General features: G+C 70.1%; 55 protein-coding genes and 1 tRNA gene (2 of these 56 running past the window's edge). 20 read left to right on the top strand and 36 right to left on the bottom strand.

Features of this window, described 5'->3' with window-relative positions; translation table 11 throughout:
* A protein-coding gene (gene pheT / locus KBY90_RS03675; protein ID WP_254967107.1) for a phenylalanine--tRNA ligase subunit beta crosses the window boundary here: on the bottom strand, positions 1-1,495 show its 5' portion. 974 nt of this gene lie to the left of the window's left edge; the window shows 1,495 of its 2,469 coding nt (coding positions 1-1,495); its start codon is at positions 1,493-1,495; its stop codon lies beyond the left edge, outside the window.
* Positions 1,496-1,623: 128 nt separating this feature from the next.
* Here pheT and rpmG point away from each other — a divergent pair, with 128 nt between their 5' ends.
* From rpmG to KBY90_RS03660, 3 genes are all read left to right on the top strand, one after another.
* Entirely contained in the window at positions 1,624-1,818 is a 195-nt protein-coding gene (gene rpmG, locus KBY90_RS03670) for a 50S ribosomal protein L33 (protein ID WP_006910077.1), read from the top strand.
* Positions 1,819-1,908: 90 nt separating this feature from the next.
* Entirely contained in the window at positions 1,909-2,130 is a 222-nt protein-coding gene (gene rpsR / locus KBY90_RS03665) for a 30S ribosomal protein S18 (protein WP_254967106.1), read from the top strand.
* Positions 2,131-2,218: 88 nt separating this feature from the next.
* Positions 2,219-4,186, top strand: coding sequence for a ribonuclease catalytic domain-containing protein (locus KBY90_RS03660; RefSeq protein WP_254967105.1), 1,968 nt, complete (start codon positions 2,219-2,221; stop codon positions 4,184-4,186).
* Positions 4,187-4,227: 41 nt separating this feature from the next.
* Here KBY90_RS03660 and KBY90_RS03655 read toward each other — a convergent pair whose 3' ends face one another.
* The gene (locus KBY90_RS03655; protein WP_254967104.1) at positions 4,228-6,111 is read right to left on the bottom strand and encodes an FAD-dependent oxidoreductase; all 1,884 of its coding nucleotides are present in this window, start codon (positions 6,109-6,111) and stop codon (positions 4,228-4,230) included.
* A gap of 179 nt (positions 6,112-6,290) precedes the next feature.
* Between KBY90_RS03655 and KBY90_RS03650 the strand changes: the two genes are divergently transcribed.
* Positions 6,291-7,862, top strand: a complete 1,572-nt coding sequence (locus KBY90_RS03650) for a methionine--tRNA ligase (protein WP_254967103.1) — start codon at positions 6,291-6,293, stop codon at positions 7,860-7,862.
* Positions 7,859-9,049, top strand: a complete 1,191-nt coding sequence (gene lptC, locus KBY90_RS03645; protein WP_254967102.1) for an LPS export ABC transporter periplasmic protein LptC — start codon at positions 7,859-7,861, stop codon at positions 9,047-9,049. The genes KBY90_RS03650 and lptC overlap by 4 nt, the downstream gene beginning before the upstream one ends.
* On the opposite strand, the gene KBY90_RS03640 is transcribed toward lptC, so the two are convergent.
* The gene (locus KBY90_RS03640) at positions 8,997-9,650 is read right to left on the bottom strand and encodes a cofactor assembly of complex C subunit B (protein ID WP_254967101.1); all 654 of its coding nucleotides are present in this window, start codon (positions 9,648-9,650) and stop codon (positions 8,997-8,999) included. The genes lptC and KBY90_RS03640 overlap by 53 nt on opposite strands.
* A gap of 60 nt (positions 9,651-9,710) precedes the next feature.
* On the opposite strand from KBY90_RS03640, the gene psb32 reads away from it, so the two are divergent.
* From psb32 to KBY90_RS03610, 6 genes are all read left to right on the top strand, one after another.
* Entirely contained in the window at positions 9,711-10,373 is a 663-nt protein-coding gene (psb32, locus tag KBY90_RS03635; RefSeq protein ID WP_254967100.1) for a photosystem II repair protein Psb32, read from the top strand.
* A 58-nt stretch (positions 10,374-10,431) separates the two neighbouring features.
* On the top strand, positions 10,432-11,580 hold the full coding sequence (locus KBY90_RS03630) for a proton extrusion protein PcxA (RefSeq protein ID WP_254967099.1): 1,149 nt from the start codon (positions 10,432-10,434) through the stop codon (positions 11,578-11,580).
* Positions 11,573-12,136, top strand: a complete 564-nt coding sequence (gene cobU, locus KBY90_RS03625) for a bifunctional adenosylcobinamide kinase/adenosylcobinamide-phosphate guanylyltransferase (RefSeq protein WP_254967098.1) — start codon at positions 11,573-11,575, stop codon at positions 12,134-12,136. Before KBY90_RS03630 ends, cobU begins: the two co-directional genes overlap by 8 nt.
* A gap of 52 nt (positions 12,137-12,188) precedes the next feature.
* Positions 12,189-12,674 (top strand): tRNA (cytidine(34)-2'-O)-methyltransferase, encoded by a 486-nt coding sequence (locus KBY90_RS03620; protein ID WP_254967097.1) that lies wholly within the window; start codon positions 12,189-12,191, stop codon positions 12,672-12,674.
* A gap of 172 nt (positions 12,675-12,846) precedes the next feature.
* A complete protein-coding gene (locus KBY90_RS03615; protein WP_254967096.1) occupies positions 12,847-13,998 on the top strand; it encodes a peptidoglycan DD-metalloendopeptidase family protein in 1,152 nt (383 codons plus the stop codon).
* 17 nt (positions 13,999-14,015) lie between these two features.
* Positions 14,016-14,089: transfer RNA gene (locus KBY90_RS03610), tRNA-Met, on the top strand.
* A 220-nt stretch (positions 14,090-14,309) separates the two neighbouring features.
* Here the strand turns inward: KBY90_RS03610 and KBY90_RS03605 are convergent.
* The 6 genes from KBY90_RS03605 to KBY90_RS03580 all read right to left on the bottom strand — a co-directional run bounded on the left by KBY90_RS03605 (position 14,310) and on the right by KBY90_RS03580 (position 23,426).
* Positions 14,310-14,816, bottom strand: coding sequence for a hypothetical protein (locus KBY90_RS03605; protein ID WP_254967095.1), 507 nt, complete (start codon positions 14,814-14,816; stop codon positions 14,310-14,312).
* A complete protein-coding gene (locus KBY90_RS03600; RefSeq protein ID WP_254967094.1) occupies positions 14,813-15,646 on the bottom strand; it encodes a sulfite exporter TauE/SafE family protein in 834 nt (277 codons plus the stop codon). Before KBY90_RS03600 ends, KBY90_RS03605 begins: the two co-directional genes overlap by 4 nt.
* Positions 15,643-16,182: a rhodanese-like domain-containing protein gene (locus tag KBY90_RS03595; protein WP_254967093.1), complete on the bottom strand. Its 540-nt coding sequence runs from the start codon at positions 16,180-16,182 to the stop codon at positions 15,643-15,645. The genes KBY90_RS03600 and KBY90_RS03595 overlap by 4 nt, the downstream gene beginning before the upstream one ends.
* Before the next feature lie 84 nt (positions 16,183-16,266).
* Positions 16,267-17,424 (bottom strand): rhodanese-like domain-containing protein, encoded by a 1,158-nt coding sequence (locus KBY90_RS03590; RefSeq protein WP_254967092.1) that lies wholly within the window; start codon positions 17,422-17,424, stop codon positions 16,267-16,269.
* 84 nt (positions 17,425-17,508) lie between these two features.
* Complete coding sequence (gene bchD, locus KBY90_RS03585) at positions 17,509-19,569, bottom strand: magnesium chelatase ATPase subunit D (RefSeq protein ID WP_254967091.1); 2,061 nt, start codon at positions 19,567-19,569, stop codon at positions 17,509-17,511.
* A complete protein-coding gene (locus KBY90_RS03580) occupies positions 19,566-23,426 on the bottom strand; it encodes a cobaltochelatase subunit CobN (RefSeq protein WP_254967090.1) in 3,861 nt (1,286 codons plus the stop codon). Before KBY90_RS03580 ends, bchD begins: the two co-directional genes overlap by 4 nt.
* 148 nt (positions 23,427-23,574) lie before the next feature.
* Between KBY90_RS03580 and KBY90_RS03575 the strand changes: the two genes are divergently transcribed.
* A complete protein-coding gene (locus tag KBY90_RS03575) occupies positions 23,575-24,297 on the top strand; it encodes a superoxide dismutase (RefSeq protein ID WP_254967176.1) in 723 nt (240 codons plus the stop codon).
* On the opposite strand, the gene KBY90_RS03570 is transcribed toward KBY90_RS03575, so the two are convergent.
* From KBY90_RS03570 to KBY90_RS03545, 6 genes are all read right to left on the bottom strand, one after another.
* On the bottom strand, positions 24,266-24,838 hold the full coding sequence (locus tag KBY90_RS03570; protein ID WP_254967089.1) for a peroxiredoxin: 573 nt from the start codon (positions 24,836-24,838) through the stop codon (positions 24,266-24,268). The genes KBY90_RS03575 and KBY90_RS03570 overlap by 32 nt on opposite strands.
* A 73-nt stretch (positions 24,839-24,911) precedes the next feature.
* Positions 24,912-25,259, bottom strand: coding sequence for a cell division protein SepF (locus KBY90_RS03565; protein ID WP_254967088.1), 348 nt, complete (start codon positions 25,257-25,259; stop codon positions 24,912-24,914).
* 75 nt (positions 25,260-25,334) lie between these two features.
* Positions 25,335-25,619: a hypothetical protein gene (locus KBY90_RS03560; RefSeq protein ID WP_254967087.1), complete on the bottom strand. Its 285-nt coding sequence runs from the start codon at positions 25,617-25,619 to the stop codon at positions 25,335-25,337.
* Entirely contained in the window at positions 25,616-26,209 is a 594-nt protein-coding gene (locus KBY90_RS03555) for a Crp/Fnr family transcriptional regulator (protein WP_254967175.1), read from the bottom strand. Before KBY90_RS03555 ends, KBY90_RS03560 begins: the two co-directional genes overlap by 4 nt.
* Positions 26,210-26,314: 105 nt before the next feature.
* A complete protein-coding gene (locus KBY90_RS03550; protein ID WP_254967086.1) occupies positions 26,315-27,166 on the bottom strand; it encodes a galactose mutarotase in 852 nt (283 codons plus the stop codon).
* 88 nt (positions 27,167-27,254) lie between these two features.
* Positions 27,255-27,455: a hypothetical protein gene (locus KBY90_RS03545; RefSeq protein ID WP_254967085.1), complete on the bottom strand. Its 201-nt coding sequence runs from the start codon at positions 27,453-27,455 to the stop codon at positions 27,255-27,257.
* A 168-nt stretch (positions 27,456-27,623) separates the two neighbouring features.
* Here KBY90_RS03545 and KBY90_RS03540 point away from each other — a divergent pair, with 168 nt between their 5' ends.
* Entirely contained in the window at positions 27,624-28,214 is a 591-nt protein-coding gene (locus KBY90_RS03540; protein WP_254967084.1) for a peroxiredoxin, read from the top strand.
* An 84-nt stretch (positions 28,215-28,298) separates the two neighbouring features.
* On the opposite strand, the gene purQ is transcribed toward KBY90_RS03540, so the two are convergent.
* Entirely contained in the window at positions 28,299-28,952 is a 654-nt protein-coding gene (purQ, locus tag KBY90_RS03535; RefSeq protein WP_254967083.1) for a phosphoribosylformylglycinamidine synthase subunit PurQ, read from the bottom strand.
* Positions 28,949-29,221: a phosphoribosylformylglycinamidine synthase subunit PurS gene (purS, locus tag KBY90_RS03530; protein ID WP_254967082.1), complete on the bottom strand. Its 273-nt coding sequence runs from the start codon at positions 29,219-29,221 to the stop codon at positions 28,949-28,951. The genes purQ and purS overlap by 4 nt, the downstream gene beginning before the upstream one ends.
* Positions 29,222-29,310: 89 nt before the next feature.
* Between purS and KBY90_RS03525 the strand changes: the two genes are divergently transcribed.
* Complete coding sequence (locus KBY90_RS03525; RefSeq protein WP_254967081.1) at positions 29,311-29,688, top strand: hypothetical protein; 378 nt, start codon at positions 29,311-29,313, stop codon at positions 29,686-29,688.
* 24 nt (positions 29,689-29,712) lie between these two features.
* Here KBY90_RS03525 and cobW read toward each other — a convergent pair whose 3' ends face one another.
* On the bottom strand, positions 29,713-30,813 hold the full coding sequence (gene cobW / locus KBY90_RS03520) for a cobalamin biosynthesis protein CobW (RefSeq protein WP_254967080.1): 1,101 nt from the start codon (positions 30,811-30,813) through the stop codon (positions 29,713-29,715).
* The gene (locus tag KBY90_RS03515) at positions 30,810-31,301 is read right to left on the bottom strand and encodes a pentapeptide repeat-containing protein (RefSeq protein WP_254967174.1); all 492 of its coding nucleotides are present in this window, start codon (positions 31,299-31,301) and stop codon (positions 30,810-30,812) included. Before KBY90_RS03515 ends, cobW begins: the two co-directional genes overlap by 4 nt.
* 114 nt (positions 31,302-31,415) lie before the next feature.
* On the opposite strand from KBY90_RS03515, the gene KBY90_RS03510 reads away from it, so the two are divergent.
* The 3 genes from KBY90_RS03510 to ilvD are packed head-to-tail and all read left to right on the top strand — an operon-like array spanning position 31,416 to position 34,198.
* Positions 31,416-32,063, top strand: a complete 648-nt coding sequence (locus KBY90_RS03510) for a uracil phosphoribosyltransferase (RefSeq protein WP_254967079.1) — start codon at positions 31,416-31,418, stop codon at positions 32,061-32,063.
* 28 nt (positions 32,064-32,091) lie between these two features.
* Positions 32,092-32,475 carry a hypothetical protein gene (locus KBY90_RS03505; protein WP_254967078.1) on the top strand — a complete coding sequence of 128 codons (384 nt, stop codon included), beginning with the start codon at positions 32,092-32,094 and terminating at the stop codon, positions 32,473-32,475.
* Between the two features lie 46 nt (positions 32,476-32,521).
* The gene (ilvD, locus tag KBY90_RS03500; RefSeq protein ID WP_254967077.1) at positions 32,522-34,198 is read left to right on the top strand and encodes a dihydroxy-acid dehydratase; all 1,677 of its coding nucleotides are present in this window, start codon (positions 32,522-32,524) and stop codon (positions 34,196-34,198) included.
* A 278-nt stretch (positions 34,199-34,476) separates the two neighbouring features.
* On the opposite strand, the gene KBY90_RS03495 is transcribed toward ilvD, so the two are convergent.
* From KBY90_RS03495 to glpX, 7 genes are all read right to left on the bottom strand, one after another.
* Entirely contained in the window at positions 34,477-34,884 is a 408-nt protein-coding gene (locus KBY90_RS03495; RefSeq protein WP_254967076.1) for a hypothetical protein, read from the bottom strand.
* A 7-nt stretch (positions 34,885-34,891) separates the two neighbouring features.
* The gene (locus tag KBY90_RS03490) at positions 34,892-35,473 is read right to left on the bottom strand and encodes a CIA30 family protein (RefSeq protein WP_254967075.1); all 582 of its coding nucleotides are present in this window, start codon (positions 35,471-35,473) and stop codon (positions 34,892-34,894) included.
* Between the two features lie 5 nt (positions 35,474-35,478).
* A complete protein-coding gene (pgl, locus tag KBY90_RS03485) occupies positions 35,479-36,225 on the bottom strand; it encodes a 6-phosphogluconolactonase (protein ID WP_254967074.1) in 747 nt (248 codons plus the stop codon).
* An 8-nt stretch (positions 36,226-36,233) separates the two neighbouring features.
* A complete protein-coding gene (gene gndA / locus KBY90_RS03480; protein WP_254967073.1) occupies positions 36,234-37,652 on the bottom strand; it encodes an NADP-dependent phosphogluconate dehydrogenase in 1,419 nt (472 codons plus the stop codon).
* Between the two features lie 214 nt (positions 37,653-37,866).
* Positions 37,867-39,162: a glucose-1-phosphate adenylyltransferase gene (locus KBY90_RS03475; protein ID WP_254967072.1), complete on the bottom strand. Its 1,296-nt coding sequence runs from the start codon at positions 39,160-39,162 to the stop codon at positions 37,867-37,869.
* 125 nt (positions 39,163-39,287) lie between these two features.
* Complete coding sequence (locus tag KBY90_RS03470) at positions 39,288-40,598, bottom strand: glutamyl-tRNA reductase (protein WP_254967071.1); 1,311 nt, start codon at positions 40,596-40,598, stop codon at positions 39,288-39,290.
* Positions 40,599-40,642: 44 nt separating this feature from the next.
* On the bottom strand, positions 40,643-41,647 hold the full coding sequence (gene glpX, locus KBY90_RS03465) for a class II fructose-bisphosphatase (protein ID WP_254967070.1): 1,005 nt from the start codon (positions 41,645-41,647) through the stop codon (positions 40,643-40,645).
* A 226-nt stretch (positions 41,648-41,873) separates the two neighbouring features.
* On the opposite strand from glpX, the gene rpe reads away from it, so the two are divergent.
* The gene (gene rpe, locus KBY90_RS03460; protein ID WP_254967069.1) at positions 41,874-42,557 is read left to right on the top strand and encodes a ribulose-phosphate 3-epimerase; all 684 of its coding nucleotides are present in this window, start codon (positions 41,874-41,876) and stop codon (positions 42,555-42,557) included.
* Between the two features lie 8 nt (positions 42,558-42,565).
* On the opposite strand, the gene ccsB is transcribed toward rpe, so the two are convergent.
* The 7 genes from ccsB to KBY90_RS03425 all read right to left on the bottom strand — a co-directional run bounded on the left by ccsB (position 42,566) and on the right by KBY90_RS03425 (position 49,065).
* Positions 42,566-43,501 (bottom strand): c-type cytochrome biogenesis protein CcsB, encoded by a 936-nt coding sequence (gene ccsB, locus KBY90_RS03455; RefSeq protein ID WP_254967068.1) that lies wholly within the window; start codon positions 43,499-43,501, stop codon positions 42,566-42,568.
* A 32-nt stretch (positions 43,502-43,533) separates the two neighbouring features.
* Positions 43,534-44,679, bottom strand: coding sequence for an LptF/LptG family permease (locus tag KBY90_RS03450; RefSeq protein ID WP_254967067.1), 1,146 nt, complete (start codon positions 44,677-44,679; stop codon positions 43,534-43,536).
* 29 nt (positions 44,680-44,708) lie between these two features.
* A complete protein-coding gene (gene lptB, locus KBY90_RS03445; protein WP_254967066.1) occupies positions 44,709-45,437 on the bottom strand; it encodes an LPS export ABC transporter ATP-binding protein in 729 nt (242 codons plus the stop codon).
* Complete coding sequence (locus tag KBY90_RS03440; protein WP_254967065.1) at positions 45,434-45,907, bottom strand: hypothetical protein; 474 nt, start codon at positions 45,905-45,907, stop codon at positions 45,434-45,436. Before KBY90_RS03440 ends, lptB begins: the two co-directional genes overlap by 4 nt.
* 47 nt (positions 45,908-45,954) lie before the next feature.
* Entirely contained in the window at positions 45,955-46,347 is a 393-nt protein-coding gene (locus KBY90_RS03435; RefSeq protein WP_254967173.1) for a DUF309 domain-containing protein, read from the bottom strand.
* Between the two features lie 54 nt (positions 46,348-46,401).
* Positions 46,402-48,210 (bottom strand): translational GTPase TypA, encoded by a 1,809-nt coding sequence (gene typA, locus KBY90_RS03430; RefSeq protein WP_254967064.1) that lies wholly within the window; start codon positions 48,208-48,210, stop codon positions 46,402-46,404.
* Positions 48,211-48,372: 162 nt separating this feature from the next.
* A complete protein-coding gene (locus KBY90_RS03425; RefSeq protein ID WP_254967063.1) occupies positions 48,373-49,065 on the bottom strand; it encodes a D-alanyl-D-alanine carboxypeptidase family protein in 693 nt (230 codons plus the stop codon).
* Between the two features lie 259 nt (positions 49,066-49,324).
* On the opposite strand from KBY90_RS03425, the gene chlP reads away from it, so the two are divergent.
* Positions 49,325-50,749: a geranylgeranyl reductase gene (chlP, locus tag KBY90_RS03420; RefSeq protein WP_254967062.1), complete on the top strand. Its 1,425-nt coding sequence runs from the start codon at positions 49,325-49,327 to the stop codon at positions 50,747-50,749.
* 71 nt (positions 50,750-50,820) lie between these two features.
* Here chlP and glyS read toward each other — a convergent pair whose 3' ends face one another.
* Positions 50,821-52,992 carry a glycine--tRNA ligase subunit beta gene (glyS, locus tag KBY90_RS03415; protein ID WP_254967061.1) on the bottom strand — a complete coding sequence of 724 codons (2,172 nt, stop codon included), beginning with the start codon at positions 52,990-52,992 and terminating at the stop codon, positions 50,821-50,823.
* Positions 52,993-53,108: 116 nt separating this feature from the next.
* Here glyS and KBY90_RS03410 point away from each other — a divergent pair, with 116 nt between their 5' ends.
* Positions 53,109-54,899, top strand: coding sequence for an NADPH-dependent assimilatory sulfite reductase hemoprotein subunit (locus tag KBY90_RS03410; RefSeq protein ID WP_254967172.1), 1,791 nt, complete (start codon positions 53,109-53,111; stop codon positions 54,897-54,899).
* Here KBY90_RS03410 and KBY90_RS03405 read toward each other — a convergent pair.
* Both KBY90_RS03405 and recG read right to left on the bottom strand, forming a co-directional pair.
* Entirely contained in the window at positions 54,881-55,597 is a 717-nt protein-coding gene (locus KBY90_RS03405) for a M15 family metallopeptidase (protein ID WP_254967060.1), read from the bottom strand. The two genes, KBY90_RS03410 and KBY90_RS03405, sit on opposite strands and share 19 nt — an antisense overlap.
* A 4-nt stretch (positions 55,598-55,601) precedes the next feature.
* On the bottom strand, positions 55,602-55,740 hold the 3' portion of the coding sequence (gene recG, locus KBY90_RS03400) for an ATP-dependent DNA helicase RecG (protein ID WP_254967059.1). 2,378 nt of this gene lie beyond the right edge of the window; 139 of the gene's 2,517 nt are visible here — the last part of the coding sequence; the start codon falls outside the window, past its right edge; the stop codon is at positions 55,602-55,604.

Below are 55,740 nucleotides of genomic sequence, written 5' to 3'. Positions count from 1 at the left end.
CGAGGCGGGCCACCTCTTCGATCAGGTCCACTTCCCTGCGCAGATCCGTGGCCCGGGAGGGCGGCACCTGCACCTGCCAGCCGTCCTCCATGGCCTCCAGCTGGCAGCCGATGGCCTCCAGGGTGCCGGTGATGCGCCCATCCTCCAGGTCGCAGGGCTCGCCGTCCACCAGCACCGGGCCCAGCAGGTTGTGCAGGGCATCGCGCCGCAGCGTCACCGGCTGGCCTGGGCCGGGCGCCCGGCGGTGCAGCCAGCGGCCCTGCACCGTGGCGCCGGCCAGGTGCCGCAGGAGCGCGCAGGCCCGGTCGGCGGCGGCCAGGGTGGCCTCCAGGGGCAGGCCCTTCTCGAAGCGGATGCTGGCCTCGGTGCGCAGCCCCACGCTGCGGGCCGACTGGCGCACCCTCTGGGCCGGGAACACCGCCGCCTCCAGCCAGATCGCGCTGGTGCCCTCGTGTACGGCCTCCTCGCTGCCGCCCATCACTCCGGCCAGGGCGATGGGACGGTCGGTGTAGGTGACCACGAGAGCGGCCGCGTCCAGCTGGCGCTCCTCGCCGTCGAGGGTGGTGAGCCGCTCGCCGGTGCGCCCCTGCCGCAGACCCACGGCAGCCGGATCGGCAGTGCGCCCGCCGGCACCGGCCAGCCGCTCGCTGTCGAAGGCATGCAGGGGCTGCCCGGTTTCGAGCATCACCAGGTTGGTGATGTCCACCACGTTGTTGATGGGCCGGATGCCGGCCTTCTCCAGGCGCCGCTGCAGCCACAGCGGCGACGGCTCCACCCTGAGACCGGTGAGAACGGTGAGGCTGAACAGCCCCCCCTCCTCCATCGCCGCCAGGGCATCGGCATCGGCATTGGAGTCCAGGAGCTCCGGGCTGCAGGCAGGCTCGACGGGCTGGAAGCGGGTGCAGCCGCCGCTCAGCGCCGCCACCTCCCGGGCGATGCCCTGCATCGACAGCCCGTCGGGGCGGTTGGCGGTGATCGCCAGCTCCAGCACCTGGTCGTCGAGCCCCAGGCTGGGCCCCACCGGTGTACCCGGGGCTGGAACATCCTCCAGCAGCTCCTCGAGAACGGCGATGCCACCGGAGCCGTCGCTGAACCCCAGCTCCGCCAGGGAGCAGATCATGCCGCTGCTGGCCACACCCCGCAGCACCGCCGGCTTGATGGTGAGGTTCACCGCCGGCAGGGTGGTGCCCACGAGGGCCACCGGCACGTGAATGCCGGCGCGCACGTTGGCGGCACCGCAGACGATCTGCAGGGGGTCGTCCGCCCCCACGTCCACCACGCAGACGCTGAGCTTGGCGGCATCGGGATGGGGGTCGCGGCTGAGCACCCGGCCCACCACCACCCCGGCCGCGCGGGCGGCCAGATCCTCGATCGCCTCCACCTCGAAGCCGGCGATCGAGAGCCGCTCCGCCAGGGTGGCGATGTCCAGATCGAGCGCGCTCCGGCCGTCTGCAGCGCACACCAGTTCCCGCAGCCACTGGTGGGAGACCCGCATGACCCGCTTCCTGAACAGCCCAGCCGCGGATCCTAGGCAGCGGCGCAGGGGCCAGCCATCACCGGTCAGGTGGACAGGTACTGTGGATCCTTGTCCATTCGCTTCGCTGACGCGGCGCAACGTCCTTCATGGCTAAGAACAAGGGCGTCCGGATCGTGATCACTCTCGAGTGCACGGAATGCCGGTCCAACCCCGCCAAGCGGTCTCCGGGGGTGTCCCGCTACACCACCGAGAAGAACCGCCGCAACACCACCGAACGGCTCGAGCTGAAGAAGTTCTGCCCGCACTGCAACAAGTCCACCGTTCACAAGGAAATCAAGTGACGGGCGGCCAGTGATCGGCAGCTCGCCGGATCGATCCGGCGAACGCTGGTCCACGCAGCGGCTTCTGTTCTCCTCTTCTTCTTCACTCCCATGGCCGGCACCTTTTTCAAGAAGCGTCTTTCGCCCATCAAGCCGGGCGACCCGATCGACTACAAGGATGTCGATCTGCTCAAGAAGTTCATCACCGAGCGCGGCAAGATCCTGCCCCGGCGTCTCACCGGGCTCACCGCCAAACAGCAGCGCGATCTCACCAATGCGGTGAAGCGCGCCCGCATCGTGGCCCTGCTTCCCTTCGTCAACCCGGAAGGCTGAGCGGCGTCTGGCCCAGGAGCCCCTCCATCCCGGTGACCTGACCGGACTGCTGCTCGAGCGGGCAGGCGAACGCCATCCCGCTCTGGGGGTGGTTCAGGCCATCCACGGCTCCAAGGTGCAGGTGGTGGTGGGCTGGGCCGCCAGGCCGCTCAGCCTGCCCCGCCGTGACGTGCAGCGCATCTGCGGCCTGCCTCCGGCGGAAGCGGCTCCTCCGCGGCTGGGTGTGAGCCCCTGGAGCTTCAGCGAGGCCGGTCTGTCCGCGGCCCAGCCGCGCCAGCGCGACATCGGCGCCGCCTGGTGGCTGATGGTCGAGCAGGGCGAAGGCGACATCAGCCTGGCCGAATGGTGCGACCTGGTGCTGGGTGGCCGGCAACCGCTGCAGCTGGCGGCCGGCTGGCTCTGGCTGCAGGGCCCGCAACTGTGGTTCCGCATGCGGCAGCAGGGCATCAGCGCCCGCCCGGGAGATGACCTCAGGCCCCTGCGGCAGCAGCGGCGCCAGGCCTGGCTGCAGCAGCGGCAGCAGCAGCACTGGCATGGCCTGCTGCGGCAGCGTCAGCCGATCGACGCCGGGGCCCTCGGCCCCAGGCAGCGCGAGGAACTGGAGCTGCTGCGGCGCTGGGCGGGGGAAGACACGGACACCGCCCTGCCCACCGAGCTCCACCGGGCCCTGCAGGCCGCGCACTGCACGGCCGACAGCGGCGGCATCCGGCACCTGCTGGTGGATCTGGGCCAGTGGTCCCGCCATCACTTGCCTTCGCTGAGCCGCAGCTGCTGGGAGCTGGGGTTCTCCGCCGACCTGGAGGCCGAGGCGGAGCGCCTGGCTTCTCTGGCCGACGGGGAGCTGCCCGGCGATGCGCTGCGGGTCGATCTCTGCAGCCAGCAGGGCGTGACCATCGATGACGACGACACCCTCGACGTCGATGACGGCCTGGCCCTGGAACACCGCGCCGACGGCCGAACCAGGATCTGGGTCCATGTGGCCGATCCGGGCCGTCTGGTGCCGCCCGGCTCGCCCCTCGATCTCGAGGCCCGGCGCCGGGGCACGAGCCTGTATCTGGCCCGGGGCACGCTGCCCATGTTCCCCCCCCTGCTCAGCCACGGGCCCTTCAGCCTGCGGGCCGGCCGTCGCTGCCCCGCCTGGAGCCTGTGGGTGGAGCTCGACGAGGAAGGCGCCGTGGCCGCCAGCGGCATCTGCCGCAGCTGGATCAAGCCCCGCTACCGGCTCTCCTATGCCGATGCCGACGAGCTGATCGAGCTGGCGCCGCCCCAGGAACGTCAGCTGGCCGAGCTCCATGCCCTGCTCGCCCGGCGCCGCCGCTGGCGGGTGGCCCGGGGGGCGCTGCTGCTCGATCAGCCGGAGGGCCGCATCCGCGACCAGGACGGCGCCCCTGCGCTGGAGATCAGCGAACCGGGCCCGTCGCGGCAGATGGTCGCGGAGGCGATGATCCTGGCCGGAGCGGTCGTGGCCGAGCACGGCCGGGACCACGACCTGGCCCTGCCCTACCGCAGTCAGCCGCCGGCGGAGCTGCCGCCGGCCCATGAGCTGGAGGCGTTGCCGCCGGGCCCGGTGCGCCATGCCGCCATCAAGCGCTGCCTCAGCCGCGGGCACACCGGCAGCCGCCCGGCAGCCCATTTTAGCCTGGGTCTGGCGGCCTACGTGCAGGCCACCTCACCGATCCGCCGCTACGGCGACCTGGTCGTGCAGCGCCAGCTGGAGGCCCAGCTGCAGGGAGGGGTGCCCCTGGATGCCGATGCCGTGCTGGGTCTGATCGAAGAGCTGGAGAGTCCCACCCGCCAGGCCATGCAGATCAGCCGCGAGGACCAGCGTCACTGGCAGCAGGTGTGGTTCGAAGCCCATCCCGGGGAGCAGTGGCGCTGCTGCTTCCTGCGCTGGCTGCGGGAGCAGGACCGGCTGGGCCTGGTGCATGTGGAGGACCTGGCCATGGATCTGCCGGCGCTCTGTCCCGAAGGCTGCGAACCGGCCACCGGCCTGCTGCTGCGGGTGCAGCAGGTGGACCCCCTGCGGGATCAGCTCAGGCTGGTGGCCGGCCGCTGAGGCGAGCCTGCCGGCCTGAGCTCAACGACAGCCTGGGCTGATCAGCCGGCCAGCCGCGACACCCGCAGCCACGGCCCCCAGGGGTTGGCCACGCCCATCAGCCGCATTGGCCCGCCGGCGGCCTGGCCCAGCCAGTGGTGCAGGGCAGGCTCTAGGGTGATCAGGGGCCAGCTGCAGGGAGCCTGGGCGTCTGCGTCGCCGTCGGTCTCGAGGCGGTAGCCGCCCGTGCCGTCCACCACCAGAGTCCCGACCCAGAGGCGCTCATGCGCTTCGGAGGGGGCGTGGCGCGGGTCCAGATCCGCCTCCAGCGCACCGGCACGCTTCGCCGCTGCGGGCAGCAGGCCGCCGGCATCCAGAAGAGCGGGATCGGCCAGCGCCGCCCGCTGCCGCTGCCGCCAGGCGGGGTGATGCCAGGGGGTGTCCCAGAGCGGCAACGGCCCCGCCGGCGCCAGGGGATCGGCGATCAGGGCTTCCTGCAGCCGTCGCCGGGGCAGATCCGCGGGCAGGCAGGGGCTCTCCAGGCAGAGGGCGGCCGCCAGCCCCGCCGCCTGGCCGATGTTGAGGATCAGCGGCTGCAGGCGGGTGGCGCCGTTGGCCATGTGGCTGACGCTGAAGCACTTGTCGGCCGCCAGCAGGTTCACCGTGTCGCGGCTCACCAGGGCGCCGTAGGGCACCGCGAACGGGGTGCCGCTCCAGCGCCCGCCCCAGCGGCAGCTCTTGGGGGCCAGGGGCCAGTCCGGACCGGGATAGTGGTGGTCGTTGGCGTAGTTGCCCACGGCGATGGCCGTGATGCCTTCGGCATCGACCGGCAGCGGGGCGATCGAGGCACCGGCGCCGCCGGGCAGCAGCTGCTGCTCGATCACGGTCTCGAGTCCCTCCAGCCGCCGCCCCTCGCGCCAGTAGGGCATCAGCGCCAGCGGTGAGGGCCCGTCCAGGTCCGGGCTGCCGGGCAGCTGTGGGAACACCGGCGCGGGCTCCAGCCAGTCACCGCTCGCCTCCCCGAGGGCGGCAGCGAAGGCCAGGCTGTGCTGCTGCATGGCGGCGAAGAGCTGCGTTTCGGCCTCGCCCGCGCCCGCGCCCCCGGCATCGGCATCGGCATCGGCAGCGGCAGCGGCAGCGGCAGCGGCAGCGAAGGCCCGCTCCAGGCCCTGGTGCCAGTCGTTGCCGTGCAGCGGCCAGTTGAGCATCACCAGATCGCCAGGCAGCCGGCCGTAGGTGATCGTGCGCTCCAGGCCGAAGGCCTCGGCGGCCGCCTGGAACGGCTGCGCCGGAGCGGAGGCCGGATCAGCGCAGCGCCGGTCCGCCCGCAGTCGCCCCATGGCTACCCAGGTGGGCGACTGCACCGGGTGCTGCCGGAAGAAGGGCTCGGCCGCCAACCGTTCGGCGCTGGGGGCGCTGGGCTCCTGCCACGTCTCCCGGCTCTCCCAGCCGAAACGATGGGCGCTGCCGGCCAGGGCGATCAGCTCGCCGCGGTCGCTGCCATCGATCACCAGCTGCGGCGCCACCAGCAGCCGTTCCCCCCGGCGCTCCAGTTCCAGCAGCGTGATGCGGTCGCCGCGGCGCCGCACCGCCCGCAGCCGGCACTGGGGCCACCACTGCAGGCCCGGCGCCGACGCCACCCAGCGGCGCAGGATGCGCTCGGCCGTGGCCGGGCGGTAACCGAAGCAGCTCACCCAGTTGTGGTCGAGGCCCTCGGGCTCCTCCCGGGCCAGCTGCCGCAGCAGGGCACCCCACAGCCCCGTCTGCCAGGGGCTGAGTTCGTTGCCGTCCGGGCAGCACACCCCCGCCGCGCTCACCATCCCCCCCAGCCAGGGCCCTGGGGTGAGCAGCAGGGTGCGGGCACCGCTGCGGGCCGCCTGGATGGCCGCCGCGGCGCCGCCGGTTCCCCCTCCCCACACCACCACGGGGATTTCTTGATCGGGCATGGAGGTGGAGGGGGTGGAGAAGGGGTGGGCTGACGGCGATGGGTAGGATCCGGGCCAGGCGCAGGGTTCCCCGGATCGGTTCCTGATCGGCCGGGTCGGACAGGCCTGACGGCTGATCGTCAGGGCGCCGAGATGGCGGCCGAGCGCGCCTGGAGGCCCCGAAGGCCATCGACCGCCGCATGTCCTACACCCTCACCACCCCCCTCTACTACGTCAACGACCGGGCGCACCTGGGCAGCACGTACACGACGCTGGCCTGTGACGCGATCGCCCGCCACCGGCGCCTGCGGGGTGAGCGGGTGACCTTCATCACCGGCTGCGACGAGCACGGCCAGAAGATCCAGCGCACGGCCGAGGCCGCCGGCCTCTCGCCCCAGGCCCACTGCGATGCCGTGAGCGAGGGCTACCGGGAACTCTGGAAGCGCTGGCAGATCAGCTTCGACCGTTTCATCCGCACCACCGATCCGCGCCACCGGCAGCTGGTGGAGCAGTTCTTCGCGCGGGTGGAGGCCGCCGGCGACGTGGTGGAGGGCCGCCAGCAGGGCTGGTACTGCGTGGCCTGCGAGGAGTTCAAGGACGACCCCCACGAAGCCCAGGATCCGGAATGCCCGATCCACCGCCGGCCGCTGGAATGGCGCGACGAGGTCAACCTGTTCTTCCGCCTGTCGCGCTATCAGGGGCAGATCGAGGCGCTGATCCGGCGCCCCGGCTTCATCGCCCCGGCCAGCCGGCAGAAGGAGGTGGAGAACTTCGTGGCCCAGGGGTTGCGTGACTTCTCGATCTCCCGGGTCGACCTCCCCTGGGGCATCCCCGTGCCGGGCCACAGCGGCCACACCTTCTACGTGTGGTTCGACGCCCTGCTGGGCTATCTCACCGCCCTGCTGGAGCCTCAGGAGCCGGTGCAGCTGGAGCGGCTGCCGGAGCGGGGCTGGCCGGCCCAGCTGCACGTGATCGGCAAGGACATCCTGCGCTTCCACGCCGTCTACTGGCCGGCGATGCTGCTCTCGGCCGGCCTGCCGCTGCCCGTGCGGGTGTTCGGGCACGGCTTCCTCACCCGCGAGGGCCAGAAGATGGGCAAATCCCTCGGCAATGTGCTCGATCCGGAGGTGCTGCTGGAGCGCTGCGGCCGTGACGCCGTGCGCTGGTACCTGCTGCGCGACATCGCCTTCGGCGACGACGGCGACTTCCAGCAGCAGCGCTTCAGCGACCTGGTGAACAGTGATCTGGCCAACACCATCGGCAACCTGCTCAACCGCACCAGCTCCATGGCCCGCAAGTGGTTCGCGGCGGCCGTGCCGCCCGCCGGCGCGGCGGAGCTGGCGGATCACCCCCTGGCCGCGGCGTCACAGGAGGCGGCCGCAGCGGTGAACCGCTCCCTTGAGAACCTGGATTTCCGCGCGGCCGCCGAGGCGATCCTGGAGCTCGCCGGCGTCGCCAACGGCTACCTCAACGACAGGGCGCCCTGGAAGGCGATGAAACAGCCGGGCCAGGAGGAGGCCGTGGCGGCCGATCTCTATGCCGTGCTGGAGGCCAGCCGCTGGGTGGCCGTGCTGCTGGCGCCGCTGCTGCCGGAGCTCTCCGGTCGCATGCTGCAGCAGCTCGGCCTGCCGCCCTTCCTGTCCGACGCCCAGGCCTGCGCGGCTGGGAGCGGCTGGCTGGAGGCCCAGCACTGGGGCCTGCTGGCCAGCGGTTCACCCCTCCCCGAGCCCGAGCCGGTGATGCAGCGGCTCGAACTCGACGCCCCGCTGTGACCCGCCGCCGCGGTGCCGGCACCAGCGCCGCCGGGGTGCTCAGCCTCAGCCTGCTGGGCTGCGCCCCCACGCCACAGGCCCCACCGCCTGTCCAGCCCTTCGTGTTCAGGGCGCTGAACCTTCGCCAGCAGGATCCCCAGGGCAGGCCCCTGTGGCGGCTCAGCAGTCCGGAAACCCGCTACGACCTGAGCCGCAAGCTGGCTCAGTCGCGCGATCTCACGGGCGTGCTCTACGAGCAGGGCCAACCGCTGTACCGCTTCTCGGCCGCCAACGGCGTGGTGCTCAACGACGGCGAGCTGGTGCAGCTGGAGGGGCCGATCCGACTGGAGCGGCTGGACAAGGAGCGCCCCCTGGTGGTCACCGGCCTGCGGCTGCGCTGGTACCCACGCCAGGAACGCATGGAGATCGACCGGGATCCCCGGGCCACCAGCGGCGATCTGCAACTCACCGCCGGCACCGCCCGCTTCCTGATCGATCAGGACCGGCTGGAGCTGCGTCGCAGCCCCCGGTTGAGCCGGGGAGGAGAGGAGCCCCTCCAGCTGGACATGCGTGAGCTGGACTGGCTGGCGGAAGGCGCCCGACTGCTGGGGAGGGGGCCGGTTCTGGGCCGGCGGACCCTCGCCGGTGGAGCGGTGCAGACCCTCACCGCCCCAGGCTTCACGGGCAGCACCAGTGAGCAGACCGTCGATCTGCAGGCACCGGTGCGGCTGGAGGATCCCAGCCGGGAGGCCGTGATGGAAGCCCGCGCCACCAGGCTCGACATCCCCCGCCGGCAGGTGTCGAGCAGTGAACCGTTCCAGGGCCGTTATGGGACGGTGCAGTTCAGCGGATCCGCATTTCGCCTCGATCTCGGCGCCGAAACCGTGCAGGTGCAGGGCGCCTGCCGCCTGCAGCAGCCGGGCGACCAGCTGCAGGCGCAGACCTGCCTCTGGAACTGGGGCAGCGGCCAGGTGTCCGCCAGCGGCGGGGTGGTGCTGCGCCGCCAGGCCAACGGCCTGGAAACCAGGGCCGAGCGCCTCCAGGGGCGCATCGCCTCCGATGGGTTCGCCCAGTTCACCAGCCCGGGCGGACGGGTGCGCACCGAACTGCAGCTGCCCGGTACCGCCGCCGGTGCCGCCGACGAACCCCTGCGGATCAGACCGGATCGGGATCGCTCGCGGCCGCGTCCGCCAGCATTTCAGCTCTGAGCCGGCGGGCCCAGCCCTCCACCCAGGTGAGATCACTGCGGCTGAAGCAGCGGGCCGACCACCCCCCCAGCAGCACCAGCCCCTGATCCTCAAGGGGCTGCACGAGCACGGCGGGCAGCCCAGGCAGCAGGCTCTCGAACTCATCCCGCCCTGGATAGAGCGCCAGGTTCACCAGCGAGATCACCTGCCGCTGCTGCAGCGCACGGGTGCAGATGGGGCCGGGGACGAACGGCGTGTCCACCAGCAGGCCGCGGCGCAGCAGCACCGTTCCCTGCCACCACACCAGCACCACGGCCGCCGGGCTGGCGGTGAGCAGCATCTGGCTGCCCCAGCCCAGTTCCTGCCGCACCCGCTCCGGCAGGTCCGGCGCCAGCACCAGACCTTCCTGCCCCTGCAGCGGCGCCCGCAGCGCCGCCTCCGGCACGGCCCGCGTCCAGAGCGCCGCCACCAGCATCAGCCCCACCGCCAGCAGTGCCGCCAGCACTCCGGCGCGGGTGAGAGGGGGCTCCGGCAGGGGTGCACTGAGCTGATTCACCACCACCAGCAGCAGGCCCGCCAATCCCGCACCGAGGGTCACCCTGGCTGGCATGGGAAGGGCCATGACGGCGGCGGCACAGGATCGACGACAGGCGGCAAACTAGGGCCAGCCGCCCTCCGGCCCTTGATCCGCTCCCTGCTGCTGGCCCCACTGGCAGTCCTGCTGCTGCTCTGGCCCTTCGCCCCGGCGCTGGCCGTCTCTGCCGCCGATTTCCCCGAGCCCGCCCCGCAGGAGCGGGTGATCGATACCGCCGCGGTGCTCAGCCGCGCGGCCAGCGCCGAGGTGAGTCGGCAGCTGGAGAGCTTTCAGGGGGAGCGCGTCGATGCCCGGCTGGTCACCGTCAGCCAGCTCGACTACGGCCTGACCCTGCCTGAGCTTGGCCGCGAGCTGGTGGAACGCTGGAGCGATCCGGCCCAGGGCCGCGCCCAGCTCCTCTTCCTGATCGACAGCCAGACCAACTCAGCCGCCGTGGTCGGCTCGGCGGACCTCAACGGCAGGCTGGCTCCGTCCCTGCTGCGCAGCACCGGCCGCACCACCATGGTTCAGCCGATCCGCGATGGCGGCAGATACCGCCAGGCCAGTCTCGACGGCATTCAGCGGCTGCTGACGGTCATCCAGGGTGGGGAGGATCCCGGGGAGCCTCAGGTCGCCGCCGTCGTGACGGCCCCCAGCAACGTGCCCAGCCGGGAGGAGACCGCCTCCAGCAACGCGCTCACCTGGGTGCTGGTGCTGCTGGTGGTCGGCGCCATCGTGCCGATGGCCACCTGGTGGGTGTTCTCGCGCTGAGTGTTCTGACGCTGACCTTCAGCAGCCGAGCCTGCTCCTGGCCCCCGGGGCGCTTCACATGGGTCTGACCGATTGGATGGGCACCTTCAGCAGGGCCAGGGACCGCCAGATCGGCAGGGATCTCCAGCGTGCGGTGGAGGCGGCCCGCACGATCGAGGCGATCGAACGGGAGCACTTCAGCAGCCGTCCCGTGCGGTTCGATCAGGACCTGCCCCTCCCCCGCGCCACCCAGGCCCAGCTGCGCCGTCGCTTCCAGGCGGCCCTGCTCGTGTGCCGGTCGGCCCTGGGCGATCTGGAGGAGCAGCGCTCAGCGCTCGGCAGCGAGGCCGAGCGGCAGCTGCGCGGGGTGGAGGAGGTGCTGGAGCGCTACGACCCCTCCCGGGCCCAGCCTGCGCCAAGGCTCAGCCGGGCGCCGGACGTGCTGCCCCGCAGCCTGCTGGGAATGCTCGACAACCTGCGCCGTCAGCTGGATCCGCAAGCCGAAGCCAACCTGCTGGAAGGGTTTCGCCGCCGCCGCGACGCCACCCTGGTTTCCCTGCGCATCCTGCTGCTGCTGGTGCTCGTGCCGCTGTTGATGCAGCAGCTCAGCCGCTCCCTGGTGGTGTCGCCGCTGGTGGACCGGCTGGCGCCCGATACCCCGTTTCTCACCTATCCCAGACCGGCGCTGGAGGAAGCGGCCGTCGAGCAGCTGCGGGTGTACAAGGAGGAGGTGGAATTCGATGCCCTGCTGCGCGGCAGGCCGGTGCCGCAGCCTGAGGAGATGCACAGCCTGCTGGCGGAACGGGCCCGGTTGCTGAAGGAAGAGGCAGACCAGAGCAGCTCCGAGGCGGTGAAGAATGTGCTCTCCGACCTGGTAGGCCTGCTGGGTTTCGTGCTGATGTGCCTGCTGGGCCGCCGGGAGATTCAGGTTCTGAAGGCCTTCCTCGATGAGCTCATCTATGGCCTCAGTGACAGCGCCAAGGCCTTCGCGATCATCCTGTTCACAGACATCTTTGTGGGTTTCCACAGCCCTGAAGGCTGGACTGTTCTGCTGAACGGACTGGCCCATCATCTGGGCCTGCCAGCACAGGAGAATTTCATCATGTTGTTCATTGCCACCTTCCCGGTGGTGCTGGCCACCGTCTTCAAGTACTGGATCTTCCGCTACCTCAACCGCGTGTCGCCTTCTTCGGTGGCCACCCTGCGCAACATGAACGGCGGTGGCTGAGATCGCGTCGCTGGAGCTGATCACCGGGCCCGCCCGCAGTGGCAAGAGCCGCTGGGCTGAGCACCGCGCAGGGGGCACCGGCCTGCCGGTGCACTATCTGGCCACCGGCCCGCTGCTGCCGGAGGACCCCGACTGGCAGGAGCGGCTGGCCCGCCATCGCCGCCGCCGGCCGGCCGGCTGGCGCTGCCTGGAGGTGGGTGCCGACCTGGCGCCTGCGCTCTCCGCCGTGCCGGCCGGCGAGGTCGCACTCGTGGACTCGCTGGGCACCTGGGTGAGCTGGGGCCTGGATGAGGATGACCGGAGCTGGGAGGAGCGCGTCAACAGCCTGGTGACCAGCCTGGCGGCCTGCCGCGCCCGTGTGCTTCTGGTGAGCGAGCAGACGGGATGGGGGGTGGTTCCGGCCACGGCGATCGGCGGGTGCTTCCGGGATCGCCTCGGTGCCCTGGAGCAACGGCTCAGCGGCCAGTGCCGCCATCTCTGGCTGGTGGTGGCCGGCCGGGCCCTGGATCTGCTGCCCAACAGTGCGCCGGTTCCCCCTGATCCGCGGATGTCCTGATCCCCGGATGCCGAGATCCCCGATGCCGAGATCCCCGATGCCCTGACCGCCGATGCCCCGCGTGGTGCTGTTTCAGCCCCAGATCCCACCCAACACCGGCAATGTGGCCCGCACCTGCGCCGCCACCGCTCAGGAGCTGCATCTGGTGGAACCGCTGGGCTTCGAGATCAGCGATCGCCGTCTGCGCCGGGCCGGGCTCGACTACTGGCCCTGGGTGCCTCTTCACCGCCATGCCGACTGGGAGCACTGCTGCCGCGAACGGCAGCGCCGGGGCGGACGCCTGGTGGCCCTGACGGCCCATGCCCAGCACAGCTACGCCGCCTACCGTTTCGCTGCCGACGACTGGCTGCTGTTCGGCCGCGAGAGCGATGGCCTGCCGCCGCAGCTGCTGCAGACGGCCGACGTCTGCCTGACGATCCCGATGGCCCGCTCCAGGCACCATCCCGGCGGCGGCGTGCGCAGCTTGAACCTGGCCTCGGCGGTGGCGGTGGTGCTGTTCGAAGCCCTGCGCCAGCTCGGCGAACTGGAGATTCCCTGATCCCGCTCCCCATCGGCCCGGCGCCACCGGTGGCAGCCCGGGTGCCTGGTGAACTTGCTGCTCCCTTGCCCGTCCGCTACTGTCTGCGCGGTCCAGGGATGCAGGCTTCTCCACTGGGCTTTGTCGTTTGGGGACAGATCGAATGAAGCCGAATCACACACTTCACAAGGGTTTGTTGCTTCTCCTGCCGGGAGTTGTCGCCTTACCTGCCATCAGTTTCGCCGTATCTCAGCGCAGCTCCACAGAGCTGCCGCTGGAACAGCAGCTGCTCTCCTTCTCCGCCGTCCAGCCAGGAGAGCCTGGTGACGCTGCAGCCGCCGTCAAGTCTTCCGACACCCTCACGGCCTCTCTCCTCCCCCCCCCGCCACCGCCGGCCAGCGAGCCGCCGGCCTGGCGCAGCGACTCGGCCTCTCCTGAGCTGCTGGCGGCGCTTCCCGCCTCCGACCGGGTGTGGATGCGCGTGCGGCGTCCGGTGAGCGTCAGCGAACTCTCCAGCCAGATCGGCGTTCGCAGCCAGGTTCTGGCCAACCTCAACGACGTGGGCACCAGCCACCGCTTCCAGAGCGATGAGTGGGTGGTGCTGCCCAGCCAGCAGAGCCGCTTCGCCCAGCAGGTGGCGGCACTGGACAGCTCCAACCAGCGGCGCACGCCGCCGCCGCCCACCGCTCCGCCGCCGGTGCAGACCAAGGGCGTGGTGAGGCTGGGCGACACCCTGCTGCAGATCGCCCAGCGCTACGGCCTCACCATGCAGGAGCTGCTGCGCTTCAACCCGGGTCTGGACACCGCCCGCCTGGTGGCCGGCACCGAGATCCAGCTCGTGCAGGCGGCTCCGGTGCGCCAGCGTGCCGTTCTCGGTCTGCGTCCCAGCACCAGCGGTGGTCTGAGCTGGCCCGACCAGCCCGACTTCGGTGAACCGCAGCAGCCCTTCGACAACCGCGGCGCCAACACCTGGATCTGGCCCACCACCGGAGTGTTCACCTCCGGTTACGGCTGGCGCTGGGGGCGCATGCACCGGGGCATCGACCTGGCCAACAACGTCGGCACGCCGATCAAGGCCGCACGCAACGGCCGTGTGGTGTTCTCGGGCTGGCATGACGGCGGCTACGGCTACCTGGTGACCCTCCAGCACCCCGACGGCAGCCGCTCGCTCTACGCCCACAACAGCCGGCTGATGGTGAGCAGCGGCCAGGAGGTCGCCCAGGGCACCGTGATCGCGCTGATGGGCAGCACGGGCCGCAGCACCGGACCGCACCTGCACTTCGAGATCCATCCTCCCGGCTCCTCGGCGGTCAATCCGCTCAACTTCCTGCCACCCCGCGCCTGATACACTCCTGTCACCGCGGCTCGGTAGCTCAGCTGGTTAGAGCGTGGGATTCATAACCCCAAGGTCGGGAGTTCAAGTCTCCCCCGAGCCATTTCGGTGTCTTCTTCAGCACGGATCCAGCCGATCTGATGCCTGTCCGCTGTGACTATCGGCTTCAAACCCGAAGATGCCATGGAGCCACCGGTCTGAACCTTCGATCTCCATCGCCGCACGCGACGCACCAGTGATCCCGCGACGACAGCTGTCCCGTTCCTACAGCTCCTGATTTGCACAGCTTGGCTATGAGAGGCGTACGCGAACGATCTCCTCTCTCACCCTTCACTCTGCGGATCACCCTCAGAACCATTCAGCACCCTCAGGGTGGTGCGTTTCTCCACCGCTGAAGGAAGATTCCTGGACACCGGGCAGGCTTGCATCCGCTCCGCGATCGCGGCGAGACCGTCCTCGGAGCAGGCCCCAGGGGTCGCCGTCCCAGTTTCCTCCTGCTCACCGGTGTACGGCTGTCCGGCCTCCAGCTGAATGGCGAAGTCGCCGCTGACGCTGCGCAGCCGCCAGTCCTCGGAGGCGACAACCGTGAACCGCGCCGTCACCCGTTCCAGGTGAAGGTCCCGTTCCCGGGCATTGGCCACGAGATAGAAGTGCTGACAGAGCAGCAGTGAGATCAGGTAGATCCGGAACCCCGGCATGGTGAGTCCGAGCTCCTGGGGTTCCCAGTGGCCCTCCGGGTTGAGCCACTGCACCGCCAGGTCGGTGCAGGTGCTTCCCGGAGCGGCATGGCGGCTCTGCAGACGGAATCGGAAGGTGCGCTCGGCGCTCATGGCTGGCGCGATGACGGGGACGGGGACGGGGCCATCGAGGCGGCAGTGGGGGGAGCGTGGCGACGCCAGGCCTCCACGCCCGTGAGCAGGGCCGAGGCCACCAGCAGGGCCGCGAAGCCCTGACGCAGCCGCAGTTCAGGCAGGTGGGGCGCCAGCAACTGACCGGCCAGGCCGCCGGCCATCCCTCCCAGGAGCAGGGGGATCAGCAGCGATGCCACCGCTCCCGGCCAGTGCCCCAGGGCCAGCAGGGCCACGAGGGCATTGGTGGCGATCAGCAGCAGACTGGTGCCGCTGGCCAGTGCCATCGGCAGGCCCCCCAGCAGCACCAGGGCCGGCACGATGGCGAAGCCACCCCCCACCCCGGCGATGCCGGTGAGCAGGCCCACCAGCACGCCCTGCACCGCCAGCATGCCGCCGCCCGCCAGGCTGACCCGGGGGACGACGGCACCCGCCGGCAGCGTGGAGCGCCGGGTGAGCAGCCACGAAGCCAGCAGGGCGGCCGCGGCGAACAGGGCCAGCTGCAGCGCTTCGGGCACCAGGCCAGCTTTCACGAGGCTGCCGCCGATCCAGCTTCCCGCCAGCGCCGGGACGCCCAGCACCAGGGCGGGGCGCGGGGCGATCCAGCCCCGTCTCAGGTATGGGGGCACATTCGCCAGGGCCAGCAGCCCCACCGCGATCAGGGAGAGGGGCACGGCCTCGCGGGTGGGCAGTCCCACCCCGCTCGCCAGCAGGGGCAGCAGCAGGATCGAGCCACCGGCACCCAGCACCGCCAGCAGGAATCCGATCACGGCCCCGCCGGCGAGCAGCAGGAGCGATGGCGCGTCGATCACGGGGAGACCTGGTTCCAGGGCATCGCCGCCAGCAGCCGCGCCATGCCGCAGTAGCCGCTGATGCCCGCGAACACCAGGCCGGCCGCCACGAACCAGCAGAGGAGAATCCAGGCCGGCGAAACCGCCTGGCTGAGGATCAGACCCAGCAGCACCAGGGAGCCGGCGGCGATCTGCACCTGCCGGATCAGCGGCAGCGGTGCGCTGCGGAGGCGGCGCAGGGGCAGGCCGGCCTCCTCCCACGCCACCACCCCGCCCTCCAGGTCGGCGACGGCGTGGGGGTGGCCCTGGTCCTGCAGGATCGCCAGGCCCTGGGCGCTGCGGTTGCCGCTGTGGCACACCAGCACCAGCGCTCCAGCCGGGAGTTCGGCCTCCGCCAGCCGGCCGAGCGGGATGTTGAGGCTGCCTTCGATGTGGCCGGCGGCGAACTCCACCGGCTCGCGCACGTCCACCACCGTCACGCTTCGGCTGGCGAGCTGGCGGGCGAGCTCAGGCGCCGAGACACGGCTGACGGGCGTGATCGGCTGGGGCGTGGTCATCAGGTCTGCAGGCATCGTCTGGCGTGGGGAGCAGTGGGGGACCGGCGGAAACGGGCGGCAGCGAGGGCTGGCGCCGGGCCTGCTTCAGCGGCGCTGGGGAACCTCCAGCGGATAGCCCTCGTCGGCCCAGCGGCGCAGGCCGCCGCGCAGGTTGGCCACTTCGGACCGGCCCGCTCTGAGCAGCTGCTGGGTGGCCAGGGCCGAGCGGCTGCCGGAATGGCACACCACCACCACCGGACGATCCGCCGGAATCTCGCCGCTGCGCCGCTCCAGCTCGGGCAGCGGGATCGCCAGACTTCCGGCCACACGGCCGTCGGGCCCCTCGATCTCCGCGCTGGAGCGCACGTCCAGGATGGTCACGTCCTGGCGGTGGGCCGCCACCCAGGACGGCATGAGTTCCGGCAGACCGGCATAGCTGCGCGCCAGCGGCGCCCAGGCCGGCGTCGCCTGCGGCTCCTGGGGTCTGCCGGAGCGCAGGTTGCCCGGCAGCGCCTCGGCGATGCGATGGGGGTGGGGGAGTTTCATGTTCTCCATGTGGCCCACGAAATCGCGTTCCGTGGCGCCGGCGCCGAGGCGGGCGTTGTAGGCCTTCTCCTCCGCCACCGAGGTGACGCTGCGGCCGGTGTAGTCGTGCCCCGGGTAGAGCAGGCAGGACTCAGGCAGGGTGAAGATCTGGCCGGTGATCGAGGCCCACAGGGCGCGGGCATTGCCCTGCTGGAAATCACAGCGACCACAGCCCCGCACCAGCAGGGCGTCGCCGGTGAACGCCATCGAGCGGTCATCAAGCACATAGGTGAGGCAGCCGTCGGTGTGTCCCGGCGTGCTGCGCACCTCCAGGTGGCGGCTGCCGAAGGTCACCCGATCGCCGTGGGCCAGGGGCAGGGTGACGTTCTCGGCGCCGCCGGCGGCCGCCAGCCCGATCGCGCAGGCGGTGGCGGCGTGCATCAGCCAGCTGCCGGTCACATGGTCGGCATGGACATGGGTGTCGAGCGAGGCCACCAGCGCGATCCCCAGCTCGCGGATCAGGGAGAGGTCGCGCTGGTGCTGCTCGAACACCGGGTCGATGATCACCCCCTCCCGACTGGCGGCATCGGCCAGCAGGTAGGTGAAGGTGCCGGTTTCGGCATCGAACAGCTGGCGGAACAGCAGGGCACCACCGCCGGCGGCGGCCACCAGGTCGATGGCGCGCTCGCCAGCCGGGTGGGGGGAGACGTGGGGGACAGGGTCCAGACCGGGTTCCATGGCGTCGTCACCGAACTGACTATGACTATACCCGCATAGAAGGATTGTTTCTGGCGTTGCCGCTGCTGCTCGCCTGATCCGTCCTCAGTCACGGGGGGTTCGCCCCTGGTCCAGCCAGCGCCGTGACGTGGCGCTGATCTGGCTCGCCGATGCCCGCGGCAGGGGCAGCACCGTGGCGCCGGCCCTGCTGCCCAGTTCCGCCAGCAGCGCTGAGGGCGGATGGCGGGTGCCGGTGTCGATCACGAGCAGGGGCATCTCCAGGCTGGCCAGGGCACCGGCGATCGTCAGCACCTCCGCGTGGATGGCCGCCAGGGGCAGCACCTCGCCGCCAGGACTGCCACCGCCGGCCGTGACCGCCAACGAGCGGCTCAGGTCAACATTCGCCCTGCCGTCGCTGACCAGCACCACGATCACCTCGGCGATGTCCTTGGAGAGCAGGGCATTGCCTCCCACCCGCACGGCCAGGGCCAGGCCATGGGCCATTGGCGAGCCGCCGCCGCAGGGCAGACGCTCCAGCCGCCGGGAGGCCGCCGTGATCGAGCGGGTGGGCGGCAGCTGAACCCGCGCCCGCTGGCCTGCGAAGGTGATCATGGCGATCTGGTCGCGGTGGCGGTAGGCCTCGCTGAGCAGCTGCAGCACCGCTCCCTTGGCCGCCTGCATGCGATTGAGGGCCATCGAGCCGGAGGCGTCCACCACGAAGATCACCAGGGCGCCGGCCTTGCGCGCCAGGAGCTTGACGCGCAGATCCTGATCGCGGATCAGTACCTGCCGTCCCCGGGTGCGGGCCTCCCGCCGCTGCAGGAGCCGGCGGCGGATCAGCTGATGCGGCGCTGCCGCCCGCAGCGTGGCGTCGACGGCCACCCGCACGACCGGCCCATGGGGCAGCACCGCCTTGACGTACCGGCCCCGCTCCCGGGAATGCACCAGCCCGCCCCCGCCGCCGCGCCCCTGGCGACGGCCGCGGTGCGCCGCGATCGCCAGCAGATCGGGGTCGAGAGCCACCCCCTCCGGCGAGAACAGGAAGGTCTCCGGCACCCCGTCGGGGTCCTGGGGCGGTGCGGTCGTCTCGCCACCTTCCGGCGGCGGCGGGGCCGTATCGGCGGGCGGCTGGTCTGCGGGGGACGGCGGCGGCGGTGACGTCGGTGGCGGCGGGGGCGCTGCGAGCACAAGGGCCGAGCGGGGCAGAACCGCCAGCCGCACCGCTTCGCGCAGGTCGGCCGCCTTCACCCGCTCCCGCCCCTGCAGCGCGGCGTGGGCCCGGGCCACCCGCACGGCAAACAGATCGGCCCGGTGCCCCTGGGTGCCGGCCCGGATCGACTCCTCCACCAGGTAGCGGATCTGGGCCCGCTGAATGCGCATCCGCCGCAGGCGCCGGCGGCTCGCGAGCACCTGCCGCCGCAGCGTCTCCAGCCCGGCGCCGTAGAGGCCCCAGAACTGCGCAGGCTGCTCAGCGAACCAGAGCACCCGGCGCACCGCCTCCACCCGTTCGTCGGGCGTCAGGGGCGGGTCGGCGCTGAGCACCATGGCGAAGCGGTCCAGCAGGTGGGGTCGCAGCTCCCCCTCGGCCGGGTTGGCGGTGGCGATCAGCAACGGCCGGCAGGGGTGCCGGAAGCTGATGCCCTCGCGCTCCACCTGGTTGAAGCCCGCCGCCACGGCGGAGAGCAGCAGATCGGCCAGGGCGGGCTCCAGCAGGTTGAGGTCGTCCACGCACAGCACGCCGCGGTGGGCCTCGGCCAGCAATCCCGGCTGGAACACCGGCCGGCCCCTGCGCATTGAGGCCTCCACATCCACCGAGCCGAGCAGCCGGTCTTCGCTCACCCCCAGCGGCACCTGCACGAACGGCGGCGGCACCAGGGTGCTCACCGGCGTGCGGCTGATCCGGGCCCGGCGGGCGACGGTGGCGTCGTCCCAGTCCCAGGGCGCGGCGGGATCGGCCTGGGCGCAGGAGTGGCGGATCACCCGGATGGGGGGCAGCAAGGCGTGCAGGGCCCGGGCCATCACGGTCTTGGCCGTGCCCCGCCGCCCGGCGATCACCACACCGCCGAGTCCGGGGTCCACGGCCAGCAACAGCAGGGCGGTGCGGATGCGCTCCTGAGCCACCACGGCATGCAGCGGATACGGCTGTACCGCTGGGGAAACGCTCACCCGGCCCCGGCGGCCACGGCCACGCCCTCGAGTTCTGCGTCGGTGAGGTCGTGGAGCTGGCGCAGGGCCGCCAGCCTTTCGGGGGAGGCCTCCCAGATGCCGCGGCTGCTGGCCTCCAGCATGCGGCCCACCACGTTGCGGAAGGCTTCGGGGTTGGCCTGGCGCAGGCGCGCGGCCATGGCCGGATCGAGGGCATAGGTGTCGGCCGCCTGGTCGTACACCCACGGGTCGCGGAAGTCGCTGGTGCCCGCCCAGCCGATCAGCGCCGTCATGCGCTGGGAGATCTCGTAGGCGCCGCCGGAGCCCATCGCGGCCATCGCCTCTGCCCAGCGGGGGTTGAGCAGCTTGCTGCGGTACTCCAGCCGCAGCAGCTCATCCAGCTCCCGGGGGGTGGTGTCGCGCGAGAACGACTCGACGAAGCTGGCCGGCACGCGGCGGCCGGGCCGTTCGGCGGCCTGGGCCACCTCCGCGGCCCGCTTCAGCCCGCCGGTATTGGCGTAGTACTCCTGGATGTCGGTGAGGCCGTATTCCACCGAATCGATCTGCTGCACCACCCGGTCGGTGCTGCGCAGCAGCGAGGCCAGCACCTCCGGCCGCGCCTGGCCGTGGTCGCTGCGCCCGTAGCTGTAGGCGTTGCGGTCGCGCCAGGTGGCGGCGAGCTCATCGCCCTGCTCCCAGCTGGCGTCGGTGATCCGGTCGTTCACCAGCGAGCCGAAATCGCCGGCGGGATTGGAGAACAGGCGGGCGCTGGGGTTCTCCACCCCCTCTGCCCGGAGGGCCTCGCAGTGGCGGCGGATGGCGTTGCGCTCCTCGGGCTCGTCAGCCTCGGCGGCGCGGCGGAAGAGATCGTCGAGCAGCTCGAGGATGTTGCCGAAGCTGTCACGGAAGATCCCCGACAGGTTGGCGAGCACGTCGACGCGGGGATGGTCGAGCTCCGCCAGGGGGATCAGGTCGTAGCGCACGATCCGGCCCGTGCCTTCCTGCACCGGCCGGGCCCCCACCAGCTCCAGCAGGATCGCCAGCGATTCCCCCCGGGTCTTGATGGCATCGAGGCCCCAGAGCATCACCGCCACGGTCTCCGGCCAGGCACCGTCGTGCTCGGCCCGGTGGCGCTCGAGGATGCGGCGGGCGATCGTGCGGCCGCGGGCCATCGCCCCGGCCGAGGGCATGCGGTAGGGGTCGAGGGCATGGATGTTGCGGCCGGTGGGCAGCACGCCCGGCCCGTCGCGCAGCAGGTCCCCGCCGGGGGCGGGGGGGATGTACTCGCCGTTGAGGCCCCGCAGCAGGTTGGTGAGTTCCTCGCGGTTGCGCTGCAGCAGCCCCGCCACCTGCAGGGCCTTCGCCAGCGCCTCCTCGCCGGCAGGGTCCAGCTCGGGGTGCTCCAGCAGCAGGGCGTGCCCCCGGGCCTGCAGGGCGTCGTCGCCGGCTGCCGGATCCAGGCTGGCCGGATCCGGCGCCGCGATCGCCTCCAGCAGCGGGTCGCTCAGCTCCTCGCCGAAACAGGCCCGGAGGTAGCTGAGCAGCTCGGCGCGGTCCGGCGGCTCACCGAGGCTGTGCAGGCCACTGGAGAACAGGCGCTGTTCCAGGAGCTGCAGGTAGCCGCTGAGCTTCCCCAGATAGGCATCGAAGAGCTCCGGCCGGCTTCCCTGCCGGTCCAGCCCCTGGGGCAGGGGGCAGTCGCGATCCAGGCCGGCATCGAACACGGCCTTGAGGATCGGCTCGCGCAGGGCGGCGTTGCGCTCGGGTTCGTCGCGGTATTCACCGATCAGATCCCGCAGCGCCACCAGCTCCCGGTACAGCCCGGCCCGGCCGTAGGGGGGCACGTTGTGGGAGATCAGCACCCCGTAGCCGCGCCGTTTTGCCAGCATCGACTCGGACGGGTTGTTCGCCGCATACACATAGAGATGCGGCAGATCGCCCAGCAGCAGGTCGGGCCAGGAGTAGCCGGTGTTGCCCAGGGGCGAGCCCGGCAGCCACTCCACCGTGCCGTGCATGCCGAAGTGCAGCACCGCGTGGGTCTTCAGCTGGCGCTGCAGCCACAGGTAGAAGGCTGCGTACTGGGGATGGGGCGTGAGGTCGCGCTCGTACATCAGCCGCATCGGATCGCCCGCCACCCCCAGGGGCGGCTGCACGCCGATCCAGACGTTGCCCAGCCGCACTCCGCCGAGCAGGAAGCGATCGCCCAGGGTGCGGATGCCGGTGCCGCTGAGCGGCCCCCACTGGCGCTCGATGCGACGGCTGTGCAGGGGCCCCAGCCATTGCCGCAGCTCGTCGGCGCTGACGCTGGCCAAAGGCGACTCCTCGAACCGCTCCCCCGGCGGGATCCGGCTCAGCCAGGCCTCATCGGCCTCCTTCACACGCCCCACCAGCTCCTCGCCGTCGGCGGGCCAGTCGGCGGGATCGCCCAGGTCGTAGCCCTGGCGGCGCAGGGCCTCCAGCAGGCTCATCAGCGAGTCCGGCACGTTCAGCAGCGCCGCCGTGCCGGTGGCCCCGTAGCCCGGCGGGAAGCCGTAGAGCACGATCGCCAGCCGCCGCGCGGCCGGAGGCGTTCGGCGCAGCCGGATCCAGGCGTTGAGACGGCCGGTGAGTCGCCGCAACCGCTCGGGCACGAGCAGGATGCGGTCACCCACCAGGCCGCCCAGGGGCACCGGGTCGATGGCCCCGTCCAGCTCCGGCAGGGCGAACAGCACCACGCTCTGCAGACCGCCGATGCCCTGGCGGCTCCAGGAATGGATGTCCTGGATCAGCAGCGGCGCCGCCACCACGTAGGGCACGTTCTTGGCCCGCAGGATGCGCTGCGCCACCTCCTCGCGCCGGCCGGCCTCCATCGAGCCGGCCGGTCCGCCCACCAGCGGGAAGCCGATCGTCGAGACGATCGCCTCCACCGCCACGGCCTGCCGCCGCTGGGGAGAGGGCGGCTCGCTGGCGCTGGTCATCCAGTCGCGCACGGCCATGTGGCCCTCCACGCCGTTGATGAACACCGGCAGCGGCATCAGCCGGGCCGCCTCGAAGGCGCGGATCAGCTGGCCGATGTAGGGCTGGGCCGTGATCACGTGCTTGCGGTAGAGCAACAGGCCCACCACCGGCCAGTTCTCACGCCCGGGGCGGCTCTCCGGCCGGGTGCGGTGGAACCAGGCCAGGTAGTCGCCGGGCCGGCGGAACACCTCCGGGTGGTCGGGATGGACCAGCCCCATGGCGGGCGTGTCCTGGGGCGGCGGCACCGGACCGCAGTCCAGGCCGAGGCCGTGCCGGGCCAGATAGAGGAACAGGGCTGTGACGTTCTCTTCTCCCCCCGCGTTCCAGTAGCCGTAGAGCACCAGCCAGTGGCGCAGATCCTGGGCCCGGCGTGAGGGCAGGAAGCGCAGCAGTTTCGGGCCCACCTTGAGGACGCCCACGTAGGCCGCCAGGCGGTCCTCCTCACGGCCGCTGCCGAACTTGTCCAGTAACGCCCGCACGGGCCGGGGCATCCCACGGGAGTCGGCGCCGATGGTGAAGCGGCCGAGCCGCGTCAGCGCCATCAGCTCCAGGGCCGACTCGAACACCAGCCGCACGGGAATCTCCGCGGCCTGCCGGATCAGCCATTCGACGTCGTCGAAATCGAAGATCAGGCTGGCGAAGAGGGCATCGGCGCCGCTCAGGGCAGCCACGAGTTGGGGATCGCGTCGGCGCAGGTCGTGGTCGCTGAAGACGCGGATCTGCAGCCCGGTGCACCGCGCCATGGCCCGCTCGGCCGCCTGGCGGTAGAGGGCGGCGTTGAACACCTCGAAGCCGGCGATCAGCACCACCCGGCGGAGCCTGGACCCGCTCGCGCCGCTGGATCCGGCGCCGGCGGCTGGGTTCGCGCTGCCGATCGTCATGGCCGGCTGCCCTCCTTGCCCCCATTCTGGTCCGCCCGCTCTGTCCCGGCGCCGGCGGCCCTGAAGGCTGGCCGGGGCTGCGTTAGAACCCCGTCAACGGCCCCGCCAGACGATGTCCTTCCTGATCCCCGCGCTGCGCCGCCTGCTGATGCTGGGCTGGCTGGTGCTGCTGCTGGTGGCAGCCGCACCGGCCCAGGCGGCCTTCGAGCTGCCACCGCTGCCCTACCCCTTCGATGCCCTGGAGCCGGTGATCGACGCGCGCACCATGGAGATCCACCACGACCGCCACCACGCCGGTTACGTGGCCCAGCTCAACGCGGCCCTCAGCGAGCGGGACGATCTGGCCGGACTCTCGCTGGAGCAGTTGCTGGCCCGGGCACGGCGGCTGCCCGACGCCATGCGCAACAACGCCGGCGGCTACTGGAACCACAGCCAGTTCTGGAGCGCCATGGCGCCTGCCGGCGACGGTGGTGCCCCCTCCGAGGAGCTGGAGGCGGCCATCGATGCGGCGTTCGGCTCAGCGCAGGGGCTCCAGGAGCGCTTCAGCCAGGCGGCGGCCGCCCGATTCGGCTCCGGCTGGGCCTGGCTGATCCTGCGCCCCGACGGAACACTGGCGGTCACCAGCACCGCCAACCAGGACAATCCGCTGATGAACCTGCCCGGGATCGAGCGCGGCACGCCCCTGCTGGGGCTGGACGTGTGGGAGCACGCCTACTACCTGAGCTATCAGAACCGCCGGGCCGACTACATCACGGCCTGGTGGTCGCTGGTGAACTGGGATCAGGTGAATCAGCGCTATGCCGAAGCCCTGAGCCCAGCCAGTGCCGGCCAACCAACTCTCAGCCCTCGAACTCCCGGCGCGGAGCCGTGACCCCGGCGGGTTCGGTACCCTTGATGTAGGCCAGCATCGTGTCGGCGTCGGAGACCTCGAAGGGATCGACGGGGCAGTTGTCGCCGAACTCCGGCTCCAGGAAGATCTTCTCGATCTGGCCATCGTTCACCAGCATCGAGTAGCGCCATGAGCGCAGTCCGAATCCCAGATTCGACTTGTCCACCAGCATGCCCATTTTGCGGGTGAATTCGCCGTTGCCATCGGGCAGCAGAAACACGTTCCTGGCGCCGACCTGCTTGCCCCACTGGAACATCACGAAGGCGTCGTTCACCGACAGGCAGATGATCTGGTCCACGCCATGGGCGCGGAACTCCTCGTAGAGCTCCTCGTAGCGGGGCAGGTGATTGGAGGAGCAGGTGGGGGTGAAGGCACCCGGGAGGGCGAACAGCACCACCTTGCGGCCGCCGAAGATTTCATTGCTTGTGAGGTCCTGCCAGCGGTAGGGGTTGGGGCCGGGGACGGATTCATCGCGCACCCGGGTCTTGAAGGTGACATCGGGCACGCGGGCGAGCGGAGGCATGGATCGGGGAGCGGGGTGAGAGCGGGCGCCGGAACCCCGGCGCCAGAACCACCCTAACCCATAGTCACTCCGCTTAAGCCTCCATGCGCATAGCCTGGCTGGCCTGCACACGCGTGCCCGCGGGGGCGAAGAGAAAGACCTCCTCGGCGATGCGGTGCACCTGACCGCAGATGGCCTGGATGCCGCCGCAGACGAAGTCGATCAGCCGCTGCCCCGGACTGTCCTCCAGCCAGGCCGAATTCACCACCACGGTGCGGTTCGCGCGCACCGCCGCGATCACGGTGCGGGCGTCGTTGAGGCTGCGCGGCGTGAACACGAGCACCTGGGAACCGCCGCCGACGGCTGGACTGGATCCTGCCCAGGGCTGGGATGGCGCCACACCTGGCACCGGAACCGGGAAGGCGGTGAAGGAGCTGTTCATGCCCTTCAACCTGGTTCGGCCGACAGTGTGGTGCCGGGCCCCTTCAGGTCGGCTTCGCTTTTCTGTGAAGCCAGATCACGGCAGGGGCCGTCTGCAGAGCTCCAGCAGGAAATCGAGGGCCAGGGGATCGCGCAGCTGCTCACGCCGCCAGGAGCGGGCGCACTGCTGCAGCGTGCGGCGCCGGCGCTGGAGCTGATCGAGTTCGAGACGGAGGCGGGTGAACAGGCGGGAGTCCTGGCAGCGGTGCATGCAGTCGTGCAGCTGGCGGCTGCGCTGGCGGAGCCCATCCACCTCCCGGCAGAGGCTGGCGACCAGGCTGTCGCCCGTGGTGACGCAGCTGGGCATGGCGGCGTGGTTCATGCCGCCAGGGGAGCGGTTTCCACCAGGGCGGGAGCCAGGCGCAGGCCCGCTGCTCCCGCCGGCACCTGGATCAGCTCGGCGCTGCGGAAGCGCGAGATCAGGCGGGTGGTGGTGACGCGGGTGGTGCCGATCAGCTCACCGATGCGTTCATGGGTGAGGCGGAAGGGCAGGTCGCACCAGTCGCCGCAGCGGCGGCCCAGCCGGTTCACCAGCAGGGCCAGCAGCGCATGCAGACGCTGCTCCGCCGAGCCCAGATGGCGGATGCGCAGGAGCTGCAGCGTCCACTCGTTGACGGCATCGAAGCCCTGGCGGTCGCTGCTCTCGCTGTGGTTGCGGAAGCACAGCGGCGTGAGCGCCTCCACGCAGACCCCCTCACTGCACAGGCGGTCAGTGCACAGCTGATCGCCCACCTGGAGGAATGCGATGGTCATGCCCTCGGTTTCCTCGCAGGGGCAGTAGACCCGCGCCACCCCCTCCAGCACCTCGATGGCGCTGCCGGCAGTGTGCAGGCTGGTGTCGATGAGCACGGACTGGCCAGCGGGAACGCGGACGGCAGCCACGGCCTCATCGGGCAGGAAACGGAATCCCATGGCCACGCGGCGGTGCTTGTTGAGAACTGCTCGCAACCTAGAGGCACCAGCCCCCCTTTTGCAAGCGATTCTCAATAGCAAGTTGCAGTTGCAACGCGCGTCGTCTCAGGCCACGGCGCGATAGCGGCTGTGCAGCTGGATCTGGGATCCCGGCAGCACCTCCAGCCGGCCCTCGCCGCTCACCAGCGCCCCCCGGGGTGCCGTCCAGGGTTCGAGACACACCATCGGGCGGGGAGGGTCGCTCCAGATCACCACCCGATCCAGCGGGGCGCTCGGCTGCAGCTCCAGGGTGGTGCCGGCGCTGGGATCGACCAGGCGCACAGGCCCGGCCGGCTGGGCCAGCAGGTCGATGCCCTCGGCCATCAGATCGATCTGCTGGTCGGTGTCGCACTCCTGGCCGGTGAGCTGGTCCACACAGCGGGGAGGCAGGCCCTCGAAGCGCGCTGTTGCCAGGTCAGTGATGCAGAAATAGGGATGCAGCCCGAGGCTGAACGGCATCGGGGCCTCACCGCGGTTGTGCACCGTGGCGGCGATCTCCAGGGTTCCCGGGGCCAGCCGCACCTCCAGCCGCAGCAGGAAGCGGAAGGGGTAGAGCGCCAGGGTGGTGGCGTTGTGCTCCAGCTCCAGGGCGATGCCCCGGCCATCGGCAAGCGGACGCAGCTGCCAGGGGAGATCGCGGGCGAACCCGTGCTGCGGCAGCTGGAAGCTTCCCTCGGGCAGGCTGAGCACGCCACCCGGAAGGCCACCGCAGATGGGGAACAGCACCGGCATCCCGCCGCGCACCGAGAGGGCCGGATCGCGGAAGCGCTCCTGATCGAAATAGAGCCGCTCCCTGCCGCCGCAGCGCCAGCCGGTGATCAGGCCACCTCGCTCGGGCACCACCCGCAGCAGGTCGCCATCGAGGGAATCCCTGAACTCGACGTGGGGGTAGGGAGCATCCCGCTGAACCAGAACCATGCTGCGCCGGCGAACCGCGAACGACAGCGCTATCGAAGATTCCGGCTCAGGCTCGTGGTGGGTTCTGCCAGGAAACAAGCACAGCCGCTCAGCGGCGGCTGCGGGCCATGCTGGCGATCTTGTTCTCCACGGCGCGCACCAACGACTTGCTGCGGTTCACCTCGCCGATGCGTTCGCCCTCCTTGGGCCGCACCAGGGGGTTCTCCCGCAGCTCGGAGCGCAACTGGCTCAGGAGCCGGAAGTGGCTGGTGCTGTTGTGCTTGCGCAGGACGACGGGATCCCAGGCCATGGATGACTGCTGCTGACTGACCAGCCTATGGCCCGGCGGTCACGCCCTTGTGATAAATTGTTAGGGACAACTGGAAGTCGGTACGAGTTCGGCTTCGAGCCTCGGCCACGGGGTCGCCCTGCCTGCCACGTTTCAGTTCGTCCTCCCCTTCCACCCCGCACATCGAGCATGTCCCGACTCGTCGGTCTGCAGGCCCCCGACTTCACCGCCACCGCCGTGGTGGACCAGGAGTTCCAGACGGTCTCCCTGAGCCAGTACCGCGGTAAGTACGTGGTGCTGTTCTTCTATCCGCTCGACTTCACCTTCGTGTGCCCCACGGAGATCACCGCCTTCTCCGACCGCTACGCAGACTTCACCAGCCGCAACACCGAGGTGCTGGGTGTGTCCGTGGACAGCCAGTTCTCCCACCTGGCCTGGGTGCAGACCGAGCGCACCAGCGGTGGTCTGGGCGAGTGCAGGTACCCCCTGGTGGCCGACCTCAAGAAGGAGATCGCCCGTGCCTACGAGGTGCTCGACGAGGAGGCCGGCGTGGCCCTGCGCGGTCTGTTCATCATCGACCCCGAGGGCGTGATCATGCACAGCACGATCAACAACCTGCCCGTGGGCCGCAGCGTCGACGAGACCCTGCGGGTGCTGCAGGCCTTCCAGTACGTGCAGAGCCATCCCGATGAGGTGTGCCCCGCCAACTGGCAGCCCGGCGACAAGACCATGAATCCCGATCCGGTGAAGTCGAAGGACTTCTTCGCCGCCGTCAACTGAAACGGTCGCTCGGCTCCATCCGATCTGTATGGGGGTGCTCCGGCACCCCCTTTTTGATGGGTTGCTGGGCGCCTTGTGCGGGCTTCAGCGCAGCAGCGAAGCCAGCAGAGGCCGGCCATCCACCCCGCCGGTGACCGGGTCGCAGGCCCGCTCCGGGTGGGGCATCAGCCCGAGCACATTGCCGGCGGGATTGCTGATCCCTGCCACGTCGCCCACCGATCCATTGGGATTGGCGGCGTAACGCAGCACCACCTGGCCGTTGTCCTCCAGGCGGCGCAGGTCTTCAGGGTCGCACTGGTAGCGCCCTTCCCCGTGGGCGATCGGCAACCGGATCGTCTCCCCCGCGCCATACCCCTGCAGCCAGCGACAGCCGCCGGGGCTGACCCGCAGCTCGGCCGGTTCGCAGATGAAATGCAGGCCGGCATTGCGCGTCAGCGCCCCCGGCAGCAGACCCATCTCGGTAAGCACCTGGAAGCCGTTGCAGATCCCCAGCACCGGGCCGCCGGCAGCAGCGAACGCCCTCACCGCCTCGAGCACGGGCGCGAAGCGGGCGATCGCTCCGCAGCGCAGGTAGTCGCCATAGCTGAAGCCACCGGGAATCACCACGGCATCGATGCCGTCGAGCTGGCGCTGCTCATGCCACAGAAAGGTGGTGGGAACCCCGAGGCAACCCTCCAGGGCCCAGCGCACGTCGCGGTCGCAGTTTGAGCCGGGAAAGACGAGCACACCGACGGTCATGGGTGCTCAGCCGCCGCCGGCTCGCTGATGTCCAGGCTCCAGTTCTCGATCACTGGGTTGGCCAGCAGGCGGTCGCTGATCAGTTCCAGCTGGCTCTGCGCCGTGGCCCGGTCGGGGGCCTCCAGTTCCAGCTCGATGGCCTTGCCGATCCGCAGGCGTCGGACCCCATCCACACCCAGCCGCGCCGCCGCCGCCCGGGTCGCCTCTCCGGCGGGGTCGAGCACCGATGGTCTGAGCGAAACCTGAACGCGGGCGTGGAAGGTGGGCACGGCGGCTGGCGAGTTTGTTACATCTTCGCAGCCCCTGGGCTTCAGCACTGGCACAGGGGCGCACGTTGAAGGTAGTAGCGCTGCCGATCATGCCGGTCCTCCGTCTGGGGACGGTTGTACGCCTGGGATGGAGGCAGGTGCTCAGCCTGGCGGCGCTGGCCTCTGCCCTGATGCTGTGGAGCGCCCCGCCGGCCTCCTGGGCTCAACCCCAGCATCCAGCCGTGCCGCTGCGCTGCCGCCTGGAGGGCGGACCCTGGCAGGACTGCCGGATGACGGTGGATCAACTCGGCGAACGCTGGAGCCTGCTGGTGGGCAGTGAGCGGCTGTGGTTCGAGCACGACGGTCGCGGTTCGGTGCGGATGCAGCGGGGCAACCGCGACTGGAGAGCGGTGGAGGCGCAGTGGAGCGCCGATGCCGCACTCTGCTGGGACGGTGTCTGCGCCAAGGGCGAGATCCCCCTGGACTGATCCGCCAGCACCCGAGCAGGCGCCCTAGCCCAGGAGCTCCGCCAGACCGGCCCGCAGGCTGTCCTCCTGCAGCGCGAAGCCCAGCATCACCAGGTCGAGACCCGCCGGCTCCGTTCCGTCCGGCGGCGCCTCCGCGCTGAACCAGCTCTCCAGGCGTGGTCCCACCGCCTGCAGTTCCAGGGTGCGGGCCTTGCCGGGGATGCGCAGTCTTCCCTTGACGCGCACCAGGGCGTGGCTGCGGATGATCTGCGAGACGGCCTCTTCGACCGCCGCGCGCTGGAAGCAGCCCGTCAGCTGCAGCGCCAGGGACTCCATCGCCACATGGTGATGGTGGTCGTGGTGGTCATCGTGATGGTGGTCGTGGCCGTGATGGTCGTGGTCGTGGCCGTCAGGGGGGGCGGCTCGGTGGTCGAGTCCCAGCAGCACCTCGGCGGGCAGCACCCCGCGGGCCACCGGCAGCACCGGCGTGCCGGTGCGGATCTGGCCGGTCAGGCGCCGGCGCACCTGGTCGAGCTGCGGCTCGCCGAGGCGATCGGCACGGCTGATCAGCACCAGGTCGGCGCTGGCCAGCTGCTGGGCGAACAGCTCATCGATGGCGGTGGCATGGTCGAGGCTGGGATCGGCCCGGCGCTGGTTCTCGAGCGCGGCGGGATCAGCCACCACCGCTCCGCCAGCCAGCGCCTCCCCGTCCACCACCGTCACCACACCGTTCACACGGGTGCGGGAGCGGATCTCCGGCCAGTCGAAGGCCGCCACCAGGGGCTCAGGCAGGGCCAGGCCACTCGTTTCCACCAGGATGCCGTCGAGCTGATGGGCCCGCTCCAGCAGCGTCGTCATCGTGGGCAGGAAGTCGTCCTGCACCGTGCAGCAGAGGCAGCCGTTGTTCAGTTCCACCAGGCGGCCCTCGAGTTCGTCCTGGGGACAGAACCCGCAGCTGCGCAGCAGGTCGCCGTCAATCCCCACCTCGCCGAACTCGTTGACCAGCACGGCCAGGCGCAGGCCGCTGCGCAGCAGGAGCTCCCGCAGCAGGGTGGTCTTTCCGGCACCGAGAAAACCCGTCACCACCGTCACCGGCAGCCGGGCATGTCGCGTGTCTGTCACGGCTGGCGAGGTGCTGGTGGTCATCGGCAGCCCAGGCTGTCACGGGTGCGCACACCGGTCACCGGATTGGCACCGCTGGCGCGCTCGCAGAGCTGTTTCTGCTGCGGCAGGTCCAGCACCGCATCGGTGAAATCGGCGCCATCGATGCGGGCACCGCTGAAGCGGCTCTGCATCAGCATGGCGTTGCGCAGGATGGCACCACTGAGATCGCTGTCATCGAAACGCGTGGCATAGGCCACCACATCGCCGAGATTCGCGCCCTGGAGATCGGCGCCGCGAAGATCGCTGTTGTTGAACACCGCACCGCGCAGGTCGGCCTGGCTGAAGTCGTACCCCGCCAGCGACGCCTTCAGGAATTCCGCCTGCAGCAGGGTGCGCCCATGCATGTCCGGCTGCAGATCCTGCAGGGCTCGCTGACCCCGGAGTTCCGGAGCGGTGATCGCCAGAGCCGTGGGTGCGCTGATCAGCAGGCCCACGAGTGCCGCGAGCAGCAGACCGAGCGCCGCGGGCATCCATCCCCGTGGCTGCACCGGAGCGCTGCGGCGTGGCGGGCAGATGCGGCGGGGCTGGACCGGGAGGCGGGGCATCGGTGCGCACCTACGGTGAACGCTCAAGTTATGGCAACCATGGCGATGACCCTGCGGGTGGTGGTGCCCCCCCACCCCCTGATCGGTCACTGGCTCACCGTGCTGCGCGATCCCAGCACGCCGGGTCCGCTCTACGCCAGCGCCACGACCGAACTGGGGCGTTGGCTCACCTACGAGGCTCTGCGCGACTGGCTGCCGCATCGCTTCGTCAGCGTCGACACCGATCTTGCGCCCTGCCAGGGGCAGGTGGTCGATGCCACCGTGCCGATCCTGGCCATCCCCCTCTGCCCTGACGGTCTGGGCCTGTGGGATGGTGCCAGGACGGTGCTTCCCACCGCCCGGGTGCTGCACCTGCGCCGGGGTGAAGCCCTGCCGGATGCCGGCATCGATCCCCGCTGCGGCGTGCTCGTGTTCGCCGCGGAGGTGGGCGACGCCAGTGAGCTGGAGACGCTGCTGGCGACGCTGGCCGACCAGGGCGTGGCGGGTCCGAGGCTGCGGGTGGTGACGGCGCTCGTCGCCAGCGACGGCCTCAAGCGCCTGGGGGAATCCTTCCCGGAGCTCACCCTCTACACCGCCTGCATCGACCCCACCCTTGCCGCCGATGGCCGCATCAGCCCCGGCATCGGGGCCGTGGCCGAGCGGCTGTTCGGCTGCCCGTCAGTGGAATTGGCTGTGCCTGCTGCCTAGGCTCTGAAGGCAGAGGCAAGGCACTGTCATGGCTGAGCGCGACCGGACGGACCTGAGCCGCACCTCCGGGGATGCCACCTTCCGGGATGCCGAGGTGCGCTGTTCCCAGGGTTCCGCCGTGCTGGCCAGTGCGGTGGCCGGGGCCGTGCTCGGCGCCGCCGGCCTCGGCTGGTGGCTGCTGTCGGTGGCGGAGCGCCGGCGTCTGGCGGCCCGCCAGGAGCGCAGCCTCCGCCTGTCCCGCCTGCAGGGCGGTGCCGATCCCCTCGATGACGCCCTGCGTGGCACCGCGGTGCCCGTGACCCCGGAGGCTGGCCCCGCCGGGGAGAAGGACCTCCATGACAAGGTGCACGAACTCAACCAGGCGATCGAAGCCGTGCGCCGCCAGCTGGAGCAGCTGCAACCCCAGGGCTGAGACCACCGCTGGGTAGGTTGCAGAGCTGCGACCTGACGATCGCCCCATGCTCCGCTCCGCCGCCATCACCCAGGGGGTCCAGCGCTCACCCAATCGCGCCATGCTGCGCGCCGTGGGCTTCGGCGACGGCGACTTCAGCAAGCCGATCATCGGCATCGCCAACGCCTACAGCACCATCACCCCGTGCAACCTGGGACTGAACGACCTGGCCCGGCGTGCCGAGGAGGCCGCTCACCAGGCCGGTGCCATGCCCCAGATGTTCGGCACGATCACGGTGAGTGACGGCATCTCCATGGGCACCGAGGGGATGAAGTACTCCCTGGTGAGCCGGGAGGTGATCGCCGACTCGATCGAAACCGCATGCAACGGCCAGAGCATGGACGCCCTGCTGGCGATCGGCGGCTGCGACAAGAACATGCCCGGCGCCATGCTGGCCATGGCCCGCATGAACATTCCCTCCATCTTTGTGTATGGAGGCACGATCAAGCCCGGAAAGCTTGGCGCCTGCGACCTCACGGTGGTGAGCGCCTTCGAGGCGGTGGGTCAGTACAGCGGCGGCCAGATCGACGAGCAGCAGCTCACCGCCATCGAGAAGAACGCCTGCCCCGGCGCCGGCAGCTGCGGCGGCATGTTCACCGCCAACACGATGAGCGCCGCCTTCGAGGTGATGGGCCTGAGCCTGCCCTACAGCTCCACCATGGCCGCTGAGGACCCCGAGAAGGCCGACAGCGCCGCCCGCAGCGCCGAGGTGCTCGCCGAAGCTATCCAGGCCGACATCCGCCCCCGCGATCTGCTCACCCGCGAGGCGTTCGAGAACGCCATCAGCGTGATCATGGCGGTGGGCGGCTCCACCAACTCGGTGCTGCACCTGCTGGCGGTGGCCCGCACCGCCGGGGTGGAACTGGCGATCGAGGATTTCGAGCGCATCCGCCAGCGGGTGCCGGTGATCTGCGACCTCAAGCCCAGCGGCCGCTACGTGACGGTGGATCTGCATCGGGCCGGCGGCATCCCCCAGGTGATGAAGCTGCTGCTCGATGCCGGCCTGCTGCACGGTGACTGCCGCACGATCGAGGGCAGGACCCTGCGCGAGGTGCTCGCCGAGGTGCCCTCCGAGCCTCCCGCCGATCAGGACGTGATCCGGCCCCTCAGCAACCCCCTCTACGCCAAGGGGCACCTGGCGATCCTCAAGGGCAACCTGGCCGAGGAGGGCGCGGTGGCCAAGATCAGCGGCGTCAAGAACCCGGGGATCACCGGCCCGGCCCGGGTGTTCGAGAGCGAGGAGACCTGCCTGGCCGCCATCCTCGACAAGCGCATCAAGCCCGGGGATGTGGTGGTGGTGCGCCAGGAGGGCCCGGTGGGTGGCCCCGGCATGCGCGAGATGCTCAGCCCCACCGCCGCGATCGTGGGCCAGGGGCTCCTGGATTCGGTGGCGCTGATCACTGACGGCCGCTTCTCCGGCGGCTCCTTCGGCCTGGTGGTGGGCCACGTGGCCCCCGAGGCCGCCGTGGGGGGCACCATCGGCCTGGTGCAGGAGGGCGACAGCATCACCGTGGATGCCAACCAGTTGCTGATCCAGCTGAATGTGCCGGACGAGGAGATCGCCCGCCGCCGCGCCGCCTGGGTGAAGCCCGAGCCCCGCTACCGCACCGGTGTGCTGGGCAAGTACGCGCGCCTGGTGAGCAGCAGCAGCAAGGGGGCCGTGACCGACCAGCCGGAGCTCTGAGGCCTGCCTCAGAGCGAAGAGAGGCTGCTGCTCAGGCCCGCCGCGCAGCACCTGGGGGCTGCGGGCCGGGCCTGGGGACAGATGCGGCCGGCGGCACCGGCGGCGTGCGCATCCACTCGGCTGCGCGGAAGGGGGCGTAGGGGGAGGCGACGACCGGCATGGGACGGGAAGGCATGGGACGCGGCGGCGAGAAACTGACTCCAGTACGCCTGTACTAGCCCCGGTAGTACGGGTGTGTCAACCGGCCGAGCGCCGCCGCCGCCATCACTCCAGTGGCGTCACTCCACCGCCAGCAGGGCCCGCAGGCGGCGGCTGAAGGCTTCCAGCGGCAGCCCATCGGCGGGCCGTTCGCGGCGCTCGCCGGACTCCCCATCCAGCCACACCGGATGGCGGCCATGCCACAGCAGGGGTGCCTGCTCCTCGGCCACGCGGCTGAGCATCAGGTTGAGCTCCGCGCCGCTGCGGTAGATCTCCAGCTCCAGATCGTGCTGAGGCTGACGCACCCCTTCACCATCGCGCGCTTCGAGCCGCAGCGTGCAGTCCAGGGGAATCAGGGCCGCATCCCCGCCAGGCTCATGTTCAGCGCTGCAGGGCTCGCTCCGCCGCACGGCATGGCGCCAGGGCGGGAGGCAGAGGTCCGCAACCCGGGCCAGCTGCTCCAGCGACAGGCTGAGCATCTCGGCCATGGCGCGCTCAGGCCACCGCCTCGATCCGGCGGATCACCAGCCGCAGCGGCCCGGCCCGGAAGCCCGGGTTGGGGCCGCCGCTGTCGTTGAACCTGGAGTGCAGGATCTGCAGTCGCCTGATCCGGCGCGGATCGAAACGCAGGGGCAGCCCCAGGGGGCGCGCCCGCACGCTGGCGGTGAGCCGCTGGAAGGGCAGCACCACCCGGGTGGTGCCGCTGGGTTCGGTGCCGAACTCAGCCACCCAGCGCAGTCCGCCGGGGATGAGCTCCGCCGCTCCGGTCACCCGGTCGGCGCAGGCGATCGCCAGCTTGTAGCGGCGGCCGTCGCCGTCCAGTTCCAGGGCCAGTCCGCGGTAGGCGGAGAGATCGAGCGGCGGCACGAAGTCGGGCGAGCGGCAGCTCACGAAGCCGCCACCCTCCGCCACCACCTGCGCCTCCATCACCAGTCCGTCGGAGCCGGCGCTGCACCACCCGGAGCTGCGTCCCCCCATGATCACGTCGTTGAGGGTGCTCCAGCCGCTGAAACCGGCTCCAGCCACGATCTCCAGCCCGTCCCCCGGCTGGGGCATGGTGCCCTGCTCGGCCTGCATCGCGCTCAGGCCTCCAGACCTTCAGCCGCAGCCCGGTCAGCGAACACCAGCACCTCGGCGGCCGGCCGCACCAGCCGGGCCGGTGTGCGCTCCACGGATTCGGCGGCGTCGAGCAGGCGGCCCAGCGCCTCGCACTTGTCCGCCCCACTCACCAGAAACACCACCCTGCGGGCGGCGGAGAGCACCGGCGCTGTGAGGGTGATGCGCGGCAGCCCCTTGCCCTCACTCACGGTCACGGTCTGGTCCGTCACCGCGGTCGCCGCGGTACCCGGGAAGAGCGAGGCGGTGTGGCCGTCCTCCCCCAGGCCGAGGAGCACCAGATCCAGCACGGGCGGATGCTCGCCGCAGAGCTTGGCGAGGGTCTGGGCGTAGGCCCGTGCCCCCTCCGCCGGGCTGGCCAGGTGGGTGGGCACCGGGTGCAGCCGGGCCTCTCGACCCGGGCCGCCGGCCATCAGCGTCTCGCGCAGCAGACGGGCGTTGCTGGCCTCAGCCTCCACCGGCACCCAGCGCTCGTCGCCGAGCAGCAGATCCACCCGCTCCCAGGGAAGATGCTCCTGGCCCAGCTGGCGGTAAGTGGCCGCGGGCGTGCGGCCGCCGGCCAGGGCGATCTGACAGCGGTCCCGTTCGGCCAGGGCCAGGTCGATGGCCGAGGCGATCGTCTCGGAGCAGCGGCGGGCCATGGCCTCCGGGGACGCGACCACCTCCAGGCGGTACCGGGCAGCGGAGGGTGATGGGGAGTCGATGGTGGTCATGGCGAGACTCAGCTCAACCATTCAGTGTGGAACGTGCCCGGCCGGTCGACCCGCTCGTAGGTGTGGGAGCCGAAGCAGTCGCGCATGGCCTGCACCAGGTTCTGGGGCAGGCGGCCGCTGCGGTAGCTGTCGATGTAGTCGAGGGTGCTGGAGAGGCAGGGCACCGGGATGCCGGCCAGGGCGGCACCGGCCACAACCTGGCGCAGGCCGGGAAGACAGCGGTTGATCAGGGCTGCGAACCAGGGATCGAGCATCAGGTTCGCCAGCTGCGGGCTGGCGTTGTAGGCGTCCTGGATCCGCTGCAGCAGGCGGGCCCGGATGATGCAGCCCCCCTTCCAGATCTGGCCGATGGCGGCCAGGTCGAGGTTGTAGTCATGCAGCCGGGACGCCTCCTGCATCAGGGCCATGCCCTGGCCGTAGCTCACCACACAGGCGGCGATGCAGGCGTCCCGCAGGGGCGCCATGGCATCGGCGGGCGTGCCCAGGTCGAAGGAGTGGCTGGCGGGCGGCGGTATCACCGCACCGGCCCGCAGCCGTTCCTCCCGCAGGGAACTCATCACCCGGGCGTTGAGGGCGGCGTAGATGGTGGGCACCGGCACCCCCATCTCCAGGGCGCTCACCACGGTCCACAGGCCCGTGCCCTTCTGGCCCGCGGCATCCACGATCCGCTCCACCAGGTCGCCGCCGTCGTCGGGGTCCTTGGTGCGCAGGCACACCTCGGTGATCTCCACCAGATAGGAGGCCAGCTCCTCGGCCTCGTTCCACTGCGCCAGCACGGCGGCCATCTGGTCGCCGTTGAGGCCGGCGACGCGCTTCATCAGGTCGTAGGCCTCGGCCAGGATCTGTTCGATCCCGTATTCGATGCCGTTGTGCACGGTCTTCACGAAGTGGCCGGCACCGCCGGGGCCGATGTAGGTCACACAGGGACCGTCCTCGACCTGGGCGGCCATCTTGCGCACCAGGGGTTCGATCGCGTCGTAGGCGGCGCGGGTACCGCCGGGCATCATGCTCGGCCCCTCCAGCGCCCCCTTGGCACCGCCGGAGACGCCCATGCCGATGTAGCCGAAGCTGCGGCTCTCCAGCTCCTTCACCCGGCGCTCGGTGTCGGTGTAGAGCGAATTGCCGCCGTCGATGAGCAGATCGCCCTCCTCCAGCAGCGGTGAGATCGTGGCGATCATGGCGTCCACGGGCTCACCCGCCTTCACCATCATCAGAATCCGGCGCGGCCGCTCCAGGGCGGCCACGAACTCCTCGAGGGTGCGGGCACCGCTGATGTCCCTGCCGGCACCCCGGCCGGCGAGAAAGGCTTCCGTCTTGGCCCAGGTGCGGTTGTAGACGACGCTGGAGAAGCCGTTGCGCTCAGCGTTGAGCACCAGGTTCTCGCCCATCACACCCAGGCCGATCAGGCCGAAATGTGCCGTTCCCATGCAATGCGCGTGTGTTGTTCCGTCAGTGTGAACAACTGCTGTCGGCAACGTCCAGATCCGTCACAACATGGGCGGCCATGTCATGAATCCAGAACAGGTGACGGCTCGCGACGGGGGCCGCCGACCGACGGGAGCTGGCCGTGAAAGGTGGCCGTGAGAGATGGCCGTTGCCGGAAGATGCTGCCCGGAAACCGCGCTGGCTGATTGAGGGATCTCAGATCACGGTTCCGTCAGCAATCGTGCCGTTCTTCACCACCACGACAATGCCGTTGCGGATGTAGAAGTTCAGCTCCGGACGGTCAGCTTCTTCGACACGGTCCTTGTTGGTGATCGTCACGTTCCGGCCAATGCGCACGTTCTTGTCCACGATCGCTCCCTTGATCGTGGTGCCTCGCCCGATGCCGACGGGTGTTCCGCCCCGTTCCCGCAGCAGGGCCCGTTCCTCGGAGGATTCGAAATAGTCCGATCCCATCACCAGCGTGTCCTGGAGCACCACTTCATCCTCCACGCGGGAGCGCACCCCGAGCACGCAGCGGTGAATGCTGCAGGCCTTCAGCAATGACCCCTCGCCAATGATTGATTCGGTGACCTGGGCATCCTGCAGCTTGCTGGGCGGCAGATAGCGAGGACGCGTGTAGATTGGGAACTTCTCGTCGTAGAAGGAAAATGGTGGATTGGGCTGCTGGGTCAGAGCGAGATTGGCCTCATAGAATGCACCGATCGTACCGATGTCTTCCCAGTAGTCGTTGAAGAGATAGCTCTGCAGACGATCACCACGCTCCAGCGCGATCGGGATGATCTCCTTACCGAAATCCGTGGCGGCCGGGTTGGAATTGAGGAGGTCGAAGAGGGTGTCGCGGCTGAAGACATAGATACCCATGGAGGCCAGGTGGGGCCTCTGCTGAGCTTCTTCGGCAGACAGACCCAGACTCTGGGTGTCCACCCGCATCGCCTCCAGGGCTTCACCCTTGGGCTTCTCCCTGAATTCCTGGATGCGACCACTGGAATCGGTGCGCATCAGTCCGAAACCCTCGGCCTGCTGGGGATCCACCGGCAGGGCCCCCACCGAGAGCTGGGCGCCGCTGTCGATGTGGTGCTGCACGAAACGGCTGTAATCCATCCGGTAGAGCTGGTCGCCGGAGAGGATCAGCACATGGTCCACGTCCCATTCCTGGAACAGCCACTGGTACTTGCGCACGGCATCGGCCGTGCCCTCGAACCAGCTGGGACTGTCGGGGGTCTGCTGAGCAGCCAGCACCTCCACGAAACCCTGGCCGAAGCCGGCCGAGAGGTTGTAGGTCATCGTCAGATGACGATTGAGCGAAGCGCTGTTGAACTGCGTCAACACGTAGATCTTGTTGATCTCGGAGTTGATGCAGTTGCTGATGGGAATATCGATCAACCTGTACTTGCCGGCCAGGGGAACGGCCGGCTTGGCCCGCATCTTGGTGAGCGGATAGAGGCGCGTGCCCGCTCCACCGCCGAGGATGATCGCAAGTACCCGTTTCATGCCAGCCGTCCCCGTTGTTGGGCTGCGGCGACCGTAGGGGAAGGCCCGGTCATCAGGCCAGGGGGGAGGGGGGCGAGGGGCACGAACTGTTGCAGGCAGCACAGCGGTGATCCCATCAACCGGGATCAGTCGGACTGTACGGGGTCATGGAGTTCGAACAGCTCCTCGAGCACCCGCATCGCCGTGTGGCGGTGCGGACGGGGCTGCGGCGCCCGGATGTTGGTGACCGGGGTGTGCAGGATCTTGTTGATGATGCCCTTGCTGAGGGCCTCCACCACCTTGCGCTCCCGGGCCGAGAGGTCCGGTCCCATGCGGCTGAGGGCCTTCTGCAGTTCCTGTTCGCGGATGTCCTCCAGCAGGCGGCGCAGCCGGTTCACCACCGGCACCGCCTCAAGGCCGTCCCACCACTCCAGAAACAGGCGCGCTTCCTCCTCCAGCAGGGCTTCGGCCTCGGCGGCCATCTCCCGGCGTGCCTCCTGGTTGCGGGCCACCACCTCCTGGAGGTCGTCCACGTCAAAGGCCTGCACTCCGGGGAGCGAGGCGGTGTCTGCGGCGATGTTGCGGGGCACGCCGATGTCCACGAGCATCAGCGAGCTGCGCCGGTTGAGCCCCGAGAGGCGCTCGGCGCTGATGATCGGGTCCTCGGCGCCGGTGCTGGTGAACACCAGCGAACAGGTGCTCAGGCAGTGGTCCAGATCCTCCAGGGGGCGGCACTGCACGGGCAGGTCGGGGAAATCGGCGGCCAGCAGTTCCGCCTTGCTGAGGGTGCGGTTGAGCAGCACCACGCCCCGGCAGCCCTTGGCCTGCAGGTGCTGGAGCAGCAGCCTGGCCATGCGGCCTGCACCCACGACGGCCACCTGCTCCTGATCGAGCGGCACCATCTCGTCCTGGCCGCGGGCCTGGCCCACCTTGAGCTGGGCGAGCTCCACCGCCGCCGAGCTGATCGACACGGCGCCGGTGCCGAGCCTGGTTTCGGTGCGCACCCGCTTGCCGGTGCTCACCGCCTGGTTGAGCAGGCGGTTGAGGATCGGACCGAGGGAGCGGTGCTCCTGGCCGAGGCGCACCATCCGCTTCACCTGGGAGAGGATCTGGCCTTCACCAAGCACCAGCGAATCGAGGCCGGCGGCCACCCGCAGCAGGTGCCCTACCGCCTCCTCGTGGTGGTAGGTGAACAGGTGGGGCGAAAGGTCTTCGATCGCCAGGCCGGAGACCTGGCTGAGGAACTGCCCCACCGCGGTGATGCCCTGCTCGGGATGGCGGAGCAGGGTGTAGATCTCCAGCCGGTTGCAGGTGCTGAGGATGGAGGCCTCCAGCACCTGCTCATCACTGCGCAGCCTCTGGAGGGAGTCCTCCATCGTCTGCTCCGGGATGCTGAGCCGCTCCCGGATCTCCACCGGAGCCGTGCGATGGCTCAGTCCGACGACCGCGATGTGCATGGAGGAAACGTGATGGAGCCGGTGAGCTGGCGGGGGTGGGAACCTCAGCGCAGGGAGATGCTCTTGGCGCCCTCCTTGATGTGAACCGTCGTGGTGAAGCGAGCGGTGTTGTCCAGGGTGCTGATCACCAGCGAGCTGGTGCGGGTGCAGTCCGGCTCGAACTTGACGCCGTCGAAGAGCAGGCCGTCGGTGATCCCGGAGGCGGCGAAGACCACGTTCTCGCCGCAGGCCAGTTCCTCGGCTTCGTAGACCCTGTCGGGGTCGCTGATGCCCATCTCGGCCAGGCGGGCCAGGTTGCCCTCGCGGGTGAGCCCCTCCCACTCCTTGGTCTGGGCCACGGCGGGGTCATAGACGAGCTGCCCCTGGAAGTGGCCGCCCAGGGCACGCAGGGCGGCGGCGGAGATCACCCCTTCAGGGGCCGCGCCGATGCCCATCAGGCAGTGGGTGCCGGTGCCGGCGAACCCGCAGGCGATGGCGGCCTGCACGTCGCCGTCGGAGATCGGCTGCACCCGGGCGCCGGTGGCGCGGATCTCGGCGATCAGCCCCTTGTGGCGGGCCCGGTCCATGACCACGATCACCAGATCGCTCTTGGGCACGCCCAGGCACTGGCTGAGAATCTCGATGTTCTCGGTGGCCGACTTGCGGATGTCCACCTTGCCCTTGGCGGCCGGCGGCGCCGCCAGCTTGTTCATGTAGAAGTCGGGTGCGTTGAACAGGCCGCCGCGGTCGGAGGCCGCCAGCACCGCCATGGAGCCGCGCTGGCTGTTGGCGCAGAGGTTGGTGCCCTCGCAGGGGTCGACGGCGAAGTCCACGCCGGGGCCGCTGCCGCTGCCCACTTCCTCACCGATGTAGAGCATGGGCGCTTCGTCGCGCTCGCCCTCGCCGATCACGATCCGGCCCTGCATCTGGATCTGACCCATGCGCTCGCGCATGGCCTCGACCGCAGCGGCGTCGGCTTCGTTCTTGAGGCCCATGCCGGTGAGCTTCGCCGAGGCGATGGCCGCCTGTTCGACGACCTCGAGAATTTCCTGAATGAGGGTGCGATCCACGGTGTACCGGCAGGGGAGAACGATGCAGGCGCAGGGAACGGGCCTCAGAAGCGGTGCTGGGATCGCTGAGTGGATGACCCCTCAGCCCTGAACCCTGACCCCTGCCCCTGCGCTCACTCCCAGGCCTGAAGCGGAGCAACTTTATCAGCGGCTCCGGTCGGCACAGCGCCAGGGAGGCACCGCAGCCCCCTTCCTACAATCACGCCCTCCCATGCCGACATCTCCCATGAGCACGAAGTCCCTGGTCGTGTCCCCGTCGATCCTGTCGGCGGATTTCTCCCGTCTGGGTGAGGACGTGCGCGCCGTGGATCAGGCGGGAGCCGACTGGATCCACGTGGACGTGATGGACGGCCGCTTCGTTCCCAACATCACCATCGGTCCCCTGATCGTCGAGGCCCTGCGGCCCGTCACCAGCAAGCCCCTCGACGTGCACCTGATGATCGTGGAGCCGGAGAAGTACGTGGCCGACTTCGCCCGCGCCGGCGCCGACATCATCTCCGTGCAGGTGGAGGCCTGCCCGCACCTGCACCGCAACCTCGCCCAGATCCGCGACCTCGGCAAGATGGCTGGCGCCGTGCTCAACCCCAGCACCCCGCTGGACACCCTCGAGTACTGCCTCGAGCTCTGCGACCTGGTGCTGGTGATGAGCGTGAACCCCGGCTTCGGCGGGCAGAGCTTCATCGAGAGCCAGGTGGACAAGATCCGCGATCTGCGCCGCATGTGCGACGAGAAGGGTGTGGATCCCTGGATCGAGGTGGACGGCGGCATCAAGCCCGCCAACGCCTGGAAGGTGATCGAGGCCGGTGCCAACGCGATCGTGAGCGGTTCGGGCGTGTTCGGCGCCGGCGACTACGCCGAGGCGATCCGGGGCATCCGGCAAAGCCGGCGCCCCGAACCGGTGGCGGCCTGATCGGCGGATCAGCCCTCGAAGAACCAGCCGTAGCTGTGCAGGCCGATGCCCAGGAGGTTGACGCCGATGTAGCAGACGGCGATCACCACCAGACCGGCACTGGCCAGCAGTGCCGGTCTGCGGCCCTGCCAGCCGCGGATCAGGCGCGTGTGCAGGTAGGCCGCGTACACCAGCCAGCAGATCAGGGCCCAGGTTTCCTTCGGATCCCAGCTCCACCAGCTGCCCCAGGCCTCGTTGGCCCAGACGGCGCCGCTCACCAGGCCCACCGAGAGCAGCAGGAAGCCCACCGTGATGGTGCGGTAGCTGAGCGAATCGAGCTGCTCGGCCATCGTCATCGACACACTGCTGAGCTGCAGCGGGGCAGCCATGGCCCCGGGTCCGTCGCTGGCCAGACGGGCCTGGCGGAAGCCGCCGCTGCCGATCGAGCTGCTGCGCAGCTCCAGGTCCTGGCCCCGGTCGGTGAACAGCACGGCCAGGGAGAGCAGCGAGCCCACCAGCAGGGCGGCGTAGCTCAGCATGATCACGCTCACGTGCATCACAAGCCAGCTGGAGCGCAGGGCGGGCACCAGCGGCGACGCCTCCTGCAGCCGCTCGGGCAGGGCGAAGCTGGCGAAGGCCACGCAGCCCAGAGCTACGGGGGTCGTGGCGGCGGGAACCAGAGGCGAGGGCCAGCTGCGCTCCACCAGCAGCTGCACCAGCGTGCAGCCCCAGGCCAGGAAGCAGAGCGACTCGTAGAGGTTGCTGATGGGGAAGTGGCCGGAGCCTATCCAGCGCAGCACCAGCTGGGCGGTGAGACAGAGATTGGCGGCAGCCACGAGCAGGCGCACGCCGGTGCTGCTGCGACCGCCGCTCACGGACCAGAAGGCCAGCGGCAGAACGGTCAACAGCAGGGCGAAGGCGGTGAGGCCGAGGGCCGTCACCGGGTCATGCAGCAGATCAGGCAAGGTCGGAGGAAGTCCTGCGGCCAGTCTGCCGCTTAGCGGCTGGCCTGACGCAGCAAACCGGCACCGATCAGCAGGAAGATCGCCACCGGCAGCCAGGCGGAGAGCTGGGGGGTGAGGGCGCCGTTCACGCCCATGGCGCTGAAGCTGAAGGCCACCACGTAGTAAGCGAAGATCAACAGCACGCTGAGGCCGAACCCCTGGCTGCGGCTACGCCGGGCATTCGGCCTCACCCCCAGGCAGCTGCCCAGCAGGCCGAACACCAGACAGACCGCCGGGAAGGAGAACTTCTCCTGGATGCGCACGCGCAGCTTGCGGGCGGCCTGGGGGTCGCCCGATTCGCGCAGGAGGCGCTCGGCGGTGCGGGCCTGGCCGATCGTGAGCAGCTCGGCGTCGGTGGGCAGCTTGGCCACCTTCAGGGGCTGGTTGCCGAGCGGATAGAGATAGCGGTCGAAGGTGGCCGAGGTGATGGTCTCGCCGCCCTGCTCGCTCACCACATAGAGCCGGCCGTCCCGGAACTCCCACATCTCCTCCTGCTCATTCCAGCGGCCCTCCTCGGCGGTGAGCATCAGACGTTGACCAGACTGGGAGAGGTCCAGCACCGTCACCTGCTCCATCACCCCCTGGTTCATCCGCTGGGCGTAGAAGAAGTGGGTGAGGGTGCGGTTGCGGCTGCCGTCGGGCTGGGTGACGTTGCCGAAGCGCGAGTAGCTCACGCGCTCCCGGTCCTCCCCGAGCACGGCCTTGCCGATCGCCCGGTCCCGGGTGGCCTCGGCCTGGCGCAGGGTGTGGGGTACCACGGCCTCGTTGAAGGCGAAGGTGAGCAGGGTCATCACCAGCGCCAGCGCCAGGGCAGGAGACACCATCCGCCAGGCGCTCACGCCCACGCTGCGCAGCGCCGTGAGCTCGCTGTTGCCCGACAGCTTGCTGTAGGTGAGCAGACAGGCCATCAGCGTGGCCATCGGGAACGACAGCACCAGGAAGGACGGCAGCTCCAGGACCAGCACCTGCAGCGCGATGCTTACGGGCAGGCCGGACTCGGCGATGCGGCGCACCAGATCGAACACCGCACCCACCGACAGCGACACCGCCGTGAAGGCCCCGATGCCGAACAGCAGCGGACCGACAAGCTCCCCCAGCAGCCAGCGGTCGATCAGCGGCAGCGAGCGCCAGGGGGCCAACAGAGGGCGCAGCAGGCGTTGCACAGCGCTCACAGCCGGAATCCCTCGCCGAGATAGTGCCGCCTCACCAGAGGATCGTGGCCCACTTCGTGGGAGCTGCCCGAGGCCAGGATCGAGCCCTCCGAGAGGATGTAGGCCCGGTCGGTGATGGCCAGGGTCTCGCGCACGTTGTGGTCGGTGATCAGCAGGCCCATGCCGCGCTCTCGCAGGCCGGCGATCAGCTCCTGCAGGTCGGCCACGGCGATGGGGTCAACCCCCGCGAAGGGCTCGTCGAGCAGGAGATAGCGGGGGCCGCTGACGCCCACCGCCAGCGCCCGGGCCACCTCGCAGCGTCGACGTTCCCCGCCGGACAGCTGAAAACCCCGCCGGTGCTGGAAGGGGGTGAGGTGGAACTCGGCGATCAGGCTGTCCAGGCGCTCCCGGCGCAGGGAGCGGGGTGTGCCGCTCTGCTCCAGGGCCAGACGCAGGTTGTCGCGCACGCTCAGCTGCCGGAACACGCTCGGCTCCTGGGGCAGGTAGCCGATCCCGAGACGGGCGCGCTGGGGCATCGGCAGGCGGCCGATCTCCTGTCCGTCCAGCAGCACCTGCCCCGCATCGGGGCGCAGCAGGCCGGTGACGAGGCCGAAGGTGGTGGTCTTGCCGGCACCGTTGGGTCCGAGCAGACCCACCACCTCACCCTGGTCGAGCGCGATCGAGACGCGGTTGACCAGCACCCGGCCGCCGATGGCCAGGAGCACCTCGTCCAGCACCAGCGTCATCGTGCCTCGGGGGAACGCGGTTCCCGCCGTTCCTGGGGCACGGGGAAGCGGCTGAACACCTGGCCGCCGCGCACGGGTTCGGCGATCACCCGCTCCTGGTCCACCAGGTAGGTGATGCGGTCGGCCTGGATCGAGGGGCCGTCCACCTGGATCACATCGACGTCGCCGCTGAGCACCACCCGTCCCTCCCGGGTGAAGTACTGCGCCTGGCGAGCCGTGGCCACCACCCGCCGGTCCGGATAGACGATGCGCACGTTGCCGCTGGCCGTGATCACACCGGTGAGGTTGTCAGCGCGCTGCAGGTCGGACTCGATGGTGACGAGACCGCTGGTGGGGGTCACCACCGGTTCGCCGGCCTGGGCCTGCCTCTGGGCCTCCACCCGCCCGGGCGCCAGGGCCCCCCAGAGCATCAGGCCGACCAGTGCGAGGCCGGCCAGGGGTGGTCTGAGCGGCGGAGGGACAGGGGGCAAGGGGGGCGGAGCGGCGGCCGGGCCGGAGGGCCGTCGGTGCAGGCAATCTACCGATCCACCCCGGGGGCCTCTGGGCGGGTTCGGGGCAGGGCAGGCCCCAGCCGCGGCGGCGGCAGGGCAGCGCCATCGAGCGGCCGATCCTGCTGCAGGAGCTGCAGCCAGCAGCCGGCGTTGGTCCGCAGCGCCACGAGATCGAGTCCCAGGGCCTGCTCGGGCGCCGAGCGCAGGCGACCCAGCCCCTCGCCGGTGAGGATGGTGGCGCCACGGCGGTTGCCCCGCTCCAGATGCAGCTGGGCCACCGCCAGCTGCAGGATTCCCTGCAGCACGGGGCGCAGAGGCCCGGCCGTCTCGTGCCAGAGCTCCTCGAAGCCGTCGTGGGCGGCATACCACGCGCCGGCATTGAAGAGGGCGACGGCCTCGCGGAAGCGAGGATCGGCCATCAGGACCGTCTCATCGGGATCCGGAGGCAGGGACACGGCACCGCGGGGGCGGATTCAGCGCTTGGCGGGCTTCCTGGCGGGCAGCTTGCGCAGGCGGATCGACTCGGGGGTCACCTCGAGCATCTCGTCGGGACCGATGTACTCCAGCGCCCGCTCCAGGGTCATCTGCATCGGCGCCTGCAGGGTGTCGAGCTCCTCGGCGCCGGCGGAGCGCATGTTCGTGAGCTGCTTGGTCTTGCAGACGTTGATCTCCAGGTCCTGGGGCCGGTTGTGTTCACCGACGATCATGCTCTTGTAGACCTTGGTGCCGGGGCTGATGAAGAACTGGCCACGGTCCTCGGCGTTCTTGAGGGCGTAGAAGGTGGCGGTGCCCTCCTCGAAGGCGATCAGCACGCCGTTGCGGCGGGCATCGAACTCACCCTGCATCGGCCGGTAGTCGAGGAAGGAGTGGCTCATGATCCCCTCGCCGCGGGTGGCGCGGATGAACTCGCCCCGGAAACCGATCAGGCCCCGGGACGGCACCAGGAACTCCAGCTGGGTGCGGCCGTCGTTGGTGTTCTCCATATTCTGCATCTCGGCCTTGCGGATGCCGAGCTTCTCGATGCAGGCGCCCACGGATTCCTCGGGCACATCCAGCACCAGGGTCTCGAAGGGCTCGTGGGGGGTGCCGTCGATCGTGCGGAAGATCACCTGGGGCTGGCTCACCTGGAACTCGTAGCCCTCGCGGCGCATGGTCTCGATCAGGATGCCCAGGTGCAGCTCACCACGGCCGCTCACGGCCCAGCGGTCCGGCGAGTCGGTGTCCTCCACCCGCAGGGCCACGTTGGTGAGCAGTTCCCGCTGCAGGCGGTCGCGCACCTGACGGCTGGTGACGAACTTGCCCTCCTTGCCGGCGAACGGGGAGTCGTTGACCACGAAGGTCATCTGCAGGGTGGGCTCGTCCACCTTGATCAGCGGCAGGGCCTCGGGGTTGTCGGGACAGGCGATCGTCTCGCCGATGTTCACCTCATCGAAACCGGCCACGGCCACCAGGTCGCCGGCGCTGGCCTGGTCGATCTCCACCCGCTGCAGGCCCTGGAAGCCCAGCAGCTTGCTGATGCGCCCGCGCTTGATGGAGCCGTCGTCGCGGATCAGGGCGGCGGGCTGGCCGGCCTTGATCACGCCGTTGTGGATCCGGCCGATCATGATCCGGCCGAGGAAGTCGCTGTAATCCAGCGTGGTGACCTGCAGCTGCAGGGGCTTCTCGGCATCGCCCACCGGCGGCGGCACATGGCGCAGGATCGCGTCAAACAGCGGCTTCATCGTGTCGCTGTCGGTCTTCATGTCCGGCTTGGCATAGCCGCCCATGCCGCTGCCGAACAGGTAGGGGAAATCACACTGGTCGTCGTCGGCGCCCAGCTCCAGAAACAGGTCGAGCACCTTGTCGACGGCCACCTCGGGATCCACCCGGGCCCGGTCGATCTTGTTCACGAACACGATCGGGCGCAGGCCCTTCTCCAGGGCCTTCTTGAGCACGAAGCGGGTCTGGGGCATGGGCCCCTCGTTGGCGTCCACGATCAGCAGACAGCCGTCCACCATGCCCAGCACCCGCTCCACCTCACCGCCGAAGTCGGCGTGACCGGGGGTGTCGACGATGTTGATGCGGATCCCCTCGTAATCCACCGCGGTGTTCTTGGAGAGGATGGTGATGCCGCGCTCCCGCTCCAGGTCGTTGGAGTCCATCACGCAGGTGGGCACCGCCTCGTTGTCGCGGAAGATGCCGGACTGCGCCAGCAGTGCGTCCACCAGGGTGGTTTTGCCGTGGTCAACGTGGGCGATGATCGCGATATTGCGAATCGGCGTGCCGGGATGGACGGCGCTCATACTTTAAGAATTCCTGCGTTCTGGTCTGTAGCCCAGCATTCACCCTAGCCTACTGGCCTGGCAGCGCCCGGGACAGGCAGCATGCGGGGCCATGTCCTGGGCCATGTGCTGGGCCGTGCTCAGGCTTGGTCAGGCCCGGTGGGCAGGCATGGTCAGGCGTGCTCAGTCGCGCTCGAGGCGGTGGGCGGCCTCGAACAGCTGGAGGGCATCGGCGGAGCCCTCGAAGCGCCAGTGCCAGGGCTCGTAGCTCACTCCCTGCGCATTGCCGGGAGGAAACGAAAGGATGAAATGGTGACGGGCGGCGTTGGCCTCCAGCCAGGCGAAGGCGGCCGTGCGCTCGAAACTCACCGAGAGGTGGCTCTGGGGTGCCAGGGCATCGCCCAGGTCGACGGCGTAGCCGGTGCTGTGCTCGGAGAACCCGGGGGGAGCGCTCACCTGGGCCCTTTCTCTGGCGCTCTGGTTGCGCTCCGACTTCACGTCAAAGAACAGTTCCTTCTGGAGCGCCACGGGGCGGAAGGCGCTGAGCAGCACCAGTTGCACCCCGTCGGCGGCGGCGGCCCGCTGCATCCCCAGCAGCGCCTGGGCTGCATCGCGGTGGAGGGCCTGGCCCGGAGCCACCTCCACCAGGGTCTCCGGGGAGGCTTCGCCATAGGGAAAGTGACCCAGCAGGCGTCCATCGGCCGTGGTGCGGGCGTCGAGGCCCTCCACGGGCGGAGGACTGAGCCAGAGCCGCAGGGACCGGGGAAACAGGAGCAGCAGCCCCAGGCCCGCGAGCGACACCACGAGCGCCAGCAGGCCCAGACGACTCAGCAGCTGCTGCCACACGGGTACCGGCACCCTGGCCCGCTCGGCCACGGGGATGTCGTCGGCAGCAGCGACCCGCCCGCCGGTGAGGGCCCGCAGGCGGGCGCCTCCGGGCTGGGGAGCTGACGGCTGCGGGGCGATGGCTGGTGACGTGGAGAAGGGGACGGCCGCGGCGGGGATGGCCGCGCTGTGTCACCGGCGGGCAACACACGGTGAAGATCCTAGTTGGGAAGCGGCAAGCAGGCCCCGACAGCCGTGGCAACGGTGTTAGGTTCCGGCCACTTCCAACTCCCTGCGGGACGATCTTTCGATGTTGCGAGTGGCAGTAGTGGGTGGCGGTCCCAGTGGATCGTGCGCCGCCGAGGTTCTGGCCAAGGCCGGCATCGAAACCTGGATCTTCGAGCGCAAGCTCGACAATGCCAAGCCATGTGGGGGCGCCATTCCCCTCTGCATGGTCAGTGAATTTGATCTTCCTGATTCCATCATCGACAGGAAGGTGCGCAACATGCGCATGATCTCGCCCTCCAACCGCGAGGTGGACATCCATCTTGACAACGAGGAGGAATACATCGGCATGTGCCGGCGGGAGGTTCTGGACGCATTCCTGCGCAACCGTGCCGCCGACCTCGGAGCCCATCTGATCAACGGTCTGGTCACCAAGATCGACACCGGCAAGAATCGCCAGGGTCCTTACACCCTCACCTACTCCGACTACAGCGGCGGTGAGGCCACCGGCGAGACCCGCACCCTGGAGGTTGACCTGATCGTCGGTGCCGACGGAGCCAACAGCCGGGTGGCCAAGGCCATGGATGCCGGTGATTACAACGTGGCCATCGCCTTCCAGGAGCGCATCAAGCTGCCGCCCGAGGAGATGAGCTATTACGAGGATCTGGCCGAGATGTATGTCGGCACCGACGTCTCACCGGACTTCTACGCCTGGGTGTTTCCGAAGTACGACCATGTGGCCGTGGGCACCGGCACCATGCAGGAGAACCAGGCCCTGATCAAGAGCCTGCAGGTGGGCATCCGGGAACGGGCCAAGAAGCGCCTGATCAAGGGTGAGGTGATCAAGGTGGAGGCACACCCCATCCCCGAGCACCCGCGCCCCAGGCGTGTGGTGGGTCGCATGGCCCTGGTGGGCGATGCCGCCGGCTACGTCACCAAGAGTTCGGGCGAGGGCATCTATTTCGCCGCCAAGAGCGGCCGCATGTGCGCCGAGCAGATCGTGGAAGCCAGCCAGGGCGGCACCCGTGTTCCCAGCGAAGCCGATCTGAAGAAGTATCTGAAGACGTGGGACCGCCAGTACGGCACCACCTACAAGGTGCTGGAAATTCTGCAGAACATCTTCTACCGCAACGACGCGGCGAGGGAAGCCTTCGTGGAGATGTGCGACGACAAGGACGTGCAGCGGCTGACCTTCGACAGCTACCTCTACAAGCGGGTGGTGGCGATGAACCCCTGGCAGCAGCTCAAGCTCACCTTCCTCACCCTTGGGGCCGTGCTGCGCGGCAACGCCCTCGCACCCCAGAGCTACAAGCCCGTGCCGAGCACGGTGCGCAGCGACGAGGAGGTGAACGCGATGCTGGCGGTGAGCAGCATCAAGGGCGGCATCAACGCCTCGCGCGAGAAGCGTGAGGCCAAGGCGGAGGCCGCAGCCTCGGCCGCCGACGGCACCGCCGCAGCGGCAGCAGCAGACAGCCGCAGCGCTGAGCGGGAACCGGCCGGGGTGGCCTGACCACCCCGGGCCGGCAGGCCGATTTCAGCTCATGATGGTCAGCCGTGTGGTTGTCAGCCCTTTGGTGGGTGTCAGCCGTTGATGCAGCTGAAATCGGCCAGCACCGAAGCCTGATTGCGCAGCAGCGCCAGCATGTTCAGACGATTGCGCCGCACGGCCGGATCGTCGGCCATCACCATCACGCTCTGCTCGCCGTCGAAGAACTCAGCCAGGGTTCCAGCACTGGCGGCCAGGGCCTCGGCCAGATGGCCGTAGCTGTGGGAACGACCGGCCCGCGCCAGGGGCTCCAGGCGGCGGAGCACCGTCAGCATCGCCGCCTCGCTGGGCTGCTCGAACAGGCTCTGGTCCACGGTGCCATCCACGCCCAGAACATCGCCGGCGAGATCGGCCTTCTCCGCCAACCGCGCGGCACGGGTGACCACCGCGCGCACGGCGTCGAGGCGTCCGTTCTGGCGCAGATCCAGCAGCAGATCCACCCGTTGCCGGGCATCGGCGGGGTCCCTGAGCAGACGCTCCACGGGCACGCTGTCACCGGCCACCGCCTGCACCAGATCCACCGCCACGCCGGCGTCGGCGTCCTCCAGCAGGCTCGCCAGCCGTTGCCGCAGCAGCTCGGCCAGATCCTGCGCCAACGCGGCGGCATCGATGCGGAAGTGGGGCAGGAGCGAGCTCCAGTGCTCGGCACCGCGGTCGAGCACGGCGAGCAGGTCGAGTTGCCACTGCCGGTCCCAGAGGATCTGGAGCACCCCGTTGCCGGCCCGACGCAGGGCGTAGGGATCGGATGAGCCGCTGGGGCGCTCGCCCGTGGCGTAGATGCTCAGCAGCAGTTCCAGCCGTTCGGCCAGGGCGACGACCGCGCCGGCATCGGACTGGGGAAGGGCGTCTCCGGCGCCCCGGGGCAGGTAGTGCTCCAGCACGGCCAGGGCGACCTGGGGGTGCTCCCCTTCCGCCAGCAGGTACTTGCCCCCCATCACCCCCTGCAGCTCCGGGAACTCGCCCACCATCTGACTGACGAGATCGTGCTTGCACAGATGGGCGGCACGCCGGGCGTGACCGGCCGCGGCGGCGGGGAGGCGCAGCTGCTCCAGCAGCACGTCCGTGCACCACTCCATGCGTTCCACCCGGTCCCGCAGGGAACCCAGCCCCTCGGCGAAGGTGACCTGGGCCAGGCGGTCGCGACGATCGATGCTGGCGGTTGCGCGGTCGCTGCTCACGAAGAACTCCGCATCCGCCAGGCGGGCCCTGAGCACCCGTTCATTGCCGCGGCGGATGGTCTCCCTGGCCTCCGGACGGCCGTTGGCGATGCACAGGAAACGGGGCTGCAGCTCGCCGCGGGCGTGCTGCGCCAGCGGATCGGCGGAGGCCTGGCGGTCCACCAGGGGCACGTAGCGCTGATGGGCGCGCATCACCGTGCTGAGCACCTCGGGCGGCAGGGCGAGGTAGCGCTCCTCGATCCGCCCCTCGATCAGCAGAGGTGCCTCCACCAGATCCACGAGCTCGTCGAACAGCTCAGCGGGGAGATCGGCCCTGGCGCCGTGGCGCTCCGCGGCGCTGTGCACCGCGGAGCGGATCCAGTCGGCACGGGCCTGCCGGTCCACCTCCACACCCGCAGCGGCGAGATCGTCGCGGTAGCTGGCCGCTGAGCGGATGTTCACCGGCTCGGCAGTGAGGCGATGGCCGCGGCTGCCGGCGGACGCCTGGACCGGGGGGTCGCAACCCTCCAGCTCCACGGGCAGCACCTCCGCGTCCAGGAGGGCCACCAGCCAGCGTATCGGCCTGGAAAAGCGGCGTTCGCCCGCACCCCAGCGCATGAAACGGCGGCCCTGGAGGGCCTGAATCCATCCGGGGATGAGCTCGCTGAGCACGGCGGCGGCCGGCTGGCCAGCCTCCACCACCCTGGCGAACACGAAAGGTCCGCGCGGAGTTTCGCGCACCTCCAGGGCCGCCGGCTCCACCCCGCAGCGGCGGGCGAAACCGATGGCAGCCTGGGTGGGCTGCCCGGCGCTGAAGGCCTGGGAGGCGGGTGGGCCCTTGCGTTCCTCGTGCCGGTCGGGCTGGGCAGCGGGCAGACCCTCCACCAGCACCGCCAGACGACGCGGGGTGCCGGTGACCTGGAGCGCGGACGGCTGGAGATGGCGGTCAGCCAGATCGCGGCTCACCAGCGCCTGCAGCTGGGGGAGGGCGAGACGGGCGAAGTCGGCGGGCAGTTCCTCGGTTCCGATCTCCAGCAGAAACGACGACACGGAACCAAGCCACGGCAGGGGCCAACTCTATGAATCCGGTCGCCGCCGGAACCCTGTCAGCTCCACCCCCCTGCCGTTCGCTACGGTCGGCGGGTTGAGGACATGACCGCGTGACCGTGACTGCCAACGCGTCTGCCGGATCCACCCGGTCAGCTCCCGGCTCAACGGCGGCCTCGACGGCTGCGCCCACCAAGTTCGAACAGCTCAAGGCCGGCAGCGGTCACCTGCGTGAGCCGCTGCTGACGGAACTCGGCAACGACCTGCCGAACTTCTCCGAGCCGGCGGTCCAGATTCTCAAGTTTCACGGCTCCTATCAGCAGGACGATCGCGACAACCGTCAGAAGGGGCGTGAGAAGGACTGGCAGATGATGCTGCGCCTGCGCAGTCCGGGCGGCCGCATCCCCGCCGACCTCTATCTGGCCCTCGATGCGCTCGCCGATCAGCTCGGCAACGGCACCCTGCGGGCCACCACCCGCCAGGCCTTCCAGATGCACGGGGTGCGCAAGGAGAACCTCAGGCAGGTGATCGGCACGATCGTGCGCCACCTGGGCTCCACCCTGGCCGCCTGCGGGGACATCAACCGCAACGTGATGGCCCCCGCGGCCCCCTATGCCAAGGGCGCCTACCCGGCCGCCCGCCAGCTGGCCGACGACCTCGCCGATCTGCTGGTGCCCCAGGCAGCCGAGGGCTCCTACCTGGACCTCTGGGTGGATGGGGATCTGAGCTACCGCATCAAGCCCAGCGGCACCACCCGCCGGGTGAGGGAGCGCCAGAGCGAGGGAGGCGTGTTCAGCGGCGACGCCGCCGAGCCCCTCTACGGCTCCACCTACATGCCGCGCAAGTTCAAGGTGGCCGTCACCGTGCCGGGCGACAACTCGGTGGATCTGCTCACCCAGGACATCGGCCTGGTGCTGTTCTGCGATCCCCAGGGCCGCCCCCAGGGCTGCAACGTCTACGTGGGCGGCGGCATGGGCCGCACCCACAACAAGGAGGAGACGTTCGCCCGCACCGCCGATCCCCTCGGCTACGTGGCCTATGAGCACGTGCTCGATCTGGTGCAGGCGATCGTGGCCCTGCAGCGCGATCACGGCGACCGCCAGCAGCGCCGCCACGCCCGCATGAAATACCTGATTCACGACCACGGGGTGGACTGGTTCCGCGAGCAGCTGCGCAGCGTCTACTTCCAGCACCCGATCCGCACCCTGCGGGACGAACCCCGGCGGCGCCTCGAGGACTATCTCGGCTGGCATCGCCAGAGCCAGGGGCTCTGGTTCGTGGGGCTGCCGCTGCTCTGCGGCCGTCTCGGTGGTGAACGCAAGGCGGGCCTGCGGCGGCTGGTGGACACCTACAAGCTCGAGGTGCGCATCACCCCGAACCAGGACCTGCTGCTCTGCAACATCGGCACCGCCCAGCGCTCCACGCTCAAGGCCGAGCTGGCGGCCCTGGGCTGGGAAAAGCCGGAGGACACCTCCCTGCTCTCCCGTCACGGCATCGCCTGTCCGGCGCTGCCCCTCTGCGGGCTGGCGGTGACCGAATCGGAGCGGATCTTCCCGGCGGTGCTGGAACGGCTGGAGTCCCTGCTGGAGCGTCTGCGGATCGACAAGCCGATCCTGGTGCGCATGACCGGCTGCCCCAACGGCTGCGCCCGCCCGTACATGGCCGAGATCGGCCTGGTGGGCAGCGGCGTCGATCAGTACCAGCTCTGGCTCGGCGGCAGCGCCCAGCTCAGCCGACTCGCTGAGCCCTACCTGGAGAAGATGCCCCTCGACGCCCTGGAGGCCACCCTCGAGCCGCTGCTGCTGGCCTGGCGGCAGGCAGGGATGCGGCGTGGATTCGGCGACTTCGTGGTGAAGAGCGGCCGTGAGGAGGTGGAGCGACTGCTGGCCGCTCAGGCCACCCGCCCGTAGCGGGCCGCCGCTGCGCCCAGACGCCAGGCCCAGAGCTGATCACCCCAGCTAAAGTGCCACCACTCGTTGGGGTGCTGGACGAAGCCCGCCTGTTCCATCACCCGCCGCAGCAGACTGCGCCTGGCGTGCCAGCGGCGGTAGCGCGCCTGGAGCTCCGGGTCCGGGCAGCCGCTGCAGGCGTGAAGAAAGTGATCGGGCTCGGACACCGCGCCGATCGCGTCGATGGCCGAGCCCATCTCCAGGGGCTCGCCATCGGGCCCGGCCAGGGTGAGATCCACGGCGGCGCCGGTGCTGTGGGGCGGCGGAGCATCGGGATCCGGATTGGGCGGTGCCCAGAAACGGCCCACCTCGGCGGCCACGGCGTCCCGGCCCGGGCCGGCTGCCTCAGGGTCCAGGCCCCGCTCCCGGCAGGTGCTGGCGATGCTGTACTCCACCATGAAGGCCTGCACGGCCAGGGGCCGCCAGGCGTCGAAGATCGCCAGACGCCAGGCGGGCTGGTCCAGGTGCAGCAGCTCCTCGGCCTCCAGCAGCCGCCGGATCACACCGCTGCGCAGGCGGAACGGAGAGCCGCTGTCGCCGTAGGGGGCCCCCAGGGCGGCATAGGGATGGGGCTCCAGCCGCCAGAGGGCTTCAGGCAGCGGCTCGAGCGGTTCGCCGGCATCACGGATGGGGATCGCATTCCAGGGTCGGCGGGACATCGCGTCAGTTCAGGGGGGCGGGCTGGCTGAGGGCGCGGCGCTGCCGGGCCAGCAGCGCCGCCAGATGGGGAAGCTGACTCAGCTCGGGATCGCGCTCCAGAATCCGGCGGGCCAACTCGCGCGCCCGCTCCAGCACCTCGCCG

The organism is Cyanobium sp. CH-040 (assembly GCF_024346135.1).
GTDB lineage: Bacteria > Cyanobacteriota > Cyanobacteriia > PCC-6307 > Cyanobiaceae > NIES-981.
The sequence above is the reverse complement of the archived record's forward strand: the minus strand, read 5'-3'. Positions and strand labels throughout refer to the sequence as shown.

Coding starts and splice junctions, on each gene's coding strand:
- KBY90_RS03545 (WP_254967085.1), bottom strand. CDS start 27,455: ATGGCCTGGGATCCCGTCGTCCTGCGCAAGCACAACAGCACCAGCCAC.
- ilvD (WP_254967077.1), top strand. CDS start 32,522: ATGCTCCGCTCCGCCGCCATCACCCAGGGGGTCCAGCGCTCACCCAAT.
- chlP (WP_254967062.1), top strand. CDS start 49,325: ATGTTGCGAGTGGCAGTAGTGGGTGGCGGTCCCAGTGGATCGTGCGCC.
- typA (WP_254967064.1), bottom strand. CDS start 48,210: ATGAGCGCCGTCCATCCCGGCACGCCGATTCGCAATATCGCGATCATC.
- KBY90_RS03560 (WP_254967087.1), bottom strand. CDS start 25,619: ATGAACCACGCCGCCATGCCCAGCTGCGTCACCACGGGCGACAGCCTG.
- KBY90_RS03565 (WP_254967088.1), bottom strand. CDS start 25,259: ATGAACAGCTCCTTCACCGCCTTCCCGGTTCCGGTGCCAGGTGTGGCG.
- rpe (WP_254967069.1), top strand. CDS start 41,874: ATGAGCACGAAGTCCCTGGTCGTGTCCCCGTCGATCCTGTCGGCGGAT.
- KBY90_RS03540 (WP_254967084.1), top strand. CDS start 27,624: ATGTCCCGACTCGTCGGTCTGCAGGCCCCCGACTTCACCGCCACCGCC.
- KBY90_RS03515 (WP_254967174.1), bottom strand. CDS start 31,301: ATGCCCGCGGCGCTCGGTCTGCTGCTCGCGGCACTCGTGGGCCTGCTG.
- lptB (WP_254967066.1), bottom strand. CDS start 45,437: ATGACGCTGGTGCTGGACGAGGTGCTCCTGGCCATCGGCGGCCGGGTG.
- KBY90_RS03655 (WP_254967104.1), bottom strand. CDS start 6,111: ATGCCCGATCAAGAAATCCCCGTGGTGGTGTGGGGAGGGGGAACCGGC.
- KBY90_RS03550 (WP_254967086.1), bottom strand. CDS start 27,166: ATGGTTCTGGTTCAGCGGGATGCTCCCTACCCCCACGTCGAGTTCAGG.
- KBY90_RS03555 (WP_254967175.1), bottom strand. CDS start 26,209: ATGGGATTCCGTTTCCTGCCCGATGAGGCCGTGGCTGCCGTCCGCGTT.
- KBY90_RS03590 (WP_254967092.1), bottom strand. CDS start 17,424: ATGGAACCCGGTCTGGACCCTGTCCCCCACGTCTCCCCCCACCCGGCT.
- KBY90_RS03495 (WP_254967076.1), bottom strand. CDS start 34,884: ATGGCCGAGATGCTCAGCCTGTCGCTGGAGCAGCTGGCCCGGGTTGCG.
- KBY90_RS03570 (WP_254967089.1), bottom strand. CDS start 24,838: ATGCCTCCGCTCGCCCGCGTGCCCGATGTCACCTTCAAGACCCGGGTG.
- KBY90_RS03640 (WP_254967101.1), bottom strand. CDS start 9,650: ATGGCCCTTCCCATGCCAGCCAGGGTGACCCTCGGTGCGGGATTGGCG.
- KBY90_RS03650 (WP_254967103.1), top strand. CDS start 6,291: ATGTCCTACACCCTCACCACCCCCCTCTACTACGTCAACGACCGGGCG.
- KBY90_RS03505 (WP_254967078.1), top strand. CDS start 32,092: ATGGCTGAGCGCGACCGGACGGACCTGAGCCGCACCTCCGGGGATGCC.
- KBY90_RS03475 (WP_254967072.1), bottom strand. CDS start 39,162: ATGAAACGGGTACTTGCGATCATCCTCGGCGGTGGAGCGGGCACGCGC.
- purQ (WP_254967083.1), bottom strand. CDS start 28,952: ATGACCGTCGGTGTGCTCGTCTTTCCCGGCTCAAACTGCGACCGCGAC.
- pgl (WP_254967074.1), bottom strand. CDS start 36,225: ATGACCACCATCGACTCCCCATCACCCTCCGCTGCCCGGTACCGCCTG.
- KBY90_RS03595 (WP_254967093.1), bottom strand. CDS start 16,182: ATGACCACGCCCCAGCCGATCACGCCCGTCAGCCGTGTCTCGGCGCCT.
- cobW (WP_254967080.1), bottom strand. CDS start 30,813: ATGACCACCAGCACCTCGCCAGCCGTGACAGACACGCGACATGCCCGG.
- rpsR (WP_254967106.1), top strand. CDS start 1,909: ATGGCCGGCACCTTTTTCAAGAAGCGTCTTTCGCCCATCAAGCCGGGC.
- rpmG (WP_006910077.1), top strand. CDS start 1,624: ATGGCTAAGAACAAGGGCGTCCGGATCGTGATCACTCTCGAGTGCACG.
- KBY90_RS03490 (WP_254967075.1), bottom strand. CDS start 35,473: ATGCAGGCCGAGCAGGGCACCATGCCCCAGCCGGGGGACGGGCTGGAG.
- KBY90_RS03405 (WP_254967060.1), bottom strand. CDS start 55,597: ATGTCCCGCCGACCCTGGAATGCGATCCCCATCCGTGATGCCGGCGAA.
- KBY90_RS03630 (WP_254967099.1), top strand. CDS start 10,432: ATGGGTCTGACCGATTGGATGGGCACCTTCAGCAGGGCCAGGGACCGC.
- KBY90_RS03435 (WP_254967173.1), bottom strand. CDS start 46,347: ATGGCCGATCCTCGCTTCCGCGAGGCCGTCGCCCTCTTCAATGCCGGC.
- KBY90_RS03580 (WP_254967090.1), bottom strand. CDS start 23,426: ATGACGATCGGCAGCGCGAACCCAGCCGCCGGCGCCGGATCCAGCGGC.
- KBY90_RS03525 (WP_254967081.1), top strand. CDS start 29,311: ATGCCGGTCCTCCGTCTGGGGACGGTTGTACGCCTGGGATGGAGGCAG.
- KBY90_RS03620 (WP_254967097.1), top strand. CDS start 12,189: ATGCCCCGCGTGGTGCTGTTTCAGCCCCAGATCCCACCCAACACCGGC.
- KBY90_RS03605 (WP_254967095.1), bottom strand. CDS start 14,816: ATGAGCGCCGAGCGCACCTTCCGATTCCGTCTGCAGAGCCGCCATGCC.
- gndA (WP_254967073.1), bottom strand. CDS start 37,652: ATGGGAACGGCACATTTCGGCCTGATCGGCCTGGGTGTGATGGGCGAG.
- KBY90_RS03470 (WP_254967071.1), bottom strand. CDS start 40,598: ATGCACATCGCGGTCGTCGGACTGAGCCATCGCACGGCTCCGGTGGAG.
- KBY90_RS03575 (WP_254967176.1), top strand. CDS start 23,575: ATGCTGGGCTGGCTGGTGCTGCTGCTGGTGGCAGCCGCACCGGCCCAG.
- KBY90_RS03510 (WP_254967079.1), top strand. CDS start 31,416: ATGGCGATGACCCTGCGGGTGGTGGTGCCCCCCCACCCCCTGATCGGT.